56 protein-coding genes (2 of these 56 cut by a window edge) are annotated in these 55,777 nt (G+C 69.1%); 34 read left to right on the top strand and 22 right to left on the bottom strand.

Features of this window, described 5'->3' with window-relative positions:
- The 4 genes in view from Q0C38_RS02285 to Q0C38_RS02300 are tightly spaced (at most 34 nt apart) and all read left to right on the top strand, a layout consistent with a single transcriptional unit that may run on beyond the window.
- Window positions 1–720 carry the 3' portion of an enoyl-CoA hydratase/isomerase family protein gene (locus Q0C38_RS02285; RefSeq protein WP_291295434.1) on the top strand. It extends 57 nt beyond the left edge of the window, so the window shows 720 of its 777 coding nt (coding positions 58–777); the start codon falls outside the window, past its left edge; its stop codon occupies window positions 718–720.
- Window positions 721–722: 2 nt separating this feature from the next.
- Window positions 723–1,868 (top strand): acyl-CoA dehydrogenase family protein, encoded by a 1,146-nt coding sequence (locus tag Q0C38_RS02290; RefSeq protein ID WP_291295435.1) that lies wholly within the window; start codon window positions 723–725, stop codon window positions 1,866–1,868.
- A gap of 34 nt (window positions 1,869–1,902) precedes the next feature.
- On the top strand, window positions 1,903–3,291 hold the full coding sequence (locus Q0C38_RS02295; RefSeq protein WP_291295436.1) for an MmgE/PrpD family protein: 1,389 nt from the start codon (window positions 1,903–1,905) through the stop codon (window positions 3,289–3,291).
- Window positions 3,288–4,094, top strand: coding sequence for an aspartate dehydrogenase domain-containing protein (locus Q0C38_RS02300; RefSeq protein WP_291295437.1), 807 nt, complete (start codon window positions 3,288–3,290; stop codon window positions 4,092–4,094). Before Q0C38_RS02295 ends, Q0C38_RS02300 begins: the two co-directional genes overlap by 4 nt.
- Window positions 4,095–4,492: 398 nt before the next feature.
- On the opposite strand, the gene Q0C38_RS02305 is transcribed toward Q0C38_RS02300, so the two are convergent.
- Complete coding sequence (locus Q0C38_RS02305; RefSeq protein WP_291295438.1) at window positions 4,493–4,651, bottom strand: hypothetical protein; 159 nt, start codon at window positions 4,649–4,651, stop codon at window positions 4,493–4,495.
- Window positions 4,652–4,682: 31 nt separating this feature from the next.
- Entirely contained in the window at window positions 4,683–5,717 is a 1,035-nt protein-coding gene (locus Q0C38_RS02310; protein ID WP_291295439.1) for a LacI family DNA-binding transcriptional regulator, read from the bottom strand.
- Window positions 5,718–6,217: 500 nt separating this feature from the next.
- Between Q0C38_RS02310 and Q0C38_RS02315 the strand changes: the two genes are divergently transcribed.
- The 13 genes from Q0C38_RS02315 to Q0C38_RS02375 all read left to right on the top strand — a co-directional run bounded on the left by Q0C38_RS02315 (window position 6,218) and on the right by Q0C38_RS02375 (window position 19,032).
- Window positions 6,218–7,513, top strand: a complete 1,296-nt coding sequence (locus tag Q0C38_RS02315; protein WP_291295440.1) for an ABC transporter substrate-binding protein — start codon at window positions 6,218–6,220, stop codon at window positions 7,511–7,513.
- A gap of 96 nt (window positions 7,514–7,609) precedes the next feature.
- Entirely contained in the window at window positions 7,610–8,440 is an 831-nt protein-coding gene (locus tag Q0C38_RS02320; RefSeq protein ID WP_291295441.1) for a carbohydrate ABC transporter permease, read from the top strand.
- Window positions 8,441–8,499: 59 nt separating this feature from the next.
- On the top strand, window positions 8,500–9,294 hold the full coding sequence (locus tag Q0C38_RS02325; protein ID WP_291295442.1) for a carbohydrate ABC transporter permease: 795 nt from the start codon (window positions 8,500–8,502) through the stop codon (window positions 9,292–9,294).
- A 23-nt stretch (window positions 9,295–9,317) separates the two neighbouring features.
- Window positions 9,318–10,343, top strand: coding sequence for a phosphotriesterase (locus Q0C38_RS02330; protein ID WP_291295637.1), 1,026 nt, complete (start codon window positions 9,318–9,320; stop codon window positions 10,341–10,343).
- 223 nt (window positions 10,344–10,566) lie between these two features.
- Window positions 10,567–11,346 (top strand): GntR family transcriptional regulator, encoded by a 780-nt coding sequence (locus Q0C38_RS02335; protein WP_291295443.1) that lies wholly within the window; start codon window positions 10,567–10,569, stop codon window positions 11,344–11,346.
- Window positions 11,343–12,329: a TRAP transporter substrate-binding protein gene (locus tag Q0C38_RS02340; RefSeq protein WP_291295444.1), complete on the top strand. Its 987-nt coding sequence runs from the start codon at window positions 11,343–11,345 to the stop codon at window positions 12,327–12,329. Before Q0C38_RS02335 ends, Q0C38_RS02340 begins: the two co-directional genes overlap by 4 nt.
- Before the next feature lie 79 nt (window positions 12,330–12,408).
- Complete coding sequence (locus tag Q0C38_RS02345; protein ID WP_291295445.1) at window positions 12,409–12,891, top strand: TRAP transporter small permease; 483 nt, start codon at window positions 12,409–12,411, stop codon at window positions 12,889–12,891.
- A 1-nt stretch (window position 12,892) separates the two neighbouring features.
- Entirely contained in the window at window positions 12,893–14,173 is a 1,281-nt protein-coding gene (locus Q0C38_RS02350) for a TRAP transporter large permease (protein WP_291295446.1), read from the top strand.
- Window positions 14,174–14,183: 10 nt separating this feature from the next.
- Window positions 14,184–15,227 carry an L-idonate 5-dehydrogenase gene (locus Q0C38_RS02355; RefSeq protein ID WP_291295447.1) on the top strand — a complete coding sequence of 348 codons (1,044 nt, stop codon included), beginning with the start codon at window positions 14,184–14,186 and terminating at the stop codon, window positions 15,225–15,227.
- 13 nt (window positions 15,228–15,240) lie between these two features.
- Window positions 15,241–16,419 carry a mannonate dehydratase gene (gene uxuA, locus Q0C38_RS02360; RefSeq protein WP_291295448.1) on the top strand — a complete coding sequence of 393 codons (1,179 nt, stop codon included), beginning with the start codon at window positions 15,241–15,243 and terminating at the stop codon, window positions 16,417–16,419.
- On the top strand, window positions 16,416–17,900 hold the full coding sequence (locus Q0C38_RS02365) for a mannitol dehydrogenase family protein (protein ID WP_291295449.1): 1,485 nt from the start codon (window positions 16,416–16,418) through the stop codon (window positions 17,898–17,900). Before uxuA ends, Q0C38_RS02365 begins: the two co-directional genes overlap by 4 nt.
- 260 nt (window positions 17,901–18,160) lie before the next feature.
- Window positions 18,161–18,604 (top strand): YeeE/YedE family protein, encoded by a 444-nt coding sequence (locus Q0C38_RS02370; protein ID WP_291295450.1) that lies wholly within the window; start codon window positions 18,161–18,163, stop codon window positions 18,602–18,604.
- Entirely contained in the window at window positions 18,601–19,032 is a 432-nt protein-coding gene (locus Q0C38_RS02375) for a DUF6691 family protein (protein WP_291295451.1), read from the top strand. The genes Q0C38_RS02370 and Q0C38_RS02375 overlap by 4 nt, the downstream gene beginning before the upstream one ends.
- 79 nt (window positions 19,033–19,111) lie before the next feature.
- Here Q0C38_RS02375 and Q0C38_RS02380 read toward each other — a convergent pair whose 3' ends face one another.
- The 16 genes from Q0C38_RS02380 to Q0C38_RS02455 all read right to left on the bottom strand — a co-directional run bounded on the left by Q0C38_RS02380 (window position 19,112) and on the right by Q0C38_RS02455 (window position 32,787).
- The gene (locus tag Q0C38_RS02380; protein ID WP_291295452.1) at window positions 19,112–19,570 is read right to left on the bottom strand and encodes a hypothetical protein; all 459 of its coding nucleotides are present in this window, start codon (window positions 19,568–19,570) and stop codon (window positions 19,112–19,114) included.
- A gap of 76 nt (window positions 19,571–19,646) precedes the next feature.
- Window positions 19,647–20,441, bottom strand: coding sequence for an ABC transporter permease (locus Q0C38_RS02385; protein ID WP_291295453.1), 795 nt, complete (start codon window positions 20,439–20,441; stop codon window positions 19,647–19,649).
- Entirely contained in the window at window positions 20,438–21,385 is a 948-nt protein-coding gene (locus tag Q0C38_RS02390; RefSeq protein WP_291295454.1) for an ABC transporter permease, read from the bottom strand. The genes Q0C38_RS02385 and Q0C38_RS02390 overlap by 4 nt, the downstream gene beginning before the upstream one ends.
- 3 nt (window positions 21,386–21,388) lie before the next feature.
- The gene (locus Q0C38_RS02395) at window positions 21,389–22,978 is read right to left on the bottom strand and encodes an ABC transporter substrate-binding protein (protein WP_291295455.1); all 1,590 of its coding nucleotides are present in this window, start codon (window positions 22,976–22,978) and stop codon (window positions 21,389–21,391) included.
- A 26-nt stretch (window positions 22,979–23,004) separates the two neighbouring features.
- A complete protein-coding gene (locus Q0C38_RS02400; RefSeq protein ID WP_291295456.1) occupies window positions 23,005–23,754 on the bottom strand; it encodes a creatininase family protein in 750 nt (249 codons plus the stop codon).
- A gap of 2 nt (window positions 23,755–23,756) precedes the next feature.
- Window positions 23,757–24,224 carry a RidA family protein gene (locus Q0C38_RS02405; protein WP_291295457.1) on the bottom strand — a complete coding sequence of 156 codons (468 nt, stop codon included), beginning with the start codon at window positions 24,222–24,224 and terminating at the stop codon, window positions 23,757–23,759.
- Entirely contained in the window at window positions 24,221–25,138 is a 918-nt protein-coding gene (locus tag Q0C38_RS02410; protein WP_291295458.1) for an NAD(P)-dependent oxidoreductase, read from the bottom strand. Before Q0C38_RS02410 ends, Q0C38_RS02405 begins: the two co-directional genes overlap by 4 nt.
- Complete coding sequence (locus Q0C38_RS02415; RefSeq protein ID WP_291295459.1) at window positions 25,135–26,109, bottom strand: ABC transporter ATP-binding protein; 975 nt, start codon at window positions 26,107–26,109, stop codon at window positions 25,135–25,137. The genes Q0C38_RS02410 and Q0C38_RS02415 overlap by 4 nt, the downstream gene beginning before the upstream one ends.
- On the bottom strand, window positions 26,106–27,098 hold the full coding sequence (locus Q0C38_RS02420) for an ABC transporter ATP-binding protein (protein ID WP_291295460.1): 993 nt from the start codon (window positions 27,096–27,098) through the stop codon (window positions 26,106–26,108). Before Q0C38_RS02420 ends, Q0C38_RS02415 begins: the two co-directional genes overlap by 4 nt.
- Window positions 27,095–28,261, bottom strand: coding sequence for a mandelate racemase/muconate lactonizing enzyme family protein (locus Q0C38_RS02425; protein ID WP_291295461.1), 1,167 nt, complete (start codon window positions 28,259–28,261; stop codon window positions 27,095–27,097). Before Q0C38_RS02425 ends, Q0C38_RS02420 begins: the two co-directional genes overlap by 4 nt.
- Window positions 28,258–28,914, bottom strand: a complete 657-nt coding sequence (locus tag Q0C38_RS02430) for a GntR family transcriptional regulator (RefSeq protein WP_291295462.1) — start codon at window positions 28,912–28,914, stop codon at window positions 28,258–28,260. The genes Q0C38_RS02425 and Q0C38_RS02430 overlap by 4 nt, the downstream gene beginning before the upstream one ends.
- 109 nt (window positions 28,915–29,023) lie before the next feature.
- On the bottom strand, window positions 29,024–29,788 hold the full coding sequence (locus tag Q0C38_RS02435) for an amino acid ABC transporter ATP-binding protein (RefSeq protein ID WP_291295463.1): 765 nt from the start codon (window positions 29,786–29,788) through the stop codon (window positions 29,024–29,026).
- On the bottom strand, window positions 29,785–30,444 hold the full coding sequence (locus tag Q0C38_RS02440) for an amino acid ABC transporter permease (protein ID WP_291295464.1): 660 nt from the start codon (window positions 30,442–30,444) through the stop codon (window positions 29,785–29,787). Before Q0C38_RS02440 ends, Q0C38_RS02435 begins: the two co-directional genes overlap by 4 nt.
- Before the next feature lie 27 nt (window positions 30,445–30,471).
- Window positions 30,472–31,209 (bottom strand): ABC transporter substrate-binding protein, encoded by a 738-nt coding sequence (locus Q0C38_RS02445; protein ID WP_291295465.1) that lies wholly within the window; start codon window positions 31,207–31,209, stop codon window positions 30,472–30,474.
- Window positions 31,210–31,362: 153 nt separating this feature from the next.
- Complete coding sequence (locus Q0C38_RS02450; protein WP_291295466.1) at window positions 31,363–32,031, bottom strand: amino acid ABC transporter permease; 669 nt, start codon at window positions 32,029–32,031, stop codon at window positions 31,363–31,365.
- A 15-nt stretch (window positions 32,032–32,046) separates the two neighbouring features.
- On the bottom strand, window positions 32,047–32,787 hold the full coding sequence (locus Q0C38_RS02455) for a FadR/GntR family transcriptional regulator (protein ID WP_291295467.1): 741 nt from the start codon (window positions 32,785–32,787) through the stop codon (window positions 32,047–32,049).
- Window positions 32,788–32,862: 75 nt separating this feature from the next.
- On the opposite strand from Q0C38_RS02455, the gene Q0C38_RS02460 reads away from it, so the two are divergent.
- The 4 genes from Q0C38_RS02460 to Q0C38_RS02475 all read left to right on the top strand — a co-directional run bounded on the left by Q0C38_RS02460 (window position 32,863) and on the right by Q0C38_RS02475 (window position 38,314).
- Entirely contained in the window at window positions 32,863–33,987 is a 1,125-nt protein-coding gene (locus Q0C38_RS02460; protein ID WP_291295468.1) for a mandelate racemase/muconate lactonizing enzyme family protein, read from the top strand.
- Window positions 33,988–34,064: 77 nt separating this feature from the next.
- On the top strand, window positions 34,065–35,429 hold the full coding sequence (locus Q0C38_RS02465) for an amidohydrolase family protein (protein ID WP_291295469.1): 1,365 nt from the start codon (window positions 34,065–34,067) through the stop codon (window positions 35,427–35,429).
- Between the two features lie 123 nt (window positions 35,430–35,552).
- Complete coding sequence (locus Q0C38_RS02470; protein WP_291295470.1) at window positions 35,553–37,103, top strand: ABC transporter substrate-binding protein; 1,551 nt, start codon at window positions 35,553–35,555, stop codon at window positions 37,101–37,103.
- The gene (locus Q0C38_RS02475) at window positions 37,100–38,314 is read left to right on the top strand and encodes a hypothetical protein (protein ID WP_291295471.1); all 1,215 of its coding nucleotides are present in this window, start codon (window positions 37,100–37,102) and stop codon (window positions 38,312–38,314) included. Before Q0C38_RS02470 ends, Q0C38_RS02475 begins: the two co-directional genes overlap by 4 nt.
- 12 nt (window positions 38,315–38,326) lie before the next feature.
- On the opposite strand, the gene Q0C38_RS02480 is transcribed toward Q0C38_RS02475, so the two are convergent.
- A complete protein-coding gene (locus tag Q0C38_RS02480; protein ID WP_291295472.1) occupies window positions 38,327–39,859 on the bottom strand; it encodes a M81 family metallopeptidase in 1,533 nt (510 codons plus the stop codon).
- A gap of 42 nt (window positions 39,860–39,901) precedes the next feature.
- Here Q0C38_RS02480 and Q0C38_RS02485 point away from each other — a divergent pair, with 42 nt between their 5' ends.
- The 7 genes from Q0C38_RS02485 (at window position 39,902) to Q0C38_RS02515 (ending at window position 46,156) form a co-directional block, all read left to right on the top strand.
- Entirely contained in the window at window positions 39,902–40,849 is a 948-nt protein-coding gene (locus tag Q0C38_RS02485) for an ABC transporter permease (protein WP_291295473.1), read from the top strand.
- Window positions 40,839–41,672 (top strand): ABC transporter permease, encoded by an 834-nt coding sequence (locus Q0C38_RS02490; protein ID WP_366937230.1) that lies wholly within the window; start codon window positions 40,839–40,841, stop codon window positions 41,670–41,672. The genes Q0C38_RS02485 and Q0C38_RS02490 overlap by 11 nt, the downstream gene beginning before the upstream one ends.
- On the top strand, window positions 41,669–42,643 hold the full coding sequence (locus tag Q0C38_RS02495; RefSeq protein WP_291295475.1) for an ABC transporter ATP-binding protein: 975 nt from the start codon (window positions 41,669–41,671) through the stop codon (window positions 42,641–42,643). Before Q0C38_RS02490 ends, Q0C38_RS02495 begins: the two co-directional genes overlap by 4 nt.
- The gene (locus tag Q0C38_RS02500; RefSeq protein WP_291295476.1) at window positions 42,640–43,650 is read left to right on the top strand and encodes an ABC transporter ATP-binding protein; all 1,011 of its coding nucleotides are present in this window, start codon (window positions 42,640–42,642) and stop codon (window positions 43,648–43,650) included. The genes Q0C38_RS02495 and Q0C38_RS02500 overlap by 4 nt, the downstream gene beginning before the upstream one ends.
- A complete protein-coding gene (locus Q0C38_RS02505) occupies window positions 43,643–44,818 on the top strand; it encodes an amidohydrolase/deacetylase family metallohydrolase (protein ID WP_291295477.1) in 1,176 nt (391 codons plus the stop codon). The genes Q0C38_RS02500 and Q0C38_RS02505 overlap by 8 nt, the downstream gene beginning before the upstream one ends.
- A gap of 295 nt (window positions 44,819–45,113) precedes the next feature.
- Window positions 45,114–45,593, top strand: coding sequence for a hypothetical protein (locus Q0C38_RS02510; RefSeq protein ID WP_291295478.1), 480 nt, complete (start codon window positions 45,114–45,116; stop codon window positions 45,591–45,593).
- The gene (locus tag Q0C38_RS02515) at window positions 45,590–46,156 is read left to right on the top strand and encodes a DUF2243 domain-containing protein (protein ID WP_291295479.1); all 567 of its coding nucleotides are present in this window, start codon (window positions 45,590–45,592) and stop codon (window positions 46,154–46,156) included. The genes Q0C38_RS02510 and Q0C38_RS02515 overlap by 4 nt, the downstream gene beginning before the upstream one ends.
- 193 nt (window positions 46,157–46,349) lie before the next feature.
- Here the strand turns inward: Q0C38_RS02515 and fabI are convergent, their stop codons facing one another.
- Window positions 46,350–47,108, bottom strand: coding sequence for an enoyl-ACP reductase FabI (fabI, locus tag Q0C38_RS02520; protein WP_291295638.1), 759 nt, complete (start codon window positions 47,106–47,108; stop codon window positions 46,350–46,352).
- Window positions 47,109–47,378: 270 nt separating this feature from the next.
- Between fabI and Q0C38_RS02525 the strand changes: the two genes are divergently transcribed.
- The 6 genes from Q0C38_RS02525 to Q0C38_RS02550 are packed head-to-tail and all read left to right on the top strand — an operon-like array spanning window position 47,379 to window position 54,302.
- Entirely contained in the window at window positions 47,379–48,947 is a 1,569-nt protein-coding gene (locus tag Q0C38_RS02525; protein WP_291295480.1) for an ABC transporter substrate-binding protein, read from the top strand.
- A 6-nt stretch (window positions 48,948–48,953) separates the two neighbouring features.
- On the top strand, window positions 48,954–49,889 hold the full coding sequence (locus Q0C38_RS02530) for an ABC transporter permease (RefSeq protein ID WP_291295481.1): 936 nt from the start codon (window positions 48,954–48,956) through the stop codon (window positions 49,887–49,889).
- Window positions 49,886–50,746 (top strand): ABC transporter permease, encoded by an 861-nt coding sequence (locus Q0C38_RS02535; protein WP_291295482.1) that lies wholly within the window; start codon window positions 49,886–49,888, stop codon window positions 50,744–50,746. Before Q0C38_RS02530 ends, Q0C38_RS02535 begins: the two co-directional genes overlap by 4 nt.
- Window positions 50,739–51,722, top strand: a complete 984-nt coding sequence (locus Q0C38_RS02540) for an ABC transporter ATP-binding protein (protein WP_291295483.1) — start codon at window positions 50,739–50,741, stop codon at window positions 51,720–51,722. Before Q0C38_RS02535 ends, Q0C38_RS02540 begins: the two co-directional genes overlap by 8 nt.
- Window positions 51,719–52,678: an ABC transporter ATP-binding protein gene (locus Q0C38_RS02545; protein WP_291295484.1), complete on the top strand. Its 960-nt coding sequence runs from the start codon at window positions 51,719–51,721 to the stop codon at window positions 52,676–52,678. The genes Q0C38_RS02540 and Q0C38_RS02545 overlap by 4 nt, the downstream gene beginning before the upstream one ends.
- Window positions 52,679–52,697: 19 nt before the next feature.
- Window positions 52,698–54,302, top strand: a complete 1,605-nt coding sequence (locus Q0C38_RS02550; RefSeq protein WP_291295485.1) for a serine hydrolase — start codon at window positions 52,698–52,700, stop codon at window positions 54,300–54,302.
- 118 nt (window positions 54,303–54,420) lie between these two features.
- Here Q0C38_RS02550 and Q0C38_RS02555 read toward each other — a convergent pair whose 3' ends face one another.
- Entirely contained in the window at window positions 54,421–55,212 is a 792-nt protein-coding gene (locus tag Q0C38_RS02555) for an RMD1 family protein (protein WP_291295486.1), read from the bottom strand.
- 12 nt (window positions 55,213–55,224) lie between these two features.
- On the bottom strand, window positions 55,225–55,777 hold the end of the coding sequence (locus Q0C38_RS02560) for an SLC13 family permease (protein WP_291295487.1). It continues 1,283 nt past the right edge of the window; the window shows 553 of its 1,836 coding nt (coding positions 1,284–1,836); the start codon falls outside the window, past its right edge; the stop codon is at window positions 55,225–55,227.

The raw sequence follows: 55,777 nt of genomic DNA on the forward strand, positions 1-55,777 counted from the left end.
CCCGAGGCGATGAACGCGATTTCGAGCGAACTGGCCGACGCGATGGCAGTCCAGCTGGAAGCGATCGCACAGAAGCGCGACATCCGTGCGGTGATCGTGACCGGGGCGGGCGAGAAGGCGTTCTCGGCCGGAACCGACCTCAAGGAGCGACGCGGGCTGGACGCGGACGGCAAGTGGGCACAGCGGACGCGGGGCTGGCGAGTCAACCGCATGCTGCATGAGCTGCCGCAGCCCGTGATCGCTGCCGTGCACGGCTGGTGCCTCGGTGGTGGCTTCGAGCTGGCGTTGTTCTGTGACCTGCGTATCGCGGCGGAGGATGCGGTGTTTGCATTCCCCGAGATGACGCTCGGCGCCTACCCCGGCTCCGGCGCCGCAATCGCGTTGCCGCGACTGATCGGACGCGCACGGGCCAAGGAGCTGTTCTTCACCGCCCGCCGTGTTGCTGCGAGGGAAGCGCTGTTGCTTGGCATCGTCGAATGGGTGGTGCCGCGCGATGCGCTGCTGGCGAAGGCCTGGGAGGTAACGGAGCAGGTGAAGTCGACCAGCCCCTTGGGCGTTTCAGCGGTCAAGCGAATGGTGAACGAGGGAGCCGATCTGGAATTCGAAGCAGCGTCGGACCTCAACGATCGTCTCCGGCGGCCACTTGAAGCGACCAAGGACTATGCGGAGGGAATCCAGGCCTTCTTCGAGCGGCGCAAACCCATTTTCCGGGGAGAGTAGCCATGGACTTCAGTCTCACGGAGGAGCAGCGCGTCGGCGTCGACGGCTGGAGCCGCTTTGTCCAGAAGCACATCAAGCCGATCACCGACCAGCACCGCGATGCCCTGATCCCCGCGCCCGTGCTGAAGCGTCTGCTCGGAATGACGGCCGCCTATGGTGTCGGCTGCGGCTGGGTGCCGGAGGATGGCGGCGGCCTTGGGCTGGACTTCCTGACCAGCGGCCTTCTCTACGAGGAGTTGTCACGCGTCTCGGCCGACCTCGCCGGCGCGGCGTTCGTCAACGAAGGGGCCGCGCTGAAAGTCTATAATGCCGGGTCGCCCGCGATCAGGGAGCGCTACCTCGCACCAACGCTGCGCGGGGAACTGATCGGCTGCTCGGCGATCAGCGAACCCAATGCCGGCTCCAATGTGCGCGCGATGCGCACACGGGCTGTTCGCGACGGGGACCGCTTCCGCATAACCGGCGAGAAGATGTGGATCTCCAACAGTTCGGTCGCCGACTACGTGACCTTGGTCGCAGCGACCGGCGAGCAGGAGTTCACCATGTTCCTCGTCGACCGTCAGGAGCATGGCTTTGAAACGCGCGAGGCCGAGAAGCTCGGCTTGAACGGCTGGTCGCTCGGCCAGGTGATCCTGCAGGACGTCATCGTTCCGGCAGAGAACGTGATGGGAGGCGTCGGCCAGGGGCTGCGCGAAACCATGAAGGGCTTCGAGCGCTCGCGCTGCTTCATTTCGCTGCTCGGCCTCGGCATGGCGAAGGCAAGCCTGGATGCCAGCATCGACTATGCGAAGCAGCGCGAGAGCTTCGGCAAACCGATCGCGGGCCACCAGCTCATCCAGCAACTGATTGCCGAGATGGCTACCGAGCTCGAGGCGGCGCGATTGATGGTCTATCGGGCGCTGAGCATCCTGAACTCCGGTACGCGCTCCAACATCGAGGCGGCCATGGCAAAGGCCTTCGCGACCGAGGCCGCCGTCCGCATTGCCTCCAAGGCGATCGAGGTGCACGGCGCCTTCGGGATCAGCCGCGAGTTTCCGGTCGAACGAAACTTCAGAAGCACGCGCATGCTGACCATTCCCGACGGAACGACGCAGATCAACAACCTGATCATCGGCCGCATCCTGCTCGGAACTGATGCTTTTGCATGAAGGCGGGGCGCAGTCCGGCAACCGAGGGGGGCACATGACGCGGGCCAACCGCACCAGCAAGCTCGCGGAGTTCGTTGCCGGATTCCGCTGGGAAGACCTACCGGAGGCCGTTCGCGGCAAGACCGTCGAACTCGTGCACGATGGTGCCGGCGCACTCGTTGCTGCGGCGAACCCAACCTTCTCGACAGGGCGCCTGATCGCTGCCTTCGTGCGGAACCAGGGCGGGGCCGAGCAGGCAACCGTCGTTGGGCACGGCTTCCGGACGTCGACGGTCATGGCGGCGCTCGCGAACGGAACGATGGGCTACGCGTGTGACGTGGAGCCGCACCATCCAGAGGGCATCCTGCATCCGATCGCCGTGATGGTTCCGACGGCCCTGGCAGTCGGGGAGTACAGCCGCGCGACGGGAGCTCGATTCCTCGCCGCGGTCGCGCTCGGCCTCGAAGTCGAATACCGTGTCTCGATCGCGCTCGGACCGGCGGAGCAGTATGCGCTCGGCTTCCACCCTTCCGCGATCTGCGGCACGTTCGGTGCGGCCGCCGCGGCCTCCTTCCTGCTCCAGCTGCCGGCCGAAGCGGTCGGTCGCGCCTTCGGCCTGGCGGCCTGCCAGGCATCAGGCCTGATGGCTTGGGAAAGCGACCCGACCGAGAATGCCCGCCCCTTCCAGATGGGGCTGGCGGCGCGCAATGGCGTGACTGCGGCGCTGCTCGCGCAGTCCGGCTTCGGTGCGCCCGCGGACATCTTCGACGAAGGGCACACGGTCTTCCGCGCCTATAGCCGCGCCGCCTCCCCGGAGCGCCTTGTCGAAGACCTCGGAAAGCACTGGAGCGGCATTACGGAGATGGCGATCAAGCCGTACTCCTGCGTGTCGTTCCTCCACCCTGGCCTGGATGCGTTACTCGGCCTGGTCGCTGAGAACGATCTGCGCCCAGAGAGCATCGAAGGCATCAGGCTTCGCTTCCCAAAGGCGGGCATCCACTGCGTCGACGACAACCCGCTGAAGAGCCACTGCGCGCAGTACATCCTGCCGGTAGCCGTCGCGAACCGTCAGCTGAAGGTCGCCGACATCTTCATTGACCGCCGCATTGGGAATCCCGCGCTTGCGGCGCTCTGCAGGAAGGTCACCGTCGAGAGCGATCCTGAGCTCGACCGCTTGTTTCCCGAATTCTACGCGTCGATCGTGGAGGTCAGGACTACATCCGGAGATCTCCTGACACGGCGCAACGACATAGCCCGCGGCTATCCCGAATCACCGCTCTCGCCGCACGAGCTACAGGAGAAATTCGTCACCCTAGCCGGGTCGGTCATGGAGGCCAGGGCCGTGGTGCAACTCGACGGTGCGCTGCGCACGCTCGCCGGCGCCCCCGATCTCGTCGAGCTGGCGCACCTGCTTGGGACCCCGGCGAGGCAGGCAACCCCATGAGGGTCGGGCTCGCCGGCTTCGGCAATGTCGGCAAACAGGTCGCGGAGCGACTGAGCGCCGGCTGCCTGGACGGCGTTCGGCTGACCGCCGTGACGGCGCGCGACCTCGAGCGTGCCGCCAGATCCGCCGCGTCGTTGACACCCGAGCCGGCCGTGGTGCCGCTTGCGGCGCTACCGGCTCTCTGCGACATCGTCGTCGAGTGCGCGACTGCGGACAGTTTCCCGGAGATCGCTCGTACCGTGCTCCACGCCGGCCTGATGCTCGTCTGCGTCAGCGCTGGGGGCGTGCCCAACTGCCCGGAACTGGTAGACCTTGCGCGAAAGCACGGGGGGCGCGTGCGGATCGCCTCTGGCGCGATGCCGGGGCTGGACATCATCCGCTCGGCTGCCGAGGGTACAATCCATCGGGTGCATCTGGCATCACGCATCCGGCCTGACTCGCTTGCCCACGAGCCCTACGTTCTCGCAGCCGGCCACGACTTCTCGGCACGCCCACCCGTCTCGCCGGTGCTGGTCTTCGAGGGCACCGCCGGCGAGGCCGCGGCGCACTTCCCACGCCACTTCAATGTTGCAGTGTCGCTCAGCATCGCCGGGATCGGCTTCGAGAGAACGTCGGTAGAGATCTGGGCCGATCCACAGCTGCAAGGAACTGTCCACTGTGTTGAGCTTGACGCCGAGGAGGTCGGCCTCACCATGACGAGCCGGAACCGCCCCTCGGCGAACCCGCGAACCTCCCGCATCGTTGCGCCGAGCATCATCGCGGCGCTCCGATCGTTGGTGGCCCCCGTCATCGCGGGCTCGTAACGCGCGCCGCGGGACCGCCTCCACCCGCGTCGACGAAAATCCGCTCTGTGCCACTCCGTTCTCTCCGAAGCTGGTGACTGAGACGATCCGGTACATTGGAAAAAAGGCGCTGCCAAAACAGCAACGCGCAGCGAAGCCGATTCGCGAATTCGATGGTCATATTGGATGAGTGGGTGCCACTGGATGGAGCACGCTTGGGCGGGGGCGCGATCAACGCGGCAAACGCGCGCTGCGGCGATCCGGAGCGGCGCCTTGTGCTCGTGCTCAGCGGCATGGACGGGGCGCCGCTCGCAGCTGATGCGGTCGCCGGGGATGCGGTCGGTGCGGAAGCGCCCGTGACGCGTCGAACAGGTGGACGGCTTCGGCGGCAACCGACAGCCTCAGACGGTCGCCCTGCGTTACCGGCCGGCGGCCTCGCAACACCGGCGACAGGCGCCGCCCGCCCGCGCCACCACCGCCTGCTCCGAGCCCATCTGCGCCACCGCGTCGATGATCACCTCCGGGTCGTTGGTCGACGACGAGGCCGCGACGTCCTCGGGACGGATGCCCACCGGCACCGGCCGGCCAGCTTCGATCGCCGCAGGCCGGTCAAGCCGCAGTGTATGAGCCCCCTCGATCTCCACCGCCAGCGAGCCGCTGCGTCGACGCCGCAATCGACAGTTCGACAGGAAGTGTCAGTGTGCGGGGCTCGTGCTCCCTGTCTCCCGCGCGCAGTCGGGTCACCAGAAGGCGCATCGCCATTGCGCCCTGCTCCTGCATCGGGCGGCGGATCGTGGAGATCCGCGGAGAAATGACGCCCTCGCAGGGTAGCTGATCGAAGCACAGCAGCGACAGGTTGTCGGGCACCTTGATCCCAAGGTGGCCGATCGCCCGCAACGCACCCATGGACATCATGTTGTTGATGACGAACAGGGCCGACGGACGGTCGGCGGCGCTCAGGATGTTCAGGGCTGCCTGATAACCGCCATCCTCGCGGAAGTTGCCGCGCTCGATGAAGCGCTCGGGCACGACAAAGCGTGCTGCCGCGAAGGTTTCCAGAAAGCCTCGCTCGCGCGCGCTGGACTGCGACGCCGTCAACGGCCCGGTGATGATCGCCACGTCGCGATGCCCGAGATCGAGAAGGTGTTGCGCGGCCAGCGTGCCACCACGGAAGTTGTCGATGGTGACCGTGTCGAAGCGCCGAGGCCCGAGCGTCTCCCGGTCCATCAACACCAACGGTATGGCGCTCGGCGCTTCGAACAGCGCTGTGCTCGAACGTTCCGATGCCGGTACGAGTATGACCCCGTCGACGCGGCCCACAATGTCGCGCAGCACGGCTTTCTCTAGCTCGATGTCCTCGTCCGTGTTGCACAGCACGAGACGCAGCCCGTTCTCGCGGCCCACCTCCTCCGCGCCGGCGACTGTCGCGGCGTAGTAGGGGTTCTGGATGTCGGGCACGATCATTGCGATGACCTGCGTGCTGCCCTTGCGCAGGTTCCGCGCGCTGGCACTCGCCCGAAAGCCGAGTTCCTCGATGGCCCTCTCGATCGCTTCCGACTGCCGAACGCTGTGTCCGTTGATGTGCCGCGACACTGTCGACGGCGCAACGCTCGCGGCACGCGCTACGTCATGGATCGTCGCCAAATCACCCTCCGAGAAAGTGAAACCGATTTGAGTTGATCAAGGCACAACCCCGCATACTGGTCGGCAACACATCGGCGGCCACCAGAATCGGGGTATGGGGAAACCGGCAGGGAATCAAGTGCCGGAACGGTCGGCGCCGTTACATCACCCCGTTTGCTCCTCAGCCGTTGATAGCGATAACCGGACCAGCGGGGGCGCCCGGATTCGAAGCGACCGGCAACAAAAGGTCGAGAAGCTAGGAAAAGCGGCACTTCCAGGCGCCAAGCTCTGGCGTTGGCTGCTGCGACCAGTCGGATCGAGGGGGCACGCGTGCAGGCAACACTTGCGAGACGGCGGCAGCCGGTTTCTCAGGCGCCCCCCGGAGGCGCGACCGTCATGGCGGCAGAACTGGGTCGAAGTAGGCGTTAGGCGCAGATTCTCCTCGACAGCGTCACTCAAATCGATTTCGGATTGGGTGGCGGAGAACCGATGCCTTCCCCCATAACGACAGGGAGACCGACATGCGACCGAAAGGGATTTCGAAAGCCGCGATGATGGCCGGGGCGCTGATCGCCGGCCTCGCATTCCAATCTTCGAGTTTCGCGCAGGGCACCACCGCGCGGCAGGTGACCCTCCGCTTCGCCACGACCGAAGACCCGACCAGGATGCAGCCGGTGATCGACGCCTTCACGGCGAAGAACCCCGGCGTCACCATCATCCATGAATCCATTCCGTTCGACGACTTCGACAACGTGCTGCAGGCCCGTATAGGCCAGCGCGACTCAAACCCCGATGTCTTCACGGCGGACATGCCGGCGGTCGCCGCCCTGGTGCGGCGAGGCTTCCTGACCGACCTCACCACCAGGGTGGGTGATGTCGCCGCGATGCATCTGCCCGCGAGCATGGAGGCCGTCACCGTCAACGGGCGCATCTTCGCACTGCCGGTCTCCACCTCGACGATGGTGATGTACTACAACGTCGATCGCCTGAGGGCTGCGGGGATCGACCTGCCCGGCCGTACGCCGAACGACCGCCTGACCTGGGAACAGGTCGTCGAGATGGGCCGCAAGGCTCAGGCGGCGGGTGCGCGCTGGGGCCTGCTCTGGGATCAGGTGAGCCGCATCTACCAGCAGCAGACGCTGGTGGAATCCCTCGGCGGCGGCAACGGCATCGATCCGCAGAACGAGCTCAGGCTGAACATCACGAACGACGCCTGGGTCCGCGGCTTCGAGTTCTACCGCGAGGCCTTTGCCTCCGGCCTGTCGCCGCGCGGCGTGCCTGGTCCGGGCCAGACGGCAGAGCTGTTCGCGTCAGGCGAGGTGGCCTTCTTCGCCGGCGGGCCCTGGTGGGTGCCGCGGCTGTTCGCCAACCGGCAGGGCCTGAACTATTCCTTCACGCCATACCCGTACTTCGCCGGCGGCACGCCCGTGACGCCCACCGGCTCCTGGGCGTGGGGTGTCAACCCGCACAGCCGGAACATGGACCTCGCGATCGAGTTCGTGAAGTTCGCCTCGCTCACGGAGGAGGGCGCGCTTGCAGCCGCTGCGCGCCAGCCGATCCCGCCCGCGAACGTGCAGGCGCTCAAGACCTACATCAACCAGGCGCTCTTCCAGACCGACAACCTCCGCGGCATCGGCCCGCTCATGGAGTATGAGCTGGCAAACACGGCCCGTATCCGGGCGCGCACCGTGGGCTGGATCCAGTTCCAGTCGATCCTGAACCGGACCATCGAGGACATCCGCAACGGCGCGCCCGTGCGGCCGGCCCTCCAATCCGCGGCCCAGCAGATCGAAGCGGCCTGGGCGCGCCTCCGCTAGCGTGTGAGAGGGGAACGCCAGCACGGACGAGTACGGCCGACGATGGTGAGGACGACAGCGACTGGGCGCATCCTGGGGCCGAACCGCGGCCGATGGATGTTGCTTGCGACCGTCCTCGGCTTCCTCGGACCGGCCCTGCTCACGCTGCTGGCGTTCCGCATCATTCCGACCGCGGTGGCTGTCTTTGAAAGCCTGCAGACACGCACGGGGTTCGGGCTGGACAACTACATCGACGTCGCGACCAGCCCGACCTTCCTGAATTCGGTCGGCGTTACACTGCTCTACAGTCTCATCATCAACCCCGCGCAGATTGTCATCGCGCTTGCGCTCGCGCTGCTGCTCGACCAGGCCGTCCCCGGGCGGACCTTGGGGCGAATAGGCGTGTTCCTGCCGGTGGCAGCACCTTTGGCGGTGGCTTCTCTGGTATGGGGCATTGCGATGCGCCCCAGCGACGGCGCGCTCAACGCCATCCTCGCTTTCGCCAGCATTCCGCCCCAACCCTGGCTGACCTCGACGAGCCAATCGCTGCTGTCGATCATGATCATCGTCACCTGGGCCGGGGTCGGCTACTGGACGGTGTTCCTGATCGCCGGACTGCGCGAGATCCCGCGCGAACTCTACGAGGCGGCGACCATCGATGGCGCCGGCTGGTGGCGCTGCCTGTACAGTGTCACCCTGCCAATGCTCAGGCGAACGATCCTGTTCGTGCTGGTCGCCAATACCGTCGGCAACTTCCTTGTCTTCGCGCCGGTCCAGATCCTGACACGCGGCGGGCCGCAAGGCAGTACGAACCTGTTCATCCATGAGATCTACCAGATGGGCTTCGCCTTCGCCGACATGCCCGCGGCATCGGCCGGTGTCGTTCTGCTGCTCGCGTGCATGCTGCTGTGCGTGGCGCTGCAGTTCCGGCTGCTGCGGGGGCAGTGACGATGGCGCGCATGTGCAACGAAGCCGGCCCCGCCACGCGGCGCTACCTGCTCGCACCGTTGACGCTGCTGGTCGCGGCGCTGTTCGCGCTGCCGATCGTCTGGATGCTTGTGAGCTCGCTGCGCGACCCAGCCGACATCCTGCGGTCGCTGTCGCCGCTCGGCTGGCGCGCCATCGTGCCCGACGAGATCGTGCTGGATGCCTATGTGGACCTGTGGGAGACCGGCTTTGTCCGCGCGGTCGTCAACTCGCTAGTGGTGGCCGTCGGCACGGTGGCCATCGGCCTGACGATCTGCTCGCTCGCGGCCTTCGCGCTGTCAGTCATCGCGTTCCCGGGGCGGAATCTCGTGTTCGGCCTCGTGGTGCTGAGCTTCATGATCCCATTCGACGCCGTGGCGATCCCGCTGTTCCGGGTGTTTCGGACAGCCAATCTGCATGACGGCTATCTCGCGCTCATCCTGCCGGGCATCGGGAATGGCCTCGCGATCTTCCTGCTGCGCCAGTTCTTCCTGGGCATCCCGATCGAGCTCGTCGAGGCAGCACGCATTGACGGAGCCTCGCTCCTGAGAATCTTCTTTCACGTGTACTTGCCGCTTTCCCGCCCGGCGCTGATCTCCGCTGGCATCATCCTGTTCATGTTCCAGTGGCAGGCCTATCTCTGGCCGCTCATCATCATCTCCGATCCATCGATGCGGGTAGGCCCGGTGGCGCTGGCACAGTTCTCGAACCAGTTCGACTTCAACCTGAGCCAGCTTTTCGCGGGGGCAGTGGTTCTTTCGGTGATTCCAGCCCTGCTGCTGCTGCGCTTCCAGCGCCAGTTCGTGGGCTCCATTGCCACCACAGGAATCAAGTGAGCGGCCCCCATCTCGTCTGGACCGTGACCGGACCCGTCCCGCTCGACGGGCTCGGGGCGACCGTTACGCACGAGCACGTGTTCCTCGACTCCCGCGACGGGTTCACGGCGAAGCTCGAAGCGGTCTCGCCTGATCTCAAGGTGACGCGCGAGACGCGGCCGGAGGTGGACCGGCACCCGCTGTCGGTGCGCGACAACCTGCTGCTGGACGACATCGACATCGCTGCGGAGGAGCTATCCGCAGCGCGCGCCGCGGGGCTCGACACGCTCGTTGAGGCCACGTCCCTGTTCACGGGGCGACGTCCCGAGCTGCTGGTCGAGGCGTCGAGACGCAGCGGCGTTCGCATCGTCATGGGATCGGGGCTCTACCTGGAGCGCGCCATCCCGGAGGCGATGCGCGGCTGGTCAGAGGACGACTTCGTGGCGCTGATCGAGTCCGATCTGCTTGACGGGGTCGAGACACCGCATGGCCGCGTTCGCCCTGGCGTGATCGGCGAGGTCGGCGTCTCGTCGCGGCCCACGATCGCCGAGCGCCGGTCGCTCCGCGCGGCCGCGCGCGTGGCGCACCGGCATCGTACGCCGCTTTCGGTCCATCTGCCGGCCTGGGATGCCATCGGACACGTCGTGCTCGACGAGATCGAAGCAGTGCTCCCCGGTCTCCACGGCGTACTTCTCGGGCATCTCAACCCCATGGCACATGATCGCGGCTATCTGGCCAGCCTCGCCGCGCGGGGCGCGTGGCTTGGCCTCGACATGATGGGGAACAATCTCGACTACGGAGGCGGACGAAAAAGCCCCGATGAGGCGGCGAACATCGCCAATCTTGCGGCGCTGGTTGCGGAGGGGCTCGGCGACAGGCTGCTGCTGTCCTCGGATGTCGGCCAGAAGAACATGCTGTGGCGTCATGGCGGCCAAGGCTACGCCCACGTGCTGCGCAGCACCTTGCCTTGCCTGATCGCGACCGGGGTCGATCCGCACACTGCCCACGCTCTAGCCAGGTGCAACCCGCGCAACTGGTTCGCGGACGCCGCGCGTGTTCCGCCCGCCTGAGGCCCCGCGGTCTCCACCGGGGCGGAGACCTGCCCCGCGTCGGTAGTCCGGGACGAACGTTGGATGTTCGATCCCAGGTTTTGATGGCGGATTCCTTCTCCCGGGCATCGAGGGAGACAAGAGGCCAAAGGCGAATGGCGTGCTGCGCGGGTGTGCTCTCTTGCGCCCGGCGCCGCCGTGCTCTACTACCATACCAGAATACGAGAAAATCTTGGGGAGCGGAATGATCGAACGGGGACCAGAGCCCGCCGCATCCGCCCTGCCCGCGGGCAGGGGGGCGGCGCAGGTCAGCCTGACCGACAGCGCCGGCCCCATCGCGCCGCAACTCCTGCGCCTCCTGCGCGAAACGATCGTGAAGGGCGAATTGCTGCCCGGTAGCATCGTGTCGGAAGCCGACATCGCCCGTCGCTACGGCGTCAGCCGCCAGCCCGTGCGCGAGGCCTTCATCAAGCTCCAGGAAGCCGGGCTGCTCTCCATCCGCCCGCAGCGCGGCACGGTGGTGCTGCGCATCTCGGTCGACGCCGTGTACGACGCACGCTTCGTGCGCGAGGCGGTCGAGGTCGCCGTTGTCCGCGCCTGCGCCGCGCAACGGCCCGAGGGCCTCGCCCGCCGCCTCGCCGACCTGATCGCGGCGCAGGAGGAGGCCGCCGGGGGGGACAACGCGCCAGGCTTCCTCCGCCTCGACGAGGCCTTCCACCGCGCGCTGGCCGAAGGCATCGGCCGCAGCTTCGCGTGGACGGCGCTCGAAGCGATCAAGGCACAGATGGACCGCGTGCGCTTCCTCTCCTTCGAGGGGGCGACGCCGCTGCCCGAACTCATCCGCCAGCACCGTGCCATCGCCGGCGCCGTGGCCGCCGGCGCGGTGGACGAGGCGGAGACCGCCATGCGTGCGCATCTGCGCGAGATCCTCGCCAGCCTGCCCCGCATCGCCCAGGCCCACCCCGACTACTTCGAGCCGGCACCCGGAGGCCGAGCCGCAACGCGCAAGGAGGATACGCCATGACAACGACACGCCGCACTCTGCTGATCGCCGGCACCGCCGCGCTGGCAGCGCCCAGCATCCGCACCGCCTACGGCCAGGGCCGCGTCACGCTTCGCCTCGGCCATCTCGCCAACGAACAGAACGTCTGGCACCGCGCCTCGCTGCACCTGGCAGAACAGGCCCGCGCCCTGTCGAACGGCAGGATCGAGGTGCAGGTGTTCCCGAACGAGACGCTCGGCCGCGAGATGGACGTCATCAACGGCATGCAGCTCGGCACCGCCGACATGACCATCACCGGCGAGAGCCTGCAGAACTGGGCGCCGCTCGCCTCGCTCCTCGCAGTGCCATACGCCATCACCTCGATCGAGCAGATGGACGTGATCGCCGCCGGCCCGATCGGCCAGCAGATCAACGCCGAGATCATCGGCCGCGCGCGCGTGCGCCCGCTCGGCTACTTCGCGCGCGGGCCGCGCAACCTGACGTCCAACCGCCCCGTCCGCACGCCCGACGAGTTGAATGGCCTGCGCCTGCGCGTGCCGAACGTGCCTCTGTTCGTCGCGGTATGGCAGGCGCTTGGCGCACGCCCGACCCCGATGGCCTTCGGCGAGGTCTTCACCTCGCTGCAGAACGGCACGATCGACGGCCAGGAGAACCCGCTGGCGCTGATCCGCAGTGCAAACTTCAACGAGGTGCAGCGCGTGCTGAACCGCACCGAGCACGTGCGGAGCTGGATCTATGTCGCGATCAGCGAGCGTCGCTGGCAGCAGCTTTCCCCGGCCGACCGCGAGATCGTTGCCGAGGCGACGCGCCGTGCGCAGGCCTTCGAGAGGACGCTGTTCATGGAGGATGAGCGCACCCTGGAAGCCGACCTCAAGGGCAAGGGCATGACCTTCGTCGACAGCGACCAGGCTGCCTTCGCCGCGCGCGCGCGGCCGGCCGCGCTGGCCGCGGTCCGCCCCGAGGCACGGCCGTTGCTTGAGCAGATCATTTCGATCCGCGCTTGATCGCCATCCGGGCCTGATCAGCCTTCACACCGTTCCGCTCCTCCGCGCCTGGGCGCGGGGGAGCGTCGGAGGCACCGGGATGCTCCTCACCCTGCTCGGCCGGCTGCATGCGGCGCTGCGCCTCGTCGTGGGCCTCTGCTTCGCCGTGCTGCTCGCGGCGGTGCTGCTCCAGGTGGTCTCGCGGCTGATGCTGCCGCGGCCGCCGGTCTGGACCGAGGAGCTCTCGCGCTTCGCGCTGCTGTTCTGCGCCGGCTTCGGCATCGGCCTCGCGCTGCGCTCGGGCCAGCTCGTCGGCGTCGATCTCGTGACGATGCTGCTGCCCAGGCGTGCGAAGGCGATGGTGGACATCGCCAGCTGCATCGTCATGGCCGGGTTCGGCCTGCTGCTGCTCCAGCCCGCCTGGTCGTTCGTCGACATCGGGTCCCTGCAGACCTCGCCGGCGCTGCAATGGAACATGTTCTGGGTGCACCTCGCCGTGCTCATCGCCCCCGCCGCGCTGGTGCTCGCCGCGGCCGAGCGGATGCTGCGCGTGCTCGCCGGCCTGTCGCCGGACGTGACCTGAGATGGACCCGCTGTACCTGCTCGCCCTCGCCTTCCTCGGCGGCCTTCTCGCCGGGATGCCGGTCGCGGTCGTGCTCGGCCTCTCCTCGCTCGTCTACCTCCTGGCGGGCGACATCCCGCTCGAGGTGATCCCGCAGAAGATGTTCTCGGGCATGGACAGCTTCGTGCTGCTCTCCATCCCGGGCTTCGTGCTGGCGGGCAACCTGATGAACGGCGGCGGCATCACCGACCGCATCCTGCGCTTCTCCAATTCCATCGTCGGCCATTTCCGCGGCGGGCTGGCGCAGACCAACATCGTCGGCTCGATGATCTTCGCCGGCATCTCCGGTACCGCGGCGGCGGATGCTGCGAGCCAGGGTGCGGTGCTGATCCCGGGCATGAAGCGCGTCGGCTACACCGTTCCCTATGCGGCGGCGGTCACGGCAGCCTCTGCCGTCGTGGGGCCGATGATCCCGCCCTCGGTGCCGATGATCATCGTGGGCTCCCTCACCGGCATCTCGGTCGGGCAGATGTTCCTTGCGGGGGCGGTGCCGGGCGTGCTGCTCGGCCTCGGCATGATGGTGCCGGCCTACATCCTGGCGGTGCGCCACAACCATCCGCGCGAGCCGTGGCGCGGCTGGCGCGAGGTGGCGGCCTCCGGCCGCAGCGCGATCTGGGCGATGGGCATGATGGCGCTGGTGCTGTTCGGCATCGTGGGCGGCTTCTTCACCCCGACGGAGGCCGCCGTCATCGCGGTGGTCTACGCGACCGTCATCGGCCTGTTCGTCTATCGCGAGCTCGGCTGGCGCGACCTGCCGCGGCTGGTGACCGACAGCGCGATCTCCGGCGCGGCGATCATGGTGCTGGTCGGCTTCGCGAACGTGTTCGGCTGGATCCTGGCGGCCGAGCGCGTGCCCCAGGCGCTCATCGGGGTGATGACGTCCATCTCGACCGAGAAATGGGCCATCATGCTGATGATGAATGTGCTGCTGCTGGGCGTGGGCATGTTCATGGAGACGATCGCGGCGCTGATTATCCTGTTCCCGCCGTTGCTGGCGGTGGCGGTGCAGGTGGGCATCGAGCCGGTTCACTTCGCCACCTTCGCCGTGCTGAACCTGATGATCGGGCTGTCGACGCCGCCGGTCGGGGTGTGCCTGTTCATCTGCGCCAGCATCGGGCGGATCTCGATCTGGGAAATCACGGTCGCGATCTGGCCGTTCCTGCTGGCCAATTTCGCCGTGCTGGCGCTGGTGACGGCGGTGCCGGATATCTCACTGTGGCTGCCACGGCAGTTCTATCCATGAGGATGATGCGATGACGACGACCGAAGCCTGCGTGCTGCACGCCCAGCGCGACCTCCGCGTCGAGGCGGTGGACCTCGGCTCGCCCGGGCCCGGCGAAGTGCTGGTCGAGATCGGCGCGGGCGGCATCTGCGGGTCCGACCTGCACTACTTCCTCGATGGCGGCTTCGGCACGGTGCGGGTGCGCCAGCCGATCATCCTCGGCCACGAGGTCGCGGGCACGATCGCGGCGCTGGGCGCCGGCGTGGCCGGACTGCGGGAGGGTGATCGCGTCGCCCTCAACCCCTCCCACCCCTGCGGCGTGTGCGAATACTGCGCCCGCGACGAGCCGCAGCATTGCCTCGAGATGCGCTTCTGGGGCAGCGCGATGCGCATGCCGCATGTCCAGGGCGGGTTCCGGCGCCGCCTCGTCGCGGCCGCGCGGCAATGCGTGCCCGTGGGCGATGTGGTCGGCATCGGCGAGGCGGCGATGAGCGAGCCGCTCGCCGTCGCGCTGCATGCCGTCGCGCAGGCCGGCGAGGTGCGCGGCAAGCGCGTGCTCGTCACCGGCTTCGGCCCGATCGGCGGCGTGGTGCTGCTGGCACTCCGCCAGGCCGGCGCGGGCGAGGTCACGGTGACCGACCTGGTGGACGAGCCGCTCGCGCTCGCCCGCCGCATCGGCGCCGCCGCCGCGCTGAACGTCGCGGCCGACACGGGCGCGCTGTCCGCCGAGGAGCGTGACAAGGGCCGCTTCGACCTCGCCTTCGAATGCAGCGGCAGCCCGCGCGCGCTTGCCCAAGCGATCGCCTGCGTGCGCCCGCGCGGCACCATCGTGCAGGTCGGCGTCGGCGGTGCTTTCGACGTTCCGATGAACAGCATCGTCGCGAAGGAACTCCGCCTCGTCGGCACCTTCCGCTTCCACCCCGAATTCGCCCGCGCCGTCGGGCTGATCGCCGGGCGTGAGATCGACGTCCGCCCGCTGATCACAGCGACATGCCCGCTGGCGGAGGCGGAGGCTGCCTTCGCCCTCGCCGCGGACCGGCGCGCGGCGATGAAGGTCCAGCTGAGTTTCGGTTGAGGAGCGAACACCCATGGAAGAAACCTGGCGCTGGTTCGGCCCGCTGGACGACATCCGGCTGGACGAGATCCGGCAGACCGGTGCCGCCGGCATCGTCACCGCGCTGCACGAGATCCCCTATGGCGAGGTCTGGCCGCTCGAGGCGATCCTCGCGCGCCAGGCGATGATCGCGGCGGCAGGGCTGCGCTGGTCGGTCGTCGAGAGCCTGCCGGTGCACGAGGACGTCAAGCGCGGCACAGGCGATCTTGCGCGCATCTTCGCCAACTACCGTGAGTCGCTGCGCAACCTCGGCCGCGCCGGCATCCGGACCGTCTGCTACAACTTCATGCCGGTGCTGGACTGGACCCGCACCGACCTCGCCCACCGCATGCCGACCGGGGCTCTCGCGCTGCGCTTCGACGCGGTGCGCCAGGCCGCGTTCGACGTTCTGATGCTGCAACGCCCCGGCGCTGAGGCCGACCACCGGCCCGACGTGCTGGCCGAGGGAAGGCGCTGGTTCGCGGCCTCAACCGAAGCCGAACGGGCCGCGCTGCTCACCACCATCATGGCCGGCCTGCCCGGTGCCTATGACCGCTACGACATTCCCGGCCTGCGCCGCATGCTCGACAGCTACGCCGGCATCGACGCCGCGGCGCTGAAGGCCAATCTCGCGCGCTTCCTCGCGGAGGTGATCCCCGCGGCCGAGGAAGCGGGCATCGCCATGTGCATGCACCCCGATGATCCCCCGCGCCCGATCCTCGGCCTGCCGCGCATCATCTCGAACCGCCAGGACCTCGCCGACCTCGTGGCCATGGTTCCCTCGTGCGCCAACGGCATCACCTTCTGCACCGGCTCGCTCGGCGCCGGCGTCGCGAACGACCTGCCAGCGATGGCACGCGAATTCGCCCCGCACGTCGCCTTCCTCCACCTGCGCAACGTCACGAAGGAGCCGGACGGATCGTTCCACGAGGCGGATCATCTCGGCGGCGATGTCGACATGCCCGCCGTGCTCGCCGCCTTCCTCGACGAGGAGGCGCGCCGCCGCGCCGAGGGCCGCCCCGATGCCGTGATCCCCTTCCGCCCCGACCACGGCCACGTGCTGCTCGCCGATGCCGGCCGCAGCACCCACCCCGGCTATCCGCTCATCGGCCGCCTGCGCGGGCTGGCGGAACTGCGCGGCGTGATCGCCGGCCTCAGGTACCGCGCGGCATGACGGCGCGGCTCTCGGCGGCGGCCCTCGGCCAGCTGCCCGCGTCCGTCGCGCGTCCGCGCTACGACCGTGCGGCGATCACGCCAGGCATCGTGCATCTCGGCCTCGGCGCCTTCCATCGCGGCCACCAGGCGGTGATGACCGAGGCGGTGCTGCAGGACGGTGCGCGCGAATGGGGGATCGTCGCCGCCAGCCTGCGCAGCCCCGCGACGCGCGACGCGCTCGCCGTGCAGGACCGCCTCTACACGGTGGCGACCCGCGAGGATGACAGCGAGGCGCTCGCCGTGATCGGCAGCCTGTGCGGCCTGCATGTCGCGCCCGAGGACCCCGCCGCGCTGCTCCGCGCCATGGCCGACCCGCGGGTGCGGATCGTGAGCCTCACAGTCACCGAGAAGGGCTACTGCCACGATCCCGCCAGCGGCGAACTCGACGAGGCGCACCCCGACATCCGCCACGACCTCGCCACGCCGCAGGCGCCGCGCTCCGCACCCGGCCTGCTGGTCGAGGCGCTGCGGCTGCGGCGCGCGGCGGGCGTGACGCCCTTCACCGTGCTCTGCTGCGACAACCTCCCGGCCAACGGCGCAACGGTGCGGCGCGTGGCCGCCCGGCTCGGCGCATTGCGCGAGCCCGGGCTCGGCGCCTGGATCGCCGGCGAGGTCGCGTTCCCCTGCACGATGGTCGATCGCATCGTTCCGGCGACGACGCAGGAGGACCGTTCCCGCATCGCCGCCGCGCTCGGCTGCGAGGACGCGTGGCCGGTCGTCGGCGAGGCGTTCTCGCAATGGGTGATCGAGGATCATTTCCCCACCGGACGGCCTGGCTGGGAGGCCGGCGGCGCGACCTTCGCGGCCGACGTCGCACCCTATGAGCTGATGAAGCTGCGGATGCTGAACGCTGCGCACTCGGCTCTTGCCTATGTCGGCCATCTCGCCGGCCACGAGACGGTGGCCGATGCGTCCAACGACCCCGTCTTCGCGGCCTTCCTGCATGGGCTCTGGGCGGAGATCATCCCCTGCGTGCCCGCGCCGCCCGGCGTCGATCTCCACGCGCACGCCGCCCGGCTGCTCGCGCGGTTCCGCAACCGCGCGCTGCGCCACCGCACCTGGCAGATCGCGATGGATGGCTCACAGAAACTGCCCCCGCGCCTGCTGGAGACGGTACGCGCGCGCCTCGCCGCCGGCCAGCCGATCGCGCATCTCGCCCTCGCCGTCGCCGGCTGGGTCCGTTACGTAAGCGGTACGGGCGATAACGGCGCGCCGATCGACGTCCGCGACCCGCTGGCCACGCCGCTGCGCCAGGCGCTGGACGCAGCGGGAGACGAGCCGTCGCGGCAGGCCGCGGCCGCGCTCGGTTTCGAAACGATCTTCGGCCCCGACCTCGCACGCAGCCCCGCCTTCCAGGCGGCGGTGGCGCACGCGCTCGGCCGGCTGCGCAGCCTCGGCGCTCGCGATGCCGCCCGGGCCGTCACCCTCCAGGATGGCTGATGCCGGGCTGGCCCGGGGTGCTGGGATGCGGCGCCTCCTGGCAGCTCGCGCGACGCGCGGCCGCAGCCGTTCCCAGCCATCGCCGACGGCGTGACCGAGGTGCTGCGGCGTCCGTCGGTTGCTTGACTGGAGCGCAGGTTCACGCGACGGTGAACGCAGGCAAACTGATGCGTGATCAATGTCGGCCCAGTCCAGTGCCCACGGGGCGTTACCTGCGAGGGAAGGCGTGACCCGTCACAGCATCTCTCGGAGAAGCGGAGGTGCCTGAGTTGGACTTTCCCATCGGGACGCAGGGTCAAGTGATCCTGGGCGGCGCGCTCATCGGGCTCGCCCTCGCCCTGCTGAGGCTCCTCGCCGGAAACGTAATGTCGGCGTCACGGATGCTCGGCAGCCTGCTGGGCGGACACGAGGGACCGGCCGCGGTGAGCATCGCCTTCCTCGCCGGGCTCATGCTCGCACCCTCCATCCTGGCCGCTGTTGGAGCGGCGGCGACGAAGCCGATCGAGGCGGGCTGGGCGCTGCTCGTCGTCGGAGGGCTGCTCGTCGGGGTCGGCGCCCGTCTCGGCGATGGCGGCCTCGTCGTCGCGATCTTCGGCGCGGTCCGACGCTCGGGCTGGGCGGCGGCCTCGGTCTGCGCCATCGCGGTCGGCGCCGGCGTATCGTTGCTCGCGCGTCAGATTTTGGCCGGTGGAGGTACCGCATGATCAGGCTCACGGCACTGGCCTGCGGGCTGCTGTGTGGCTTCGGCATGGTGCTGTCGGGCCTGTTTCAACCGTCGCTCCTGCCGGACTTCGCGATCCCGGCGGGGGCGTGGGGCCCAGCGCTGGGCCTCGGCCTGCTCTCGGCGCTGTGCGTCGCCGGCATCGTCCTCGCGCTGACGCGACGCCTGCCCCGGCCGCTTTTCGGCGGCCAGAACGAGCCGCTCGATGCCGCGACAGGCCGGAAAGTCGTGGCCGGAGGCGTTCTGGTCGGCCTGGGCTGGGGCCTGGCGGGCTATATTCCGTTGGCCGCAGTCGTCTCCCTCGGCCTGTTCGCCCCCGGCGCAGCGGTGTTTCTGACGTCGGTTCTGGTCGGCATGGTCCTGCATGACATTGTCACCAGGCGCGATCGGCCGGAGTGGAATTCCGGCTGATCCGGTCGTCGCGTCCGGCGCCTCGGCGGCGCCCGGTCAGACGCACCCACGGCGGCCCCGCCCCACCCGGCCGACCAGCCTATCGCGGTTCCCTCGATCCGGCGCGGCGGCCCTGTGCATCACGCTCGATCCAGGATCCGCCCGGCCCCGGCTCCACGGTGCCGGTGCGGCGGCCCTGCGCATCGCGGATCACGTAGCCGCCGCCTGCGCGGGGTTCGGCCGTCCCGGTCCGACGGCCCTGCGCGTCCCGGATGACGGAGCCGCCGCGCGGATCAGGCGCGATGGTGCCGGTCCGACGCCCCTGGGCGTCACGCTCGATGATCGTTCCCGATGGCCCAGCCTCGCTTGTGCCAACCCTTCGGCCCTGCGCGTCCCGTCGCACGAGACCACCCGGTGCGCCCGGCTCGACCGTGCCAGTGGTGCGGCCCTGGGCATCACGTTCGACCCACGGCCTGCTCGGATCGAGCCACTGTGCAGCCGCGGGCGAGATCGTCACCGCAATCGCGAGCGCCGCGGACAGGATGAGCGTTGGCGTCATGGCATCGTTTTCCTGGTCACAAGGTTATCCGTCTTCACGGCGATACCGAGGCGACGTGAAGCCACGACGGCGCGCCTCAGGATCGCGACTGGAGCCCGCGCCCGAGGAGGAGCGCCGCGAGTGCAGCCACCAGCAGGGCAAGCCCTGGGAAGATCGCGAGCCACGGGGCGGCCGTCAGGTAGTTGCGGCTTTCCTGCAGGCTCGCGCCCCAGTCCGGTGTCGGCGGCGGCACACCGAGGCCGAGGAAGCCGAGCGCTGCCTGTATCTGCAGCGCGAGCGGGAACAGGATCACGCATTGCAGCAGCACCGTCGGCAGCACGTTTGGCGCGACGTGGCGCAGCAGCACAGCCCACTCGCCGTGGCCAAGCGCGCGTGCCGCCTCCACATAGGCGTGGGCCCCCTCGCCAAGGGCAGTGGCGCGGGAGACACGGAAGAACACCGGCGTGTAGATGATGGCCAGTGCCAGCACGAGGTTCGCAGCCCCTGGCCCGAGCGTCGCGGCCACCACGACACCGAGGATGATCGGCGGGAAGGCAAGCAGTGCGTCGGCCCCGCGGGAGAGCGCCATGTCGCCCAGCCTCCCGAAGAACCCGGCCACCGCGCCACCGGACCCGCCGATCACGGCCGCCAGCAGCATCGCGGCGCCGACAATGCCGAGCGTCGTTCCCGTGCCGTGCACGACGCGGGCATAGACATCGCGCCCGGTCTCATCGCTTCCGAACCAGTGCATCGCCGATGGCGGCTTGAGCCGAAGGGCAATGTCGACGTCGTCGGGCGAGCCGGCAAACAGGCCCGGCGCGACGGCAAGCACGAGCAGCAGCATGCTCAACGCGAGCCCGGCGCCGTATTCGACGCGCGCCCGCCCGCTCATGCGCCGCGCACCCGCGGGTCGATCGCGGCATAGAGCAGGTCGACCAGCAGGTTCACGAGGAGCGCCACCAGCACTGCGACGAGCAGCGCGCCCTGCAGCACCGGATAGTCGCGCGCCTGGATCGCGGCGAGCAGCGTGCGGCCAAGGCCCGGGATCGCGAACAGCGTCTCGACGACGACGACGCCACCGAGGATCTGCACCAGGATGACGCCGGCGAAGGTGACCAGCGGAATGGCGACGTTGCGCAGCAGGTGCCTTCCATACACCACGCGCGCCGGCAGCCCGCGGGAGATCGCGGCCCGGATGAAGTCCTGCCGCATCACCTGCATCGTCTGCTGCCGCGCGAACTGCGCGTACGCTGCCGCCTGCAGGAGCCCGAGCGCCATCACCGGCAGCGCGATGCTCTCGATGTTGTCGGCGAGGTTCTCGCCCGGCCCGGCATAGATCAGCGGCGGCGACCAGCCGAACCAGGTCCCCGCCGCGATCAGCAGCACCATGCCCGTCCAGAACACCGGCGCGGAAAGCGCGACGAGGGAGACCACCTCCACCAGGAGGTCGGGCCAGCGCCCATGGCGCACGCCGGCGAGAATGCCGAGCGGCACGCCCACGAACAGTGCCACCGCAAGCGTGACGAGGCCGATCTGCAGCGTCACGAGGAAGGCCTTGCCGACGATCCCTGCCACCGGCAATCCCTGGCGCCAGGATACGCCCAGGTCGCCGCGCAGCACATCGCCGGCCCAGCCGAGATACTGCTGCCACAGCGGCCGATCGAGCCCGAAGAAGGCCCGCAGCGCCGCCTCCGCCGCGCGGTCGCCCGCGCTCTGGCCCAGCATCTCGCCCACCACGTCGCCGGGCACGGCGCGGATCAGCAGGAAGACGGCGGCGGTGGAGAGCACCGCCGTCATCGCTGCCGCGCCGAGCCGTCCAGCGAGTGCGCCCAGCATCGTTCAGGCAGCGATCCAGGACCGCGCGAGGCCGAACCACCACCCGGTCGGGTGCTGCACGTAGTTCCGCACGCGGGACTGCGTCACCGTCACGAGGTTGGGCGAGAACAGCATGATGGTCGGCACAGTCGCGCTCATCAGTTTCTGCAGCTCGACATAGATCCGCTTCCGTGCCGCGGGATCGGCGGTTTCCATGCCCTGGTCGAGCAGGCGGTCGGCGTCGGCGTTCGCCCAGTTGCGGAAATCGGCCCCCTGCGGCGGGCTGCGGAAGTGCCTGTAGTAGAGGATGTGCGGATCGGGCTGGGTGCCCCAGTCGTTGAAGGTGAAGCGCATGTTTCGTGTGCGGAACGCATTCAGCCACACGCCGAGCTCGGCGCGCTGGATGTTCAGGCGGATGCCGATGCGCTGGAGCTGCTGCGCGATCGTCACCGCGGCCGGGTCCATCCACTCGAAGCCGATGATGCTGACGAGGTCGAGCGCGAAGCCGCCTTGCAGGCCGGCCTCGGCGAGCAGCGCACGGGCACGCTCGAGGTCAGGGCGCTGGGTGGAGAGCTCTGCGAGGGGGGCGCCCCAGCTGTCCTGCATCGCGGCGACGGTGGTGCCGAGCACCGTGCCGTGTCCGCCGATCGAGGCCTGCATCACCGCCTCCTTGTCGATGGCGAGCGCGATGGCCTGGCGCACGCGCACGTCGCGCAGCTGCGCGAAGTTGCCGTCGAGGTCGAGCGAGTTCTGCCGCAGCGAGGGCGCCGTGCCGACGTTGAGCCCCGGCACATCACGAATCTGCTCGGCGTCCTGCGGCCTGGGCAGCATGCCGATGTCCGCACGACGGTTGCGCAGCGCCTGCAGCAGGCTCGCGGCATTCGGCTGCACGCTGAAGAGGATGCCGTCGAGATAGGGCTGGCCTTCCTCCCAGTACTGCGCGAAGCGTGCCATGCGGATGTGGCTCTGCGGCCGGAACTCGGCCAGGCGGAACGGCCCGGTTCCCACCGATTGCTGCGACAGCCGCGCGCGCGCACCGTCGGCTGCGAAGGTATCGCGTGGAACGACGCAGCCGAAACGGTTGGTCAGCGTCATCGGCAGCGAGGCGTTCGGGCGGCTGAGCCGGATCACCACGGTATGGTCGTCGGGCGTCGTGATCTCGGCGATCGCGCCGAAATCGGCAGCGCCAGGGCTGCCATTTGCCGGGTCGCGGATGTAGTCGTAGCTGTATTTCACATCGGCCGAACTCATTGCGATTCCGGTATGGAATGTGACGTTCCGGCGCAGCGTGAAGGTGTAGGTGAGGCCGTCGGGCGAGATCTGCATCCGCTCGGCCAGCAGCGGCCGCGCCTCGCCCGATGGGTGCTCGTACATCAGCCCCTGGTACATCAGGACGGTGACGGCGGTGCGCGCATCCCCGGCCTGGTGAAAGGGATCGAGGTTCGGCGGCTCGTTGGCGATCGCGACCGTCAGCGTGCCGCCCCGCCGTGCCTGCGGATCCATGGGCCCATAGACGTCAGGGGCTGCTCCTTGCGCATGCGGCAGGCCGGGTACGGCGAGCAGGCCAGCGGTGCCGAGCATCGCGGCGCGGCGGCTGATCGAAGGCGTCCACATTGTCTCGTTCTCCCTCATGTCGTCAGTCAGCGTTGCAGGAAGGCGTTGATGAAGGCGACGGTGCGCGTGACGGCGGTGGCGACGATGTCCTCGCCCGCCTCCGCCGTGGCGAGGCGCGCATCGCCGAACACGCCGTTGCGCGTCTGCTCGTGGAACGGGATCGGCACCTGAACGAAGAAAGGCTGCTCGTTGGTGCCGAGCGGCAGGTCGAGCGGGATCATCTCGCCAGGCGCCAGCGCATCGCGGCGGACGAGCTCCGGTGCCAGTGCAAGTGCGACCGACACTTCCACCTCGCACGCATGGCCGTAGCGCGGCGTCCTGCCATGCGCCTTCACGCGGTCCGCCGCCTGCTGGAAGTAGAACGCGACCGCCGCCTGCATGCCCACCTCGTAGAGGATGCGCGAGGCCGCGACCGCGAGCGCCGTGGTGTTGCCGTTGTGGCCGTTGACGAGCAGCAGATGCGTCAGCCCATGCGCCTTCATGCTGCGCGCGACATCGATGCAGCAGCCGAGGAACGTTTCCTCCGACAGGGTGACGGTGCCGGCAAACCCCATGTGATGGCGCGAGAGCCCGTAGGGCAGCGGCGGCAGCACCACCGCCCTGGGCCCCACCGCCTCGGCCAGCCGCTGGGCGATGCGGTGGGCGATCACATAATCGGTGGAGGTGCGCATGTTGGGCCCGTGCTGCTCGGTCGCACCGACGGGCAGGAGTGCGAGCAGCGGCCTCGCTGCGGCGAACTCCACCGTCGTCATCTCCGCGAGTTCGAGCCAGGCCATGCTCACGCCCCCTTCAGCGCGAACACGAACTCGATCTCCACCGGCACGCCGCGCGGCAGCATGGCGACGCCAATGGCACTGCGTGCATGCCGGCCGCTGTCGCCGAACACCGTGCCGAATAGTTTTGATGCCGCATCGATCACCTTCGGCTGGTCGATGAAGCCAGGTGCGGAGGCGACAAAGCCCGTGACCTTGATGGCGCGCGCGACATGATCGAGAGAGCCCGTTGCCGCGCGCAGCACGGCCAGCGCCTGCATCGCGCAGAGTTCCGCCGCCTTCCGGCCCGTCTCCACGTCGACCCCGTCGCCGAGCCGGCCGAGATGGGGAAGCGAACCGTCTGCCGCGCGCGGCAGCTGGCCGCTGACCCACACGAGCCCTGCGTGCACCACCGCCGGCACATAGTCGAAGGCCGGCGGGGTCACCGGCGGAAGGATCAGTCCAAGCTCGGCAAGCCGCGCCTCGTGGCTCATGCGTCTTTCCTCATGTCTGCAAGCGTGTCGGTGAGAATGTCGGCGAGGCTCCGCGCGGGCGCCCAGCCAAGTCCGCGGAGCGCGCTGTCATCGACCAGCGGGAACGCAGCGGGCACCGGCAGCGGCACGGCCTCGATCAGCGGCGAGAGCGTGGCGGCGATGGCGGGCAGGCTCGTCGTCAGCCCGGCCATGTTCAGCACGCGCGGCGGCCCGCGCAGCCCGGCAAGGAGAAGCAGCGCCGCCGCGGCATCATCGCCGTGAACGGCATCGAACGCAGCGGGCGAGACCTCCTCCCGCAGCGCCCTGCCGTCAGCAGCAGCACGCAGCATCCGCGCATAGCTGCCGGCGGCGCCGGCGTACCAGCGGCCGGGCCCGAGCACCAGCGGCAGCCGCAGCGTGACCACGTCGAGCCCCAGCGCCGCTGCGCCCCACTGCGCCGCCTGTTCCGCCATCAGCTTGGTCAGGCCGTAGGCCGTGCGCGGCGCCGGCGGCGCTGCCTCGTCGACGCGTGCCGCGCCATAGTCGGTTGCCGGGCCGTAGACGACCGTCGAGCCGCACTGCACCACGCGCGCGATGCCCGCCGCGGCGCAGGCGGCAAGCGTGGCCGCGAAGGCACCGGCGTTGACGGCAGCGGCGCGCGCGACATCGGCCTCGGCCGTCCGGGCGAGCCCGTCTCCGGTGGGGTTGTGGCCGGCTGCCCAGATCACGGCGTCAGGCCTGAATGCGACCAGCGCTGCAGCAAGAGCGCCCCCCTCCTGCCCTTCGCCGGCAAACCGCGTGATGGCGAGGCCTGCGGCGAGGTCGCGCCCCGCCGGCCCGAAGCTCGCGCAGGCCATGCCGCGCGCGACGGCCGCGCGCAGCACCCGGCTGCCGAGGAAGCCGCCACCGCCGATGACGAGAAGGCGTTCGATCATGGCAGCACCAGGTCGTTGCGGATGCACGCGGCACGCCGGCCCGGGCCGACCTCGCGCAGTGCGGGAACATCCTCCGCGCAGGCAGGCAAGGCGTGCGGGCAGCGCGTTCGGAACACGCAGCCCGACGGCGGGTCGGCCGGGCTCGGGATCTCGCCCGTGAGCACGATGCGCGGCCCCCGCGCGCGCCCTGGCCTGGCCGGCGAGGCAGAGAGCAGGGCGCGCGTGTAGGGGTGGCGCGGATCGCGGAACAGCGCCTCCGCCGGCGCCTCCTCCATCACCCGGCCGAGATAGAGCACCGCGACCCTGTCGCACAGCGCGCGCACCGCGCCGAGGTCGTGCGAGACGAAGAGCAGCGCGAGCCCACGCTCGGCACGCAGGTCGCGCAGCAATGCGAGGATTGCCGCGCCGACCGAGACATCAAGGGCGGAGACGGGCTCGTCCGCCACGAGGAATTCCGGCTCGACGGCGAGTGCGCGGGCGATCGCGACACGCTGGCGCTGACCCCCCGACAATGCGCGCGGCGGGCGCGCTGCCATCTCGGGCGGCAGGCCTACGCGCGCGAGCAGCGCAGCGACACGACCGCGCGCCTCCTCGCGCGTGGCGAGCCCGTGCAGGAGCATCCCGTCGGCCACCGCTGCGCCCACGGTCATGCGCGGGTTGAGGCTTCCGAAAGGGTCCTGAAAGACCATCTGCATGCGCCGGCGCAATGGCCGCATGGCGCCACGGTCGAGCGCGGTGATGTCGTGGCCGTCGAACCGCACGCTGCCCATGGTCGGCCGCAGCAGGCGAAGCAGCAGCCTGCCAATGGTGGACTTGCCGCTGCCGCTCTCGCCGACGAGGCCGAGCGCCTCGCCGCGCGCGATGGTGACATCCACGCCCGCGACGGCACGCACCGGTCTCCGGCGTGGCGCGAGGAGGCTCGGCCCGCCGAACTCCATCTCAAGCCCATGTGCTTCGACCAGCGCGCTCATCCGACCTCCGCCCAGCGCAGGCAGCGGCTTGCCCGTCCCGGCGCGACGGCGATCAGCGGCACAGGAGCCTCACGACAGGCCGCCTCCGCAAGCATGCAGCGATCCGCGAAGCGGCAATGCGCGGGCGGCGCGATCGGGCTTGGCATCCGGCCGGGAATGCCCCGCGGCGGCACGGCATCGCCGTCGATGTCCGGCACGCAGTCAAGCAGGGCCCGCGTGTAGGGATGCCGGGGTGCGGCCAGCACGTCCGCCGCGGGCCCCTCCTCCACCACCTGGCCGGCGTAGAGCACGCACAGGCGATGCGCGAGGCCGGCGACAAGCCCGAGGTCATGGCTGACGAAGATCATCGCCATGCCCTCGCGCAACTGGAGGTCGCGCAGCAGTTCGACGATCTGCGCCTGGATGGTGACATCGAGCGCGGTGGTCGGCTCGTCCGCCACCAGAAGGCGCGGCTGGCCGGCAAGCGCCAGGGCAATGACGGCGCGCTGGCGCATGCCGCCCGAGAGCTGGTGTGGATATTCGCCGGCGCGGCGCCGCGGGTCGGGGATGCCGACGCGATCGAGCAGGGCGACCGCGCCTTCCGCGGCTTCGCGACGCCCGGCGCCACGGAGGTGACGGAGCGTCTCGGCAATCTGGTCGCCGATGCGAAAGACCGGGTCGAGCGCGCTGCCGGGGTCCTGGAACACCACCGCGATCTCCCGCCCGCGGATGCGCCGCAGCGCCTCGCCCCGGAGTGTTGCGAGATCGACCGTCCCCCCCTCCCGCGCGGTCCAGTCGAGACGCCCGCTGACGCGCGCCTCCGGCCCGTGCAGGCGCGCGACGGTCATCGCCGTGGCCGACTTGCCGCTGCCGCTCTCGCCGACCAGGGCGAGCGTCTCGCCGGGCGCCAGCGTGAACGACACGTCCTCGACCGCATGCAGCAGGCCAGCGCCCGTCGGGAAGGAGATCGACAGCGCCTCGGCGCGCAGCAGCGGGGCGGAGGCGTTCACCGCGGGCGGAAGCGCGCGAGTGCGGCCCGGTCCGGCTCGACCCCGAGGCCGGGTGCAGTCGGCACGGCAATGCGCCCGTTCACGGGACGCAGCGGCGCGAGCAGGACCTCCTCGCGGAGCGGGTTGTCGGCAACGTCATATTCGACCCAGGGCGGATCGACCTCATGGGTGGTCGCGGGATAGGCCGGGTGCGCCGCGACCAGGTGTACCGCCGCCGCGAGCCCGAGCCCGCTACCCCACACATGCGGCGAGAGCCTTGCGTGGCGGAGCGTGCAGAGCTGCGAGATCAGACGACCCTGGCTCAGCCCGCCGACCAGTGCGAGATCGGGCTGCGCCACGTCGAGCGCGCGAGGTGCGAGCAGCCGGTCGAAGGCGAAGGCGGTGTACAGCGCCTCCCCGGTGGCGACGGGAACGGTCGCGCGCGCATGCAGCAGGCGATATCCCTCCTGCTCGGCGGGTGCGAGCGGCTCCTCGAACCAGCCGACGTCAAGCCCGTCGAGCGCGCGCATCGAGGCCAGCACCTGGTCGAGCGTATAGGCGCCGTTGGCGTCGACGAACACGCGCATCGCAGCACCATGCGCCTCGCGGACGAGCTTCACGCGTGCTGCGTCATCGCCCGGACCGCGGCCGATCTTGATCTTGCAGGCGGGGAAGCCCGTGAAGCGGGGCAGCTGCGCGGCGAGGCCGCGAGCGGTGTCTGCGGTGAAGTAGCCGCCGGAGGCGTAGCAGAGCACCTCCTCGCGCGCCCTGCCGCCGATCAGCGCATGCACGGGCAGCCCGAGGTCCTTGCCCAGCGCGTCATGCACCGCGATGTCCAGCCCCGACAACAGCGCCATCAGGGCGTTCTCGACACCGAAATGATAGTTCTGCGCGATCAGCGTGTGGAACAGCACGGCATGGTCCGTCAGCCGCGCACCACGCCAGCGCTGCTCGACGAGGCCCAGATAGGCGGCGGGGAAGTCGGGCGGGCCCCAGGCCTCGCCCCAGCCGGTGACGCCGGTATTCGTTTCGATCTCGACCAGGGTCGCGCCGCGCGACGCTGTCAGCCCGCGGGCCATGCCGTAGGCGTGGCTGTCGGGCATCACGTGCAGGAGCGGGTGAAGGCGGATGCGCGTGATCCGGGCAGCGCTGTCGCGTGGCGGGTTGGCAGAAGGATCGGTCATGGCAGGAGCCGCTTTCTTGAGCCTTGCAGATGGGCGGTCATCGCCGCTTCGGCCGCTGCCTCGTCCCCGGCTTCGAGGGCGGCGAGCAGCCGCCGGTGCTCGCCGGCGGTCTCCTCCGCTCCGGTCTGCGCGGTGAGATAGAGCCGCGAGACGTGGATCTGCGCGTTCAACGCAGCGAGCGCCTGGCGCGCCGGGGCGTTGCCGGACGCCTCCGCGATGGTGGCATGGAAGCTCTCGTCGGCCGCCGCATGCGCGTGGTGGCGCTGCCAGGGTCCGTGGCGCGCCTCGGGCGTCATCGCCGCGAGTGCACAGCGCAGTTGCTCAAGCTGGGCGTGGCCGATGCGCAGCGCGGCCTGTGCGGCGAGCCAGGGCTCGAGCCGCAGCCGTGTGTCGAACATCGCGTGCAGGAAGCCCGGATCGGGCATCGGCGCGACGGAGAAGCCGAGGAAGGCTTCGTTGCGAACGAGCCCGCGCGCTGCGAGGGCGGACAGGGCCTCGCGCAGCGGGGACGAGCTCACCCCCATCTCACGTGCCAGCGCATCAATGTTCAGCCGCGCCCCCGGAGCAAGGTCGCGGTCCATGATCCTTTCGAGCAGGCGCGCGCGGACCTGCTGGGCGAGTCCGACTCGCGTGAGTGTTCGTGCATCCTGCATCGTGCACGATCTTTCGCGATAAACCGCCCGGCGGCAAGGGGTGTCGGCATGACATGACTGCAGCGGCCGAGGATCACTGGGGCCGAGGGGAGATCGACAGGGGCCCTCCTCATTCATCGCCATCGCGACCGAGCAGGCGGCTCAGGAATGCCCGCGTCCGAGGCTCCTGTGGTGCCGCGAAGAGCTGGTCCGGGGGCCCCCTCTCCACGACGCGGCCGTGATCCATGAACACGACATCATCAGCGACGTCGCGTGCGAACCCCATTTCATGCGTCACGACCAGCATCGTCATTCCTTCGCGGGAGAGCGTCCGCATCACCTTCAGGACCTCGCCGACAAGCTCGGGATCGAGCGCCGAGGTCACTTCATCGAACAGCATCAGCCGCGGCCGCATCATCAGCGCGCGCGCAATCGCTGCACGCTGTTGCTGGCCCCCCGAAAGCTTGGCCGGATAGGCCTCCGCCTTCTCCGCGAGTCCGACGACAGCGAGCAAGTCGCGCGCACGCGCCTCTGCCTCGGCCCTGCCGAGACCGAGGACGCGCCGCGGTGCGAGCGTGAGATTGTCGAGGACCGTCAGATGCGGAAACAGATTGAAGCTCTGGAAGACCATGCCGATGTCGTGTGCGGCCACCGCCTGGGCCTGGCCAACTCGCTCGCTCGACGCGACGAACTTGCCATCGAGCATGATCGTTCCCGCAGCGATCGGCTCAAGCCGGGCGATGCACCGGAGCAGCGTGCTCTTGCCCGACCCGCTGGGCCCGATGATGACGAGCGCGCTGCCCGCCGCCACATCCAGGTCGACGCCGTCAAGCACCGTCGTGCTGCCGTAGCGCTTGACGAGCTGACGCACCGAGAGAAGCAGCTCACCCGTCATGCACGCGCTCTCGCCACGCGCTTTTCGAGTGCCATGAACGCCAGCGCGATCGGGTAGGTCAGGACGAAGTAGGCGACGGCGATCACCGTGAGCACCTCCACCGGCCGGAACGTCTCGAGCGCCACGAGCTGGCCCACCCGCAGAAGTTCCGGCGCACCGATCGCAGACGCAAGAGCGGTGCCCTTCACGAGATAGATCACCGTCGTCCCCGTCGGCGCCAGGACGAGCCGTGCGGCCTGGGGCAGGATCACGCTTCGCAGCGTATCGAGCCGGCCGAGGCCGAGAACCTTGGCTGCCTGCCACTGCGTTGCCGGTACAGCCTCCACGCCGGCGCGGAAGATCTCGGCGAAGAACGCGGCAATGTTGAGCCCGAGCGCAAGCGCCGCGGCGCCGAACGGATCGAGCTCTATACCCGTCAGCGGCGGGAGGCCGTAATAGAACCAGATGATCTGCACGAGCGGGGGAGTGGTGCGGAACAGCTCGATATAGAGATACGCCGGCCACGCGAGCAGACGGGTTCCGGACAGTCGGGCAAGGGCAAGCAGCAAGCCGAGCACGACGCCGAGGACGACGCTGATGACGCCGAGGCGGAATGTCACCCACAGGCCGGACGCGAGGTCTGGCAGGTAGGGGACAACCACATCAATGTCGAACATCGCGCCCACAGCGTCGCTCCGCCAGGCTCAGTTGGTCGCGGTGATCTGCTCCGGCGTCATGAAGCGGTCGAACAGGCGCTGCATGTCCCCGGACTCCCGAAGCTTCGCGATGAAGGCGTTGAGCGCGCTGTTGAATGCCGTATCGCCCTTCGCATGCGCATAGCCGACACGGCACGGCCTGACATCGAGCGGCGTGGTCGGGCCAGGGAAGAAGGCCAGTCGGTCGCCGAACGCGCCGCGTGCGACGGTCATCTGCACCGGCGTGTCGAGCACCACCGCATCGGCACGGCCGGCGAGCACTTCCTGGACCAGATCCGCTGAGGTCGACTGGCCGAACCCCCTCAGCGTGGCCAGGGGGGCAGCCTCCTTCGCGACGGATTCCGACCATGAGCCGGTCGGGACGGCGAATGTCACCGTCGGGCGGTTGAACGCCTCGAGGGTGGTCAGTCCCTTGGGATTGTCGCTGCGCATGACGAAGATGGCGCCGATCCTGAGGTAGCTCTCCGAGAAGTCGACGACCTCGAGGCGCGCGGGCGTGATGCAGGTTGCCGGAACGACGTCCCACCGTTTCGTCGTGATGCCGGCGACCGCCGTGGCCCACTCCGCCGGGACGACGTTCAGCCTGACGCCGAGCTCCTGGGCGAACAGGCGCATGACCTCGACATCGATGCCAACGTGATCGCCGTTCGGCCGGCGTGAGATGAACGGACGGTACAGCACGCCAGCGACCCGCAACTCTCCACGCTGCCTGATCTCGTCAAGCACGCCCTGCGCCTGCGCAGATCCGGGGGCGGCAAGTGTTGGCAACAAGAGAGCCGCAGCTGCAGCCAGAACAAGTGCACGACGCATTGTCACCTCCTGTGTTCGTGGATGGCGATTGTCGTCGCCATCGCCGACCCGCCCGCGACCATCGCGGGCCTAGTCGATCCGGAAAGCCGCGCCGCTACGGCGTTCGAGCGAGGCTGACAGCAGCACGAGCGGATAGGTCAGGATGAGGTAGATCCCTGCCACGAGCGTGAGAACCTCGAGAGGCCTGAACGTCTCGGCGGAGAGAATCTGGCCTCGGTTCATCAACTCGGGTAGCGCGATCACCGCAGCCAACGACGATTGTTTCAGGGTGGTCACGAGCGTGTTGCAGCCTGGAGCAAGCATCAGCCTGAGCGCCTGCGGCAGCACCACCTCGAACAGCCGCGACCGCGCGGGAAGCCCTAGCACGCGGGCCGCGTCGGTCTGGCCGGACGGAACCGCGAGGATGCCGCCACGCAGGATCTCTGCCATCTGCGCGCTGACACTGAAGGCCAGCGCACCGGCAACGACGGTGAACGCGGACAGGCGCACATCGAGCAGAACCGGCAGGGCGTAGTAGGCCCATACGAGATGAACCAGGGGCGGTGTGGTGCGGAAGAACTCGATCCAGCCGAGTGCCACCTGGCTCGCGACCGGAACGCGGGCGATCCGAACGAGTGCGAGCGGCAGCGCAAGCGTGGTGCCGATGAGGAAGGCGGCGACCGTCAGCGCCAGCGTCAGTGGCACGCCGATCAGCAGGCTGGGCAGGTCGCCGATGACCGCGTCCAGCCGGAACTCCATTCCCGCCCCCGCGCGTCAGTCCGCCGAGGCGCGCCTTCGCGCGCCGGGCGTCATGTCATCCGCGAGAGCCTCGAGCGCGATGGGCCCGATATGGAAATGAGCGACCATGGCTGCCTCGGCCGCGCCCGCGTCGCCGGATGCGACCGCAGCGACGATGGCGCGATGGGCCTCCCAGGTGCGCGCGGCGACCACCGCGTCGAACCGTTCCGCTGCCCCCTTCATCCGCACGTCGAGCAGTGGCGCAACCTGATCCTCGAGCACCGGGTTCTGCGCCGCACGGGCGAGTGCCAGGTGAAAATCGCGGTTCAGGTCCTGGCTCTGGCCATAATCGAGCGGCGGCGGATCGGCGCGCGCGATCACGGCCTGCATCGCGGCAATGTCGTCGGGCGTCGCACGCTCCGCCGCGAGGCGTGCGATCTGCCCTTCGATCAGCCTTCGCGCTTCCCAGAGATGCCGCACCCCGATCTGGCGCACGGCGAGTTCGAAGAGCGAGGGGTTGTGGATCAGCGCACTCCAGCGCATCGCGCACACGACGGTTCCGCTGCCGTGTTCGGCGGTCACGACACCGAGCGCTTCGAGTCGCTGGATCGCCTCCCGGACCACCGCGAGGCCGACATCGAGACGCTGCGCGAGGTCACGTTGCGAAGGGAGCTGGTCGCCTGGCTTGAGATCGCCGGCGGCAATGCGCGCAAGGATCTTGCGGGAGACCTGGTCACTCAGCGTCAGTGCGACGGGTTTCGACCAACCTTCATCCATTGCCCGGTCCTGAGGTTTCGTGCTTTCCTAAACTCATCGGAACTCCTGGTCAACTGGAGTCAGTAGGAGGGATACATGCGCATCACCGGCGTGAGAACGGTCGTGGTCTGGGGGCCAAGGCGCCTGGCGTATGGCGGCTCCTACCGGACCGCGCTCGGGGCGAGCGCGGTATCGGAACATGCGATCGTCTTCGTCGAGACCGACGTCGGCCTCACCGGGATCGGCGAAGCGTCCAGTGTGTTCCGCCGGCGCGGCCGCCTTCTCGCACGCGACATCGATGCAGCGATCGCCCCTGCCGTGATCGGCGAGGACCCGACACGGATCCGGCACCTGGCGGAGCGGATCGAGGCATCGATCGACGGTGCCGAGGAAGCCAAGGCGGCCGTCGAGATGGCGTTGTGGGACATCACGGGCAAGCATCTGGGCGTTCCGGTGTACGCCCTGCTCGGCGGCAAGGTGCGCGACCGCGTGCCGCTTAGCTACTCCGTGCCGTTCGGAGAGCCCGATCAGATGGCTGCCTTCGCCGCCGAGCGCGTGCGCGCGGGCCATCGCACGATCAAGGTGAAAATCGGCAACGCCCATGCGCGCGACATCGCCGCCGTCGCCGCCGTGCGGGCCGCCATCGGACCCGACGTGAAGCTGCGGGTCGATGCCAACATGGCGCTGCCGACGGCGAAGGACGCCATCCGCCTGGTCGCTGCGATCGATCGATACGATATCGAGCTGTTCGAGCAGCCGCTCGCACCACGCGCCCTCTCCGCCATGGCCGAGGTCAGGCGCGGCATCGCGCCGCCGCTGATGGCGGACGAGAGCATCAGGACACCCGGCGACGCGATGGACGTCATCCGCCACGGCGCCGCCGACATCGCCAATGTCTATGTGAGCGAGGCGGGCGGGCTGCTCGCGGCGTCCAAGATCTTCACGCTCTGCGAGGCGGCGGGGCTCCCCTGCATGATCGGCAGCATGCCCGAATTCGGCATCGGCACCGCGGCGCAGATCCATCTCGGCGTCGCGATGACAAATCTCGGCCCCGACAGTGACACCTGCGGCAGTCTCTACCACGCGGAGGACCTCCTGGTGACGCCGCTCAGGATCGAGGACGGCTTCGCCTATCCGCCCGAAGCACCGGGCCTTGGCGTCGAGATCGACATGCGCGTGTTGGAACGCTGGCAACAAGCGGCCCCAGGTGACGTGTCATGAGTGGAGGGGAAACGCGCATGAGAGGTGACGGAGCCAGGCGCTGTGACATCCTGATCAGGAACGCAACGCTCCTCCCGATGGCCGAGACGCGCGAGATCCTGCTGGGCGGGTTCGTCGCCGTGAGCGGGCACCTCGTCGCCGATGTCGGCCTCGAAGGCGATGCAGGCACGGGGTGGACCGCGCCCTGCGAGATCGACGCGCAGGGCGCGATCGTTCATCCCGGCTTCATCGAGGCGCATCTTCACGTCAACGCGCAGACGTGCCGCGGCTATTTCCGGGGCGATGCGAGCCGCGGTGCCACCGGTGGCCCGAACTATGCCGACTGGAAGGCCGCCCTCGATCCCGAGGACGAGGCGGCCGCGACGCGCCTCGCCGCCGTCGAACTGCTCCGCCATGGCTTCACCTGCTTTGTCGAACCTGGCTCGGCGTTCGAACCAGATGCCGTGGTCGAGGCGGCCGGCGCCGTCGGAATCCGTTGCTCGGTCGCGGACCCCTACCTGTGGGACGACACCGCGATCATGCAGGTCATCGGCGGCCTCGCCTCGGACGCGCTGTTCGCCCGCGTGCCGCCAACGCGCGAACGGTGCCTCTCGGCCCTCGGCGGCCAGCTGTTCCGCAACCGCGACGAGGACGGCATCGCGCATGGCCACGTCGCCCTCTATGGCGAGGGAACGGCATCAGACGAGCTCATGCGGGCAGCGAAGGCGCTGGCCGATCGGGAAGGCGTGATCCTGAACACCCATCTCGGCTTCGACGCGGGCGTGGTGACGGCGATGGAACGCGCGCTCGGCCAATCGCGGTTTGCCCATCTCGCCGGGCTTGGCGTGGTCGGGCCGAACACGACGTTCGTCCACATGAACATCCTGCGGGACGACGAGGTCGGCATCGTTCAGGAAACCGGGCCTTCGATCGTGTGGTGCCCGCAGGCCTATGTCAGCCGTGGCCTGCCGCTGATCGCTCCAACGCGCCTGCCGGCGCTGAAGCGCGCCGGCGTCGCTGTCGCCCTCGGAACGGATTCGGCACGGCAGAGCTCCTTGGGCGATGCGATGTTCCTCGCCGTTCAGCTCTCGGCCGAGGCAGGCGCAGGCCTCGCTGCGGAGGACGTGATCGAGATGCTGACCTTGCACGGCGCCCGCGCCGCAGGGCTCGACCACATGCTTGGCCGGCTCGCCCCCGGTTTCCGCGCCGATCTCGTGATCCGCGGCCGCGGCGTGATCGAGCTTGGGCCCTGCATCGACCCCGCGCACCAGCTTGTCACGGTCGGCCATGGTCCGACGGCGGATACCGTCCTGGTCAACGGGCGGATCGTCATGCGTGGCGGACGCCCGACGAAGGTCGACGAGATGTCGGTGATCGACGCCGCCCAGCGCTCGGCACGGTCCGTCGCCGGTCGCCTTGGGCTGCCTCCGCCCGGTCGCTGGCCACGCATCACTGCCTCGTAGCTGCGCGCAGAGGCTGCCGAAGACCCAGCGGCAACTCCCATCCTGTTCGGAAGCATCACGACCTTGAAACGAGCTGCCGGCGCCCATAGCCTTCCCCCGAAGTCGGACACAGGAGCTACGCCAATGGAACGACGCACACTTCTGGCCGGGGCGGGAGCGTTGTCGATCCTGGCCGCTGGCCCCGCCCACGCGCAGGCCGCGCCCCGCCGCGGCGGCACCATCACGGTCGGACTGCCGACGGGCATCCCGTCGCTCGACGTGATGGCCACGACCGATGACGTCGGGCGCGTCGTGAACCTCCACATCTACGAGCCGCTCGTCACCAGGAACGAGAAGCTCGAGCCGGCGCCGATGCTGGCGGAGTCATGGTCGGTCGCGCCTGACGGGCTCAGCTACACCTTCCGGCTCCGGTCGGGCATCACCTTCCACAATGGCAAGGCGATGACCTCGGCCGACGCCAAGGCGTCGATCGAACGCTACATTCGAATGAGCGTGCGCCGCCGCTATCTCGAGAACATCGCCGAGGTCCTGGCTCCCGATCCGATGACGGTGGTGGTTCGCCTCAAGGTGCCCCAGCCGCTCTTCATGAACTTCTTCAGCCAACCGGAAGTGATCGTCGCGATCATTCCGGCGGAGGAGGCGGCGAAGGACGCGAACCGCATCGAGATCATCGGTACCGGCCCGTATCGGCTGGCCGAGTACCGGCCCGACAGCCACGCGAGGCTCGCGCGCTTCGACGGCTACCGTTCCCGGAGCGACGCGCCGCGTGACGGCTACGCCGGCGCGAAGGACGCGCTGTTCGACGTCATCAACTTCCGGATCATCCCGGAGAGCTCGGCGATGGTGGCGGCGCTCGAAGCGGGCGAGATCCACATGGCGGAATGGGTGCCGGATCTCGTCGTGCCGACGCTGCGACGAAACCCCCGGCTCCGCCACGTCAACATCATGCCCGCCGGCATGCAACTCGTGACGGTCAATCACGCCAACGCTCCGTTCGACAGGCTCGAGGTGCGCAGGGCCGTACAGGTCGCGCTCAACATGCGCGAGATCATGGAAGCCTCGACGGAAGGCAATTTCGCGCTCAACCATGCGCTCCAGTATCCCGGCTATCCGACGTTCCCGGCGGAGCATGGCAAGCGCTGGTACAATCTCAACGACCAGGCCATGGCGAGGCGCCTCCTCCAGGAGGGCGGCTACCGCGGCCAGCCGATCACCATCATGTCGGCGTCCAACTTCGACTGGCATGCCTCGCATGCGCTCGTCATGGCCGAGCAGCTGAAGGGCGTCGGGATGGACATCCGCATCCAGTCGATGGACTGGCCGGCGATCGTCTCGGCCCGCGCACGGCCGGCGGGATGGCACCTGCTGCCGGGTCGCCTCGGCACGGGTCCGTGGCTCGGCGAGCCGACGCTTGCGATCGGCGGAATGATCGGCCCGAACCCGTCGATGCATGTTCGTGACGATACGCTGAATGCACTCGCCAGGCAGATGGAGGACGAGCCAACGGCCGAGGCGAGGCTCGCGGCCTGGTTCAGCGCCCAGGAGCGCATCGCCGACCAGGTGTCGACGATCAAGGTCGGCGACTACGGGCATTCACAGATCCTTTCCGTCAGGGTCGAGAACTTCGTCCCGTTCCGCACGGCGCGGCTCTGGAACACGTGGTTCGCGGCATGAGCGACGCATTGCCGGCGTCGCCGGCCGACCTGTTCACGCGGTTCGGCATACGCCACGTGATCAATGCGTCCGGCACCGAGACGGTGCATGGCGCGAGCCGTGCGGATCCCTCTGTCGTGGCGGCGGTCGCCGCCGTCCTGCCCGAGTGGATCGAGATGACGGAACTGCAGCGTGCCGCGAGCAGGACCATCGCCGCCGCCACGGGTGCCGAGGCCGGCTTCGTCACCGGCTGCTCGGCGGCGGGAATCGCCGTCACCGTTGCCGCGGCAATGACGGGAACGAGTCTCGCGAAGGTCGAGGCGCTGCCGGACACGACGGGCATGAAGGACACCGTCGTGTTGATGAAGGGCCATGAGGTCAACTACGGCGCGTCTGTCTCCCAGATGATCCGCATGACCGGGGCGCGCGTGCGCGAGATCGGCACGGCGACGGCGTGCAGCGGCTTCCAGCTCGAGGCGGCACTCGAGGGGCCCGTCGCCTGCGCGATGTACGTGCTGTCGCACCACACGGTGCAGAGCGGGCTGCTGCCGCTGCGGCGGTTCTGCGCGATCGCCCGGGAGAAGGGCGTGCCGGTCATGGTCGATGCGGCTGCGGAATATGACTGGTCGGGCATGCTCGCCGCCGGCGCGACGGCGATCGTCGTCAGCGCGCAGAAGGCGCCTGCTGGAACCACGGCGGGCATCATCGCCGGCCCGCGTGACTTCATCCGCGCCTGCATGGCGCAGGAGCGCGGGATCGGCAGGCCGATGAAGGCCGGCAAGGAATCGGTTGCCGGGGCGATTGCCGCCTTGGACCTCTGGGCATCGACCGATCATGCCGCGCGCGCCTCGGCCGAGGCGACGCGGCTTGACCGTGCGGCGGGCCTCCTGTCAGGCCTGCACGGCCTGAGGCTCGAGCGCGAGGCGGATCCCGCGGGGAACCCGTTCTCGCGGCTGATGCTGCATCTTGATCCGGCTGTCGCCGGCGTGTCCGCTTTCAGGCTTGGCCAGGCGCTTGCCGAGGGCAGGCCCAAGATCGTCCTCCGCAGCCTGCACGCCGATCGCGGCTACCTGCTGCTCGATGTTCGCCGGATCACCGATGCCGAGCTCGACCATATCGTCGCGCGGATCAAGGCCATCCTTGCCGAGGAACCCGGCCGCGAGGGTGCCACGGCGGAGTTCATTCCGGGTGGCGATCTGGCCCAGCGCGCGATCGAACGCTGGCTCGGCTGACATCGGCGCGGCTCATCGCGACAACGGGAACAGCGATCGCGCGGCATGGCGGAACGGAAAACGGCTGAAATCGTAGGCGGCAGGACCGGGGCTGTCGATGTCGATCATGTGCCTGAAATGCCCGCCGAAGCAGGCGCGGAACTGGTTCTTGGCCTTGGCGGCAACGAGGCTGATCGCGGCAAGGTCGAGGCCGCCGACGCGCCAGTAGTCAGGGTCGGTCGTGTCGGCGCACCGGCCCGTGACCAGAACCTGGATCGGCAGATCGACGAAATCGAGCCGCGCGCAGCCTTCGAGGTCGACGTCCAGTCCGCCATAGACCGGCCCGACATTGCGGAAGCGGCCATCGGAGAGATGCCCGACGGTGACGGTCGCGCGGACCGGAGGGCCGAACAGCGCCGTCAGCCTTCCACCGAAGCTCACGTCAAGCCGGGCCCCGGGCCCAGCCTCGTTCGCACGCGCAACCAGCGCCGGATCGTGGAAGAAGGCAAAGGCACTCGGCACGCTCGGCTTCGCGGCGACGAGCGCGGCGAGCAGCCCCGGCGTATCACCGATGCCGCCCGCACCCGTGTGGTCGGCCGAATCGACCACGGCGACCGGCCCTTCTCCCGCCGCGATCCGGGCGAGCGCGGATGCGATCCCCTCGGATGCGGAGGGCAGGTCACGGAACAGCCCGTCGCGATGCGCGTTCATGACCGCCGCAAGTTCCTCCGCGGCACCTTGGGCGGCCGCCGCGTCACCGTCGGCCGTCGCCCAGGCCGTTGCGCCGGCGGCGATGTTGTCGGCATAGGCGTAGCCCTGGTAGGGCGTGAGATCGAGCAGCCCCGCGCGCGCCTCGATCGCGGCGGCGATGCGCTTGACCTCCGCCATTGGCCCATCGGTCGTGCGCGCGAACAGGCTTGGCAGGATCGCGCCTGTCTTGACCAGGCGAGACACCGGGCGGATTTCCTTGCGCACGCATCGCGCCATCAGTCCGAGCGCCTTGATCGCCGTCTCGGGCATGTCGGTATGCGGGTGGCACTTGTAGCCAACGGCGACGTCAAGGAGGTCGGCCTCCTCCTGGCGAACATTCGCGTGCAGGTCGAAGCTGGCCGCGAGCACGGTGTCGCCGATCGCCGCCCGCACGCGCCGCAGAAGCTCGAAGTCGGCCTCCGGATACTCGGCGGCGTTCAGTGAGCCGTGCAGCGAGAGGTAGACCGCATCGAACCTCCTGGCGGCGAGCCCGTCGGTGATGCCGGCAACGATGGCATCGAAGACCCCCGGGGCTAGCACGCCGGACGAGGGCGCCCCCGTGCAGCGAAGGAACACCGGTTGCCAGTCCGGGTTGGCATCGAGCCAGGCGATCGCGCCACCGAGCTCCGTGTTGGTGCCGCGATACGCGGCATGGGCCGATGCCCCCTCATGCCACTCATGGGTCGTGAAGGCCGTGAGTGGTGTCTGGAGCGGGGAGAAGCTGTTGCCCTCGTGCAGCACGCGGGCGATCGCGAGTGTCGGCATGTGCACCACCGCAACAATGATCGTGCGAGGGTGACGGTCGGTGAATGCCATGTCTAGAGTTGTGCGTGGCGCAGGCGCCTCGGGAGCGACGTGATGGCAGGCTATATCGCGTGGCGCCTCGTGAGCGCGGTGCCGGTCATCCTGCTGGTCACGCTGATCTCGTTCTCGATCATGTCGCTCGTGCCGGGCGACCCTGCCGCCATCATTGCCGGCGCCACGGCAACCGACGCCGAGATCGCCGATCTTCGCGTCGCCCTCGGCCTCGATCGCCCTTTCCTGACGCGATTGGTGCACTGGTACGGCGACCTGCTGTCCGGTGACCTCGGGCGTTCGATCCTGCTGCAGCGGCCGGTGGCAGAGGCGATCGCCGAACGGCTGCCGGTGACGCTCGCTCTCGGGGCCTACGCGCTCGTGCTCACGCTCGTGTTCGGCGTCGGCCTCGGCGTGGTCGCTGCCGTACGTCAGAACACCTGGGTCGACCAGATCTGCATGACGGTCGCCGTGCTCGGCGTCTCGATACCAAATCTGTGGCTGGCCCTGCTGTTCGTGTTCCTGTTCGCGGTCACGCTCGGGTGGTTTCCAACGGGCGGCTACGTGCCGTTCGGCGAAGACGCGGTCGGGGCCCTCGTGGCGCTCACCCTTCCGGCGATTTCGCTGGCACTGATGCAGGTCGGGCTGCTTGCACGCATGACGCGGTCAGCGATGCTCGAGGTCCTGCGCCAGGATTTCGTGCGTACGGCGCGTGCGAAGGGGCTGCCTGGCTGGTTCGTCGTGCTACGCCACGCGCTCGGCAATGCGCTGATCCCACTCGTGACGGTGATGGGCATCATCCTCAGCCTGATGATCAGCGGAACCGTCGTCATCGAGAGCGTCTTCTCGCTGCCTGGCATGGGGCGCCTGATCGTCAATGCGATCCAACGTCGTGACTATCCGGTCATCCAGGGTGGCCTGATGCTCATCGCGACGGCGCTGGTGCTGGTGAACCTCGTCGTCGATCTTCTCTACGCCTGGCTCGATCCGCGGGTGCGCTATGCGGATTAATCGGCTGCTGCGACACCGGATGCTCGTGATCGGCGGGCTGCTGCTGCTGTGTGTCATCGCCATGGCATTGGCCGCGGAGCTGATCACCCCCATCAGCCCGACGCGCATGTCGATGCGCACGCGGTTCTCGCCGCCTGGCAGCCCGCTCCACCCGCTCGGCTCTGATGCGATCGGTCGTGACGTGCTGAGCCGCCTCGTCCACGGCGCTCGTGTTTCGCTGCGCATCGGTACGTTCGTCGTGCTCGCTGCCGGTGTCGCGGGCACGGCGATCGGCGCGCTGGCCGGTTACTTCCGCGCCCTCGACGGCCCCCTGATGCGGACCATGGACGCGCTGATGGCGTTCCCCGCCATCCTGCTTGCGATCGCGATCGCTGCCGCACTCGGGCCATCCGAGGTCAATGTCGTGATCGCACTCTCCGCCGTCTATGCCCCACGCACGGCGCGTGTCGTGAGGGCCCAGGTGCTGGTGCTGCGGGATGCGGAGTACGTGCAGGCGGCACGCGTGGCAGGCGCAGGAGATGCTTTCATCCTCCGGCGCCACATCCTGCCAAACTGCACCGCGCCGCTGATCGTGCAGCTCACCTTCGTGTTCGCCTATGCCGTGCTCGCCGAGGCGGTCCTGAGTTTTCTCGGCGTCGGCCCGCCGCCGCCGACGCCGACCTGGGGCAACATGATTGCCGACGGCAGGAACTTCATCCGCGAGGCGCCCTGGATCACGATGATGCCGGGCATCGCCATCTCGATCACCGTGCTCGGGCTCAACCTGCTCGGCGACGGGCTGCGCGATGTGCTCGATCCGCGGATGCAGGTCGCGCAGGCATGAGCGCGCTTCTCGCCGTGCGCGACCTGACCGTGACGTTCGAGACCACGGCCGGTGCGGTCGCTGCTGTCGACGCGCTGTCGTTCGACATCGGGCCAGGCGAGTTCCTCGGCATCGTCGGTGAATCGGGCAGCGGCAAGAGCGTCACCGCGCTCGCGGCGATGGGCCTCGTCGTTGCGCCGGGGCGGATCGCGCAGGGCAGCATCAGGCTCGGCGGCGAGGAACTCGTCGGCCTTCCGGAGCGCAGCATGCGGAGGATCCGCGGCCGCCGCATGGCGATGGTGTTCCAGGAGCCGATGGCGAGCCTGAACCCCGTCATGCGCATCGGTGACCAGATCGCAGAGGCGATCCGCTGGCACGAGGACGTCTCGGCGCGCGCCGCCGCCGCACGCGCGGTGGACCTGCTGGGCACGGTCGGAATCCCCGCCCCTGCCGAGCGCGCGCGCGCCTATCCGCAACAGATGTCCGGTGGCATGCGGCAGCGCGCGATGATCGCGATGGCCATCGCCTGCAGCCCGGCGTTGCTGATCGCGGACGAACCGACCACCGCACTCGACGTGACGGTGCAGGCGCAGATCATGGACCTGCTGCGGTCGCTGCGGGAGCGTTTCGGGATGGCGCTGCTGCTCATCACGCATGATCTCGGCCTCGTCGCGGAGCAGGCGGACCGGGTGCTCGTCATGTATGCCGGCCGTATGGTCGAGGAGGCACCGACCGCCTCGCTGTTTGCCAGGCCGCTGCATCCTTATTCCGCCGGCCTGCTCGACAGCATCCCCGACATCGAGATCAGGCGGCCCGTCCTTCCCGCGATCGAGGGCGTGGTGCCGAGCCTTTCCGCCCTGCCACCGGGCTGCCGCTTCGGCCCCCGCTGTCGGTTCGCCGAGCCTGCCTGCACGACGGCCGATCCACCCTTGCGTCGTTTCGGCGTGCGCGCGACCGCGTGCCGGCGCGATCTCGATCTCGCACGTGCATGAGTGACGCACCGCTGCTCGTCGCGCGCGGGCTGACGCGGCATTTCACCGTCCGCCGCCACCCGTTCGCCCGCGCATCCGGCGTCGTGCGCGCCGTCGACAACGTCGATCTCACGATCGCTCCCGGTGAGACGCTCGGCCTTGTCGGGGAGAGCGGCTGCGGCAAGTCGACGGTCGCGCGGCTGATCGTGCGCCTGATCGCGCCCACCGGCGGAACACTGCTCTTCGATGGCGAGGATCTGCTGGCACTGAGCGGACAGGCGCTGCGGCGGCGACGCGCCGACATCCAGATGGTGTTCCAGGACCCTGCGGGGGCACTGGACCCACGGCATACGGCGGAGGAGATCGTCACCGAACCGCTCGAGATCCACGCGATCGGGACTCGCACGACGCGGCGGGAGCGTGCCGAGGAACTGTTCGCGCGGGTCGGCCTTCGGCCTGAGCACCTGCGTCGCTACCCACACGAGTTCTCGGGCGGGCAGCGTCAGCGTCTCGGCATCGCACGGGCGCTCGCCTTGAAGCCGCGCCTCATCGTGTGTGATGAGGCCGTTTCGGCCCTCGATGTCTCGGTGCAGGCGCAGGTCGTGAACCTGTTCAAGCAGCTCCAGCGCGAGCTGGGCCTCGCCTATCTCTTCATCGCGCATGACCTTTCCGTTGTGCGCCACCTGTCCGATCGCGTCGCTGTCATGTATCTCGGCGAAGTTGTCGAAACGGCATCGGCGGATGCGCTGTTCGCGAGCCCCCACCACCCCTACACGCAGTCGCTCCTCTCCGCCGTGCCACGACACGTTCCCGGGGGGCGACCCCGGATCGTCCTCGCCGGCGAGGTCCCGAACCCGCTTGCGCCGCCGCCGGGCTGCCGGTTCCACACGCGCTGTCCGCTCGCCTTCGGCCGGTGCAGGGTGGAGGCGCCGGCATCGGTCGATCTCGGCGGCGGGCACAGTGCCGCCTGCCACCTGGTGACGAAGGGCGCGCCGGCGCCATCGCTGCGGAGGACCGACCATGCATGATCTGCTGCTGACCGATGCGCATGTGCTTGATCCCGGAACCGGCCTCGATCTGAAGGGAGGGATTGCCTTCGCCAACGGCCGCGTGGCCGCGATCGGGCCTGACCTTGATCCGGCGGGCGCGCGCGAGACGCGAAGTGTCGGCGGCGCATTCGTCGTTCCCGGCCTGATCGACCTTCATGCCCATGTCTATCGCGATGCCACGCCGCTCAGCGTCGATGCCGATCTGCTCCTCCGCCGCTCGGGCACGACGACGTCGGTCGATCCTGGCAGCGCGGGCGCGGGCAATATCAGGGGGCTGTTCACCCTGGTCGCGCCGGCGACGACCGCGCGGATCCTCGCCTTCGTCAATATCGGCCATGCCGGGATCATGGCGGCCGGCCGCGCGTGCGAGATGCCGGAGGCGGAGGATCTTCGGCTGCTGAACGTCGATGCCTGCGCCAGGGCCGTGCAGCGCCATGCCCCCGCGACGGTCGGCGTGAAGGTGCGCGTCGGTCGTTCCTCGACCGGCATCCTCGGCGCCGCGCCGTTGCACATGGCCATCCGTGCTGCGGAACAGGCCGGCGGCAGGGACCGGTTCGTTCCGGTGATGGTCCATATCGGTGCCGAGATGCCACCGACGATCGAAGAGATCCTGGCCCCCCTGCGCCCGGGCGATATCCTGACGCATTGCTGCACGCCGAAGGGCAACGCGGTGATCACCCCCGACGGCAGGGTCAGGGATGCCGCGCGCGAGGCGAAGGCCAGGGGCGTGGTGTTCGACATCGCGCACGGCCAGGGCAGCTTCGGCTTCGACACGGCGCGGCGGATGCTCGACCTCGGGCTGGTCCCCGATGTCATCTCGAGCGACGTGCACTCAGGATGCGTCGACGGCCCGGCCTACGACGTGCTCGTGACGATGTCGAAAATGCTGGCCCTTGGCCTTTCCGTGCCGGAGGTGGTTCGTCGCGCCACGGCGACGCCCGCCGCCGCGATCGGACGACCTGACCTTGGCACCCTTGTCCATGGCGGCGTTGGAGATGCGACGATCCTGGCGCTTCGCGACGGGCCTGTGACGTTCGTCGACTCGATCGGCCATCAGCTGCGCGCCGATCGGCAGCTCCGCCTGCTTGGCGCGGTGGTCGGCGGATGTTGGATCGACGGCGACCGCAGCCCGCTGTCAGCGGACTGAATCAGGCGCGGCCACCGCTGGATCTCGTTCGGGTGCCCCATGCGCTTCGGTCGCCCCCGGTGCGACGGTCGTGCTTCGCGCGGTTCCGCGTGGAACCTTCGAGGGAAGGCCGGGTTCTTCATCGCAAGGACCCCTCTGAGGATCGGCTGCCCTGCTTCCAGGTGGGACCCGAATGGGCGTCCAGGGCGAAGCCGGTGATGGCCATGCTGCGTCCCTCCGGCCCCTTGGTGCGCGAGCGGAACGGTCACCTGGTCGCCGGTGAGTCGACGCAGCAGTCGGATGAGGCCCGACAACGATGGAGGAAGCACGCATGGCCCGATTGCCGACAACAACCGGCCGCGTCACCGACGCCAGTTCCGATGCGGCCAACCGCCGGATCGAAGCCGACATCGCGCAGAGCGTCGCGTTCCATGCCGACCATCCGGAACTGATCGATCGTCGTCTCGTCGAGCTCGACCGCGAGTGGGATACCGAGCGCGTGCTCGAGGCAAACGCCGCCACCCTCGCACTCGGCGGCACCGTGCTCGGCATCCTGGAGGACCGCCGTTTCCTGGCGCTGCCGATCCTCGTGACAGGATTTCTGCTGCAGCACGCCCTGCAGGGCTGGTGCCCGCCGCTGCCGGTGCTGCGGCGCATTGGCGTTCGCACCGCGCGGGAAATCGAGCGCGAGCGCACCGCACTGAAGGCGCTGCGTGGCGACTTTGCCGCCGTCCCGGCAGCGCAGTCCCGCAATGGGAAGGCGCGCGCCGATGCCGCGCTGCGGGCCGCGTCGTGAGGGCGTCAGTCACCCCCCCGCCGACAGCGTCGTCATCCGGCCTCGTCTGGGCTGGCGTCCTCCTTGGGCTTGGCCTGGGCGGCTTCTTCGATGGGATCGTCCTGCACCAGATCCTGCAGTGGCACCACCTGCTGACCAGCGCGGGCTATCCTGCCGACAGCATTCGCAACCTCGAGATCAATACGCTCGCCGACGGGCTTTTCCACGCCAGCACCTATGCGTTCGTCGTGCTGGGACTGCTGGTCCTGTGGCGGAGCGCAGGAGGGACGCATCTGCGGTGGTCGGGCAAGCTGCTCGGCGGCTCAATCCTGATGGGCTTCGGGCTGTTCAACCTCGTCGAAGGGGTCGTGAACCACCAGGTCCTCGGCATCCACCACGTGAACGAATTGGCCCCGCACGAGCAGTGGATCTGGTGGGACATGGGCTTTCTCACCTGGGGTGCGGTGATGGTGGTCGCGGGCTCGCTGCTGCTGCGGCGGGGTCAGCGGGAGACGGCGCGGTGCGCGCAGGCGGAGGTCGTTGCCGCCACATCACGGGGACGGTTCGAGCGCGGGTTGCCGTGACGAATGCTGTCACGCGCGATGTCGCGCCGGTGGAAGCTGGCGTGCGGACCCCGCGTCAGCGCGTGGCCGAACGCTCCGCCCAGGTCCGCCAGCGCCGCTGGCTGCAGCCGTGCCGCTGGACGGGGCTTCGCGGTGGTTGCGCCGTGCGCTTCAATCGCCAGCGTGGCATCACGCTTCCCGCGTGATGGCAGCCTCACGCAACGTTGTGCAGTCCGCCATCGACATAGAGCGTATCGCCCGTCATGCCCGATGACGCGCCACCGACGAGGAATGCGCACACGCGCCCGACCTCGGCGATGTCGACCAGGCGCTGGGCCGGGGCACGCTCCTTCGCCATCTCGATCAGCTCGTCGAACTGCGCGATCCCGCTCGCCGCGCGCGTTTTCAGCGGCCCGGGCGAGATGGCAAACACGCGGATGCCCTTCGGCCCAAGCTCGTTTGCCGCATAGCGCACCGAGGCCTCGAGCGCCGCCTTCACCGGTCCCATCACGTTGTAGTTCCCGACCACCTTGTCCGCGCCGTAGTAGCTCATCGTCACGAGCACGCCGCCCTCGCCCATCAGCGTCTCGGCGAGCTTTGCCATGCGCAGGAACGACCAGCAGGAGACATGCATCGCCTGTGCGAACCCCTCTGCCGACACATCGATCACGCGGCCGTGCAGGTCCTCGCGCGGGGCGAAGGCGATCGAGTGGACGAGGAAGTCGAGCCTGCCCCAGCGTCGCCTGATCGTCTCGAACGCGGTCTCGAGATCGCCGGGATGCGAGACGTCGAGCTTCATGATGAGGTCCGCGTCGAGCGCCTCGGCAAGCGGCCTGACATGCGGCTCCGCCTTCTCGTTGAGGTAGGTGATGGCGATGTCGGCGCCGAAGGCCCTGAGCTTCACCGCGCAGCCATAGGCGATCGAATGCTCGTTCGCGATGCCGACGATGAGGCCCTTTCGGCCCTTCAGCATGTCGCCGATCCGGTCATCGGGGTCCCACACGCGGGGCAGCGGGTCATGGTGCCGTCGCTCGTCGTTCATCGCCTTGTGTCCTTCGCCTTGCCGAGCGCCAGCGTGGGGGGCTGGCGCGCACGGGTCAAACGTCCGTTCGGAGAGGGCGCCGGTCCAGCGCGCCGCTTGCATCAACCCGGCGCTTCGTTAGTGTTGTGGTCAACGACGCGGGCAGCAAACGCCCGGCGACAACGCCAGACCATGGGCCCATCACGACCGGGAGATTCTCTCATGCTGAGCCGTCGGGGTCTTGTCCTCTCTTCCGCAGCGATCGCGGCAGCTTCCGCCACACCCGCGGCTGCATCGACGAAGGAACTGAGGTTCCGCCTGGTCGAGGACCCGGAGATGCTGTGGTCGGGCCAGAGCGTGTCGCTCACCGTCAACACCGTCGTCGGCACCTACCTGGTCGAGCGCCTCGTCTACCAGGGGACTGACGGCAAGCCGCAGCCCTGGCTCGCAGAAAGCTGGACGTTCAGCGACGATGCAAAGCAGATCACGTTCCGGCTGCGCGGCGGCATCAAGTTCCACGATGGAACCGATTGCGACGCCGCGGCCGTGAAGTTCCATTTCGACAGCATCCTCGACCCGGCCCGCGCCTCTCCCGTCCGCCCGATCATCGCCGCACTCGAGAGCGTCGATGCGCTCGACCCGCTGACGGTGAGGTTCAACTTCTCGCGCCCCTTCGCACCGTTCATGACGATCGTGGCCGGCGGCGCCTACGGCATCAATTCGCCGGCGGCACTGCAACGCCTTGGCCGGCAATACGGGCGCCGGCCGGTCGGGACAGGGCCGTACCGGTTCGTCAGCTGGGCGCCGGGCAGCGAGATCGTGCTCGAACGGAACCCGACCTTTCGCCAGCTTCGCGCCGATGCCGTGAACAAGGGCGCCCCCTACGCCGATCGCATCACGCTCTCGGTCATCCCAGAGGAGGGCGTTGCCTTCTCGGCGCTGCAAACGCGCGAGCTCTCCGCCGCCGAACTCCAGACCGACACGGTCGAGCGGCTGGCGCGCGACAGGAACTTCCGCGTCGTCGTCGACGAGAACGCCAAGAACCTGAGCTTCCTCGAATTCGCCTTCCGCCCTCCCTTCGACGACCCGCGCATGCGCGAGGCGGTGAGCCTCGCGCTCGACCGTGCCTCCATCGTGCGGGCTGCCTATGCCGGCTATGCCGTCGCGGTGCGCGGGCCGATGTCGCCCGGCATCCCGGGCTATGACGAGGCCGTGGCGCAGCAATTCGGCACAGGCCATGACCCCGCCCGCGCCCGCGCCATCCTCGCCGAGCTCGGCTGGACCGGCACGGGCCGCGGCCCGGTCAGCAAGGACGGGCGCGAGGCGCGCTTCGCACTCCGCAGCTACGCCAATCCGGTGGCCGACCGCGCGCTCGCCGTCATCCAGCGCAACCTCGCCGATATCGGCATCCAGGTCGCGATTACCACATCCGACTGGGGCAGTTTCTATCCCTCGCTGCTGCGCGATGGCTGGGACATGAACTTCATGCGCTGGACGAGCTTCGACCCGTTCGTTCTGGTGCAGCTGTTCCGCCACCCGGGCCACCGCCGCGCCCTGCCGCGCTTCGACGGGCTGGACGAGGCACTCGCCGGCATCGAGACGACGCTCGATCCCGATCGCAGGCAGGTGTTCGTATCGGAGGCGCAGAAGCTGCTGCTGCAGAACCGCGCGATCGTGCCGCTGATGACCAACCACAACGTCACCGTGGTGCAAGCGGGGCTGCAGAACTACGTGCCTGATGCGTTCAACCTCGTGAAGCCAGGCGACCTCAGGATGGCGAACTGGGCCTGACCCGTCATGGGCGGCTACATCGCCCGGCGCATCCTGCTCGTCATTCCCGTCGTCATCGGCATCCTGCTGCTTACCTTCATGGTGCGCGCCGTGATCCCGACCGATGCGGTGACGGCGATGTACGAGGGCCAGATCACCGACCAGGAAGCCGAGGCGACGACGGCGCTGATCCGCGCCAAGTTCCACCTCGACAGGCCCTGGTACATCCAGTTCGGCTACTACGTGCGTGATGTGGCGCGCGGCGATCTCGGCGAGTCGGTCCGCCTGCGCCGGCCGGTGTCGGAGGAGATCGGCTACCGCTATCTCAACACGCTCTGGCTGACGCTCAGCGCTCTCGCCATCGGCATCGGAATCGGCGTGCCGGCCGGCATCATCGCGGCCGCCCGGAAAGATACGTGGATGGACGTGACGGCCATGACGGTCGGGCTGCTCGGCATCTCGATGCCCGCGTTCTTCTTCGGCCTTCTGCTGATCCTGGTGTTCGCCGTCTGGCTTCAGATCGTTCCGGTGGTGCCGCGCGGTGGCGCCGCGCTGCTGCTGCCAGCGCTCACGCTCGGCCTGATCGAGGCAGCGCCGATCTCGCGCCTCGCGCGGTCAGGCATGATCGAGATGCTGCGGCGCGACCATATCCGTGCCGCCCGCGCGCGGGGGATGAGCGAGGCTGCCGTGATCATGCGCCATGCGCTGCCCGGCACGCTGCTCGGCATCCTCACCGTGGTCGGGCTCCAGTTCGGGCAGTTGCTCGGCGGCGCCTTCATCATCGAGGTGATCTTCGGCTGGCGCGGCATCGGCGAGCTCGCGGTGAAGGCGATCCAGTGGCGAGACTTCGCGCTGACGCAGGCGATCATCCTCGTCAGTGCCGGAAGCTATGTGGCGATCAACCTCGCGATCGACATCCTCTATGTGTGGATCGATCCGCGCGTGGATTACACGCGCGCATGAGTGCCGCCGCGTCGCTGCCAACCTCCCGTCTCGCCTGGGTTCTCGACAGGCTCTGGCACAACCGCTCGGCCCGCATCGGCGGCGGGATCATCGCCATCATCCTGCTGTGCGCTGCCTTCGCGCCATGGATCGCGCCGCATGACCCGATGGCGATCGACACGCTGCGCCGCCTCGAACCGCCGAGCGCGGAACACTGGCTCGGCACCGACGAGGTGGGGCGCGACCTCGCCAGCAGGCTGATCCACGGCACGCGGTACTTCGTGCTGATCTGCCTGATCACCACAGTGATCGCCGGCGTCATCGGCACCGTGCTCGGCCTCATCTCCGGCGCGGGGCCGCTGATCGCCGATGCGGTGATCATGCGCTTCGTCGACGTGCTGCTCGCCTTCCCAACCATCCTGCTCGTGCTCGCCGTCATCGCCATCCTCGGCCCCTCGCTCACGACGGCGATGGTCGCGGTCGGCATCGGCAACATCCCCGGCTATGCGCGGCTGGTCCGCAGTGCTGCCCTGACCATCCGCCGCGAGGAGTATGTCGAGGCCGCGCGCGCACTCGGCGCCTCGGAACTCGGCATCATCTTCGGCACGGTGCTGCCCAACATCGTCTCGCCGCTGGTCGTCTACACGAGCTATGCGATGCCGCTCGCAGCCCTTGCCGCCGCCGCCCTCTCCTTCCTTGGCCTTGGCGCACAGCCGCCGGCGCCGGAATGGGGCGCGATGCTGGTCAACGCGCGCAGCTTCCTGTTCACCGCCTGGTGGGCCGTCGCAGCACCCGGGCTTGCGATCTTCGCCGCCATCCTCGGCCTCAACCTGCTCGGCAACGCGCTGCGCGACGTGCTCGACCCCCGCGATGCGTGAGGCCGCCCTCCTGTCGGTGCGTGGTCTCGCCGCGCATTTCGTCACGCGCGCGGGAACGCTGCGGGCTGTCGATGGCGTCGATCTCGATCTCGCTTCGGGAGAGGTGCTCGGCCTCGTCGGCGAGAGTGGCTGCGGCAAGACGGTGCTGGCGCTGTCGCTCATGCGGCTGGTAGAGCCGCCGGGGCGCCTCGTTGCCGGCAGCATCACGTTTGACGGCAATGACGTGACGGCGATGGACACGCGCACGATCACGCGGCTCCGCGGCCGCGGCATGGGGATGATCTTCCAGCAGCCGCGCACCAGCCTCGACCCCGTGATCCGCATCGGCAACCAGATTGCCGAGCCGCTGATCAGCCATGCCGGCATGAGCCGCGCGGCGGCAGCGCGCGAGGCGATCGCACTTCTTGAGGCCGTGGGCATCCCCGGCGCCGAGGCGAAGGCGCGGGCCTATCCGCACGAGCTCTCCGGCGGCCAGGCGCAGCGCGTGATGATCGCAATCGCACTCGCGCTGAAGCCCCGCCTGCTGATCGCCGACGAGCCGACGACATCGCTCGACGTGACGGTGCAGGCGCAGATCCTCGCGCTGCTGCGCGAGCGCTGCCGCGCGCTCGGCACGGCGCTGATCCTCGTCACGCATGATATCGGCGTGGTCGCGCAGCTCGCCGATCGGGTCGCGGTGATGTACGCGGGCCGGATCGTCGAGCAGGGGCCGGTCGGTGACATCTTCGCCGCCCCCGCCCACCCCTACACCCAGGGGCTGCTGCAATCCGCCCCCGTGCTTGGGCGGCGGCGCGAGCGGCTGGCGGCGATCGAGGGCAACATCCCCGATCTCTCGCGCCCCATCCCCGGCTGCGCGTTCGCGCCGCGCTGCGACCATCGCCCCACGATGGGCGAGCGGTGTGACCGCGAGATGCCGCCGGCACTCGCCGTCACCCCCGCACACGCCGCGCGCTGCTGGCGGCTCGCGACGCCATGAGCCTGCTCGACGCGCGCGGCATCGCCGTTCGCTATCCCGTGCGCGGCGGCGTCCTGCAACGCCCGACGGCATGGGTCCGCGCCGTCGATGGCGTCGACCTCACGCTCGATGCCGGCGAGACGCTCGGCCTGGTCGGCGAATCGGGAAGCGGCAAGTCGACCCTCGGGCGCGCGCTGATTGCGCTGCGCCGTCCCGATGCTGGAACGATCCGTTTCGCTGGCGACGACATCCTTGCACTCGATGCCGCTGGGCTGAAGGCGCTGCGCCGGCGGATGCAGATCGTATTCCAGGACCCCAACGCGTCACTTGATCCGAGGCGCACCGTCGGCGGCTCGGTGCGCATGGGGCTTGACCTGCATGCCATCGGCACAGGCGCGGAGCGGCGCGAGGCGGTGGCGGAGATGTTCCGCCGCGTCGGGCTGAGGCCAGAGCATGTCACGCGCTTTCCCCACGAGTTCTCCGGCGGCCAGCGCCAGCGCATCGGCATCGCCCGCGCGCTGATCCTGAACCCGGAGCTGCTCGTGTGCGACGAGGCCGTCTCCGCCCTCGATGTGTCGGTGCAGGCGCAGATCCTGAACCTGCTGAAGGATCTGCAGGCGGAACGGCGGCTCGCGATGCTGTTCATCTCGCACAACCTCGCCGTGGTCGAGCACATGGCGGACAGGATCGCGGTGATGTATGCCGGGCGCATCGTCGAGGAAGCGAAGCGGGATGCGCTGTTCGCCGCACCGCGTCACCCCTATACCCGCGCGCTGCTCTCGGCCGTGCCGACGCCTGACCCGACGCGGCGTGACCCGAGCCCACCGCCGCTCGGCGAGCCGCCCGACCCTGCGAACCTGCCGACGGGCTGTCGTTTCCGCAGCCGCTGCCCGATCGCCATGCCACGCTGCGCGACAGAGGAACCGGCCCTGGCCGCACTGGCGCCAGGCCACAAGGCCGCATGCTGGGCGGCATGACACCAGGAGGACACCGTCCGTGACCGATCTTGCGACACGCGCGCTCGAAAACCGAATCGACAGCCTGATCGCACCCTGGCGTGGGGCGGGGCCGGGCATCACCGTCGGCGTCGTGCGCGGGGGGGAGCTCATCGCCCACCGCCATGTCGGGCTTGCAAGCGTCGAGCACGGCGTGCCGATCGGAGGTGCGACGCGGTTCCGCATCGCCTCGGTCAGCAAGCAGTTCACCTGTGCCGCGATCCTGCTGCTTGCCGCGCGTGGCCTGCTCGACATCGAGGCGCCGGCGAAGGACCTGCTTCCTGACCTGCCTGGCGCCTATGCGGCGATCACCATCGCCCAGCTGATGCATAACACGAGTGGCATCCGCGACATGCTCGAGCTCCAGCGCCACGGCGGCGGCGATCTCGGCACGCCGATCGCAGCAGCCGACCTGCTCGAGGCGATCCTCCGCCAGCGCTCGCTGAACTTCGAACCAGGCTCACGCTATCTCTACAGCAACAGCAACTTCTTCCTGCTCGGCCTCATCGTCGAGAAGCTGACCGGGGCAGCGCTCGAGGATGTGCTCGCGCACGAGTTCTTCCTGCCGCTGGGCATGACCGCGACGCGGCACACGCCGAACCTCACCGTGCCGATCCCCGATCTGGCGACTGGCTACGTGGTTCAGGACGGCGGCTTCATCCGCGCGCCGCATGCGTTCCCGCTCGGCGGCGAGGGAGGGCTCGTCTCCTCGGTGATCGACCTCGCGATCTGGGCGCGGAACGCGCGCACGCGCGGCGTGCCGGGCGCATGTGTTCTCGCCGGTCTCGAACGCACCGCGCCTTTCACCAACGGCACGATGAACCTCTATGCCCGCGGCCTGGTCGCCCGGCCCTATCGCGGTGTTCCGACATTCAGCCATGGCGGGCTGTGGCCCGGCTACCGCACCGAGTACCTGCGCGCGCCGGACCAGGACCTGGCCGTGATCGCGATCGCCAATCATGGCGGGATTGATCCGAACCTGATCGCCCACCGCGTTCTCGACATCCTGCTCGACCGGTCCGGCGCCGTTGCAGCTCCCACGATGCCGGAGAAGGACACGCTCCTGCCGCTGGCCGGACGCTACATCGCACCCGAAACGGGAGCCACGCTCGACATCACCGTGGCGGATGATGGCACGACCACGCTTTCGACCAACGGCATGCCCTCGATCGCGGAAGCGACCGTGGATGGCTGGCTCGCCGTGCCGCGCAGCAGCGCGGTGTTCCAGGTGCGCGGCGCTGGCCCTGGTGCCGTCGAGGTCATGCTCGATGCCGGCGTCACGTCGCACTGGCGGCGCGTCGCACCGGATGCTGCGCTGCCATCCGATCTTCCGGGCGTCTATGTGAGCGAAGAAATGGCCGCACGCTGGATCGTGTCGGAGGCGCGCGGCGGCATGGCGCTTCGCGCGCACGGACCGGTGGTGCGCGGGCCTGCCTGGTCGCTCGAGCCAATCACCGCGGAGGATGTGCGCATCCACGTTCCAGGCACGCTCGCGCGCGGCTGGCTCGATGCGAGGGTCGAACGTCATGGCAGTGGTGCGATCGCGGCCCTGATCGTGAACGGTGGCCGCGTGAAGGCTGCGCGCTACGCGCGTGAGACGGGCTGAAGCAGCGCCCGATCCGATGGAACGGGATCCGGTTCCATCAGACCGGGCAAAGCTGCTCTGTGCATTCGTGGTTGTGGAGCACGACCTTCCGATCGAGGCCATTCGAACGGAACGGGCTCTAGAAAAGCCCGTAGATCGTCGTCGCGACCTCGATCGCGATCAGTGCGGTGATCGCGAGCTCGAGCCCGAGGGATCGCCGCGCCTCGACGAGCGAGAGCAGCGTCTGCACCGTCTCGCCCACGAGCGTGAGCTTGCGATCGAGCGCGGCCGCCCGTTCGCGCAGCTCGAACTCCTCGACGAGGCGAAGGTGCAGCCGGTCGAGGCCGGGATGATCCCAGAGGATGTCTGGCTTGTCCTCCGCCTGAACGCGCGTGACGGAGCGGTTGCGCGCCGAGATCGCCGCACCGATCGACCGCAGCAGCCCGCCCGACGCCAGGGCCAGCCGGCCGCGATCGCGCAGCGCCGCGATCGAGGGTTCCATCCTGTCGAGCGTTTCCGAGAGCTGCGCTTCCTGGTGGCTCAGCGCAGCACTCTTGGCGAGCGCATCGGCCACGAGGGCCAGGCGCGACGGCGCGAGATCACGCAGGCGGATGATGCCGTTCTGGTCGATGCCGTCCTGCTCGGCGCCGGCTGCGAGCATCGCCGTCTCGATCACGAGGCGCTGCAGCCGGCCGGTGATGCGCCCGTCGAGCGAGGCGACGAAACTCCGCTCCTGCTCCGGCGTCAGCCCCAGCGACACGATGGCTCCCCAGCGGAAGGCAAACAAGAGTCCACCCGGCACCGGCTCGATCACCACGGGGTCGGCGAGGTCGAGATCGGCGCGACCGAGACCACGGACGTCGAGACGCTCACCGATCAGCGCGGCGCGCATCTGCGTCGTCGTTTCCGGCGCTGGGCCGTGCTGGGGCATGACTGGCCCTCGTCAGCGGAAGGGCAGGACGATCGGGACGAGGATCACGCTGACCACAAGAACGATCAGCGAGAACGGTACGCCGATGCGCACGAAGTCGCCGAAGGCATAGTTCCCCGGGCCCACGACCAGCGTGTTCACCGGCGATGAGATCGGCGTCATGAACGCCGTCGACGCCGCAAGCGCGACGATCATCGCGAACGGATAGGGCGAGGCGCCGAGTTCCTGCGCGAGCGAGATCGCCACGGGTGCCATCAGCACGGCCGTCGCGGTGTTCGAGATGAAGAGGCCGAGTGCGGCGGTGAGCACGAACAGCGTGCCGAGCACGAGATGCGGCCCAGCCTCGCCGACGAGAGCGATCAGCCCATCCGAGGCAAGATCGACGCCGCCCGTACGTTGCAGCGCCAGCGAGAAGGGCAGCATGCCGACGATGAGGACGAGGCTTTTCCAGCTGATCGCGCGATAGGCGCTCGTCATGTCGACGCAGCCGAACAGGCCCATCAGCAGGCAGCCGAGGAGTGCTGCCTGAACGTTCGGCACGACGCCCGACACCATCAGCCCGACC

Source organism: Elioraea sp. (assembly GCF_022842375.1).
Lineage (GTDB): Bacteria > Pseudomonadota > Alphaproteobacteria > Acetobacterales > Acetobacteraceae > Elioraea_A.

Coding starts and splice junctions, on each gene's coding strand:
- Q0C38_RS02290 (WP_291295435.1), top strand. CDS start 723: ATGGACTTCAGTCTCACGGAGGAGCAGCGCGTCGGCGTCGACGGCTGG.
- Q0C38_RS02295 (WP_291295436.1), top strand. CDS start 1,903: ATGACGCGGGCCAACCGCACCAGCAAGCTCGCGGAGTTCGTTGCCGGA.
- Q0C38_RS02300 (WP_291295437.1), top strand. CDS start 3,288: ATGAGGGTCGGGCTCGCCGGCTTCGGCAATGTCGGCAAACAGGTCGCG.
- Q0C38_RS02315 (WP_291295440.1), top strand. CDS start 6,218: ATGCGACCGAAAGGGATTTCGAAAGCCGCGATGATGGCCGGGGCGCTG.
- Q0C38_RS02320 (WP_291295441.1), top strand. CDS start 7,610: ATGTTGCTTGCGACCGTCCTCGGCTTCCTCGGACCGGCCCTGCTCACG.
- Q0C38_RS02335 (WP_291295443.1), top strand. CDS start 10,567: ATGATCGAACGGGGACCAGAGCCCGCCGCATCCGCCCTGCCCGCGGGC.
- Q0C38_RS02340 (WP_291295444.1), top strand. CDS start 11,343: ATGACAACGACACGCCGCACTCTGCTGATCGCCGGCACCGCCGCGCTG.
- Q0C38_RS02345 (WP_291295445.1), top strand. CDS start 12,409: ATGCTCCTCACCCTGCTCGGCCGGCTGCATGCGGCGCTGCGCCTCGTC.
- Q0C38_RS02350 (WP_291295446.1), top strand. CDS start 12,893: ATGGACCCGCTGTACCTGCTCGCCCTCGCCTTCCTCGGCGGCCTTCTC.
- Q0C38_RS02355 (WP_291295447.1), top strand. CDS start 14,184: ATGACGACGACCGAAGCCTGCGTGCTGCACGCCCAGCGCGACCTCCGC.
- uxuA (WP_291295448.1), top strand. CDS start 15,241: ATGGAAGAAACCTGGCGCTGGTTCGGCCCGCTGGACGACATCCGGCTG.
- Q0C38_RS02365 (WP_291295449.1), top strand. CDS start 16,416: ATGACGGCGCGGCTCTCGGCGGCGGCCCTCGGCCAGCTGCCCGCGTCC.
- Q0C38_RS02375 (WP_291295451.1), top strand. CDS start 18,601: ATGATCAGGCTCACGGCACTGGCCTGCGGGCTGCTGTGTGGCTTCGGC.
- Q0C38_RS02380 (WP_291295452.1), bottom strand. CDS start 19,570: ATGACGCCAACGCTCATCCTGTCCGCGGCGCTCGCGATTGCGGTGACG.
- Q0C38_RS02385 (WP_291295453.1), bottom strand. CDS start 20,441: ATGAGCGGGCGGGCGCGCGTCGAATACGGCGCCGGGCTCGCGTTGAGC.
- Q0C38_RS02390 (WP_291295454.1), bottom strand. CDS start 21,385: ATGCTGGGCGCACTCGCTGGACGGCTCGGCGCGGCAGCGATGACGGCG.
- Q0C38_RS02395 (WP_291295455.1), bottom strand. CDS start 22,978: ATGTGGACGCCTTCGATCAGCCGCCGCGCCGCGATGCTCGGCACCGCT.
- Q0C38_RS02400 (WP_291295456.1), bottom strand. CDS start 23,754: ATGGCCTGGCTCGAACTCGCGGAGATGACGACGGTGGAGTTCGCCGCA.
- Q0C38_RS02405 (WP_291295457.1), bottom strand. CDS start 24,224: ATGAGCCACGAGGCGCGGCTTGCCGAGCTTGGACTGATCCTTCCGCCG.
- Q0C38_RS02410 (WP_291295458.1), bottom strand. CDS start 25,138: ATGATCGAACGCCTTCTCGTCATCGGCGGTGGCGGCTTCCTCGGCAGC.
- Q0C38_RS02415 (WP_291295459.1), bottom strand. CDS start 26,109: ATGAGCGCGCTGGTCGAAGCACATGGGCTTGAGATGGAGTTCGGCGGG.
- Q0C38_RS02425 (WP_291295461.1), bottom strand. CDS start 28,261: ATGACCGATCCTTCTGCCAACCCGCCACGCGACAGCGCTGCCCGGATC.
- Q0C38_RS02430 (WP_291295462.1), bottom strand. CDS start 28,914: ATGCAGGATGCACGAACACTCACGCGAGTCGGACTCGCCCAGCAGGTC.
- Q0C38_RS02435 (WP_291295463.1), bottom strand. CDS start 29,788: ATGACGGGTGAGCTGCTTCTCTCGGTGCGTCAGCTCGTCAAGCGCTAC.
- Q0C38_RS02440 (WP_291295464.1), bottom strand. CDS start 30,444: ATGTTCGACATTGATGTGGTTGTCCCCTACCTGCCAGACCTCGCGTCC.
- Q0C38_RS02450 (WP_291295466.1), bottom strand. CDS start 32,031: ATGGAGTTCCGGCTGGACGCGGTCATCGGCGACCTGCCCAGCCTGCTG.
- Q0C38_RS02455 (WP_291295467.1), bottom strand. CDS start 32,787: ATGGATGAAGGTTGGTCGAAACCCGTCGCACTGACGCTGAGTGACCAG.
- Q0C38_RS02460 (WP_291295468.1), top strand. CDS start 32,863: ATGCGCATCACCGGCGTGAGAACGGTCGTGGTCTGGGGGCCAAGGCGC.
- Q0C38_RS02465 (WP_291295469.1), top strand. CDS start 34,065: ATGGCCGAGACGCGCGAGATCCTGCTGGGCGGGTTCGTCGCCGTGAGC.
- Q0C38_RS02470 (WP_291295470.1), top strand. CDS start 35,553: ATGGAACGACGCACACTTCTGGCCGGGGCGGGAGCGTTGTCGATCCTG.
- Q0C38_RS02475 (WP_291295471.1), top strand. CDS start 37,100: ATGAGCGACGCATTGCCGGCGTCGCCGGCCGACCTGTTCACGCGGTTC.
- Q0C38_RS02480 (WP_291295472.1), bottom strand. CDS start 39,859: ATGGCATTCACCGACCGTCACCCTCGCACGATCATTGTTGCGGTGGTG.
- Q0C38_RS02485 (WP_291295473.1), top strand. CDS start 39,902: ATGGCAGGCTATATCGCGTGGCGCCTCGTGAGCGCGGTGCCGGTCATC.
- Q0C38_RS02490 (WP_366937230.1), top strand. CDS start 40,839: ATGCGGATTAATCGGCTGCTGCGACACCGGATGCTCGTGATCGGCGGG.
- Q0C38_RS02495 (WP_291295475.1), top strand. CDS start 41,669: ATGAGCGCGCTTCTCGCCGTGCGCGACCTGACCGTGACGTTCGAGACC.
- Q0C38_RS02500 (WP_291295476.1), top strand. CDS start 42,640: ATGAGTGACGCACCGCTGCTCGTCGCGCGCGGGCTGACGCGGCATTTC.
- Q0C38_RS02505 (WP_291295477.1), top strand. CDS start 43,643: ATGCATGATCTGCTGCTGACCGATGCGCATGTGCTTGATCCCGGAACC.
- Q0C38_RS02510 (WP_291295478.1), top strand. CDS start 45,114: ATGGAGGAAGCACGCATGGCCCGATTGCCGACAACAACCGGCCGCGTC.
- fabI (WP_291295638.1), bottom strand. CDS start 47,108: ATGCTGAAGGGCCGAAAGGGCCTCATCGTCGGCATCGCGAACGAGCAT.
- Q0C38_RS02525 (WP_291295480.1), top strand. CDS start 47,379: ATGCTGAGCCGTCGGGGTCTTGTCCTCTCTTCCGCAGCGATCGCGGCA.
- Q0C38_RS02530 (WP_291295481.1), top strand. CDS start 48,954: ATGGGCGGCTACATCGCCCGGCGCATCCTGCTCGTCATTCCCGTCGTC.
- Q0C38_RS02535 (WP_291295482.1), top strand. CDS start 49,886: ATGAGTGCCGCCGCGTCGCTGCCAACCTCCCGTCTCGCCTGGGTTCTC.
- Q0C38_RS02540 (WP_291295483.1), top strand. CDS start 50,739: ATGCGTGAGGCCGCCCTCCTGTCGGTGCGTGGTCTCGCCGCGCATTTC.
- Q0C38_RS02545 (WP_291295484.1), top strand. CDS start 51,719: ATGAGCCTGCTCGACGCGCGCGGCATCGCCGTTCGCTATCCCGTGCGC.
- Q0C38_RS02555 (WP_291295486.1), bottom strand. CDS start 55,212: ATGCCCCAGCACGGCCCAGCGCCGGAAACGACGACGCAGATGCGCGCC.